This window comes from Anabaena sp. PCC 7108 (genome assembly GCF_000332135.1).
Lineage (GTDB): Bacteria > Cyanobacteriota > Cyanobacteriia > Cyanobacteriales > Nostocaceae > Anabaena.
On the sequence record NZ_KB235896.1, the window covers coordinates 2,178,476 to 2,236,146 of the forward strand.

The 57,671-nt window shown below is 37.9% G+C and carries 48 protein-coding genes and 1 tRNA gene; 30 read left to right on the top strand and 19 right to left on the bottom strand.

Annotation, left to right across the window (positions count from 1 at the left end; translation table 11 throughout):
- Positions 1–119: 119 nt before the first annotated feature.
- From psbD to ANA7108_RS0110700, 3 genes are all read left to right on the top strand, one after another.
- Positions 120–1,175: a photosystem II D2 protein (photosystem q(a) protein) gene (gene psbD, locus ANA7108_RS0110690; protein WP_016950780.1), complete on the top strand. Its 1,056-nt coding sequence runs from the start codon at positions 120–122 to the stop codon at positions 1,173–1,175.
- The gene (gene psbC / locus ANA7108_RS0110695) at positions 1,159–2,547 is read left to right on the top strand and encodes a photosystem II reaction center protein CP43 (protein ID WP_016950781.1); all 1,389 of its coding nucleotides are present in this window, start codon (positions 1,159–1,161) and stop codon (positions 2,545–2,547) included. Before psbD ends, psbC begins: the two co-directional genes overlap by 17 nt.
- A gap of 139 nt (positions 2,548–2,686) precedes the next feature.
- Entirely contained in the window at positions 2,687–2,869 is a 183-nt protein-coding gene (locus ANA7108_RS0110700; protein ID WP_016950782.1) for a PCP reductase family protein, read from the top strand.
- Here ANA7108_RS0110700 and ANA7108_RS30165 read toward each other — a convergent pair.
- Positions 2,847–3,020, bottom strand: coding sequence for a hypothetical protein (locus tag ANA7108_RS30165; protein ID WP_158318358.1), 174 nt, complete (start codon positions 3,018–3,020; stop codon positions 2,847–2,849). The two genes, ANA7108_RS0110700 and ANA7108_RS30165, sit on opposite strands and share 23 nt — an antisense overlap.
- A 321-nt stretch (positions 3,021–3,341) precedes the next feature.
- Here ANA7108_RS30165 and ANA7108_RS27175 point away from each other — a divergent pair, with 321 nt between their 5' ends.
- Positions 3,342–4,007 carry a hypothetical protein gene (locus ANA7108_RS27175; RefSeq protein ID WP_016950783.1) on the top strand — a complete coding sequence of 222 codons (666 nt, stop codon included), beginning with the start codon at positions 3,342–3,344 and terminating at the stop codon, positions 4,005–4,007.
- Positions 4,008–4,067: 60 nt separating this feature from the next.
- On the opposite strand, the gene ANA7108_RS0110710 is transcribed toward ANA7108_RS27175, so the two are convergent.
- Both ANA7108_RS0110710 and ANA7108_RS0110715 read right to left on the bottom strand, forming a co-directional pair.
- The gene (locus ANA7108_RS0110710) at positions 4,068–4,901 is read right to left on the bottom strand and encodes an SWIM zinc finger family protein (protein ID WP_016950784.1); all 834 of its coding nucleotides are present in this window, start codon (positions 4,899–4,901) and stop codon (positions 4,068–4,070) included.
- Between the two features lie 74 nt (positions 4,902–4,975).
- Positions 4,976–8,191, bottom strand: coding sequence for a DEAD/DEAH box helicase (locus ANA7108_RS0110715; protein ID WP_016950785.1), 3,216 nt, complete (start codon positions 8,189–8,191; stop codon positions 4,976–4,978).
- Positions 8,192–8,546: 355 nt separating this feature from the next.
- Between ANA7108_RS0110715 and ANA7108_RS0110720 the strand changes: the two genes are divergently transcribed.
- From ANA7108_RS0110720 to ANA7108_RS0110730, 3 genes are all read left to right on the top strand, one after another.
- Complete coding sequence (locus ANA7108_RS0110720; RefSeq protein WP_016950786.1) at positions 8,547–10,703, top strand: polyribonucleotide nucleotidyltransferase; 2,157 nt, start codon at positions 8,547–8,549, stop codon at positions 10,701–10,703.
- A gap of 220 nt (positions 10,704–10,923) precedes the next feature.
- Positions 10,924–13,416: a hypothetical protein gene (locus ANA7108_RS0110725; protein WP_016950787.1), complete on the top strand. Its 2,493-nt coding sequence runs from the start codon at positions 10,924–10,926 to the stop codon at positions 13,414–13,416.
- Positions 13,417–13,557: 141 nt separating this feature from the next.
- Complete coding sequence (locus tag ANA7108_RS0110730; RefSeq protein ID WP_015214646.1) at positions 13,558–13,821, top strand: DUF3146 family protein; 264 nt, start codon at positions 13,558–13,560, stop codon at positions 13,819–13,821.
- Positions 13,822–13,842: 21 nt separating this feature from the next.
- Here ANA7108_RS0110730 and ANA7108_RS0110735 read toward each other — a convergent pair whose 3' ends face one another.
- The 3 genes from ANA7108_RS0110735 to ntcA form a co-directional block, all read right to left on the bottom strand.
- Complete coding sequence (locus ANA7108_RS0110735) at positions 13,843–14,286, bottom strand: pre-16S rRNA-processing nuclease YqgF (RefSeq protein WP_016950788.1); 444 nt, start codon at positions 14,284–14,286, stop codon at positions 13,843–13,845.
- 270 nt (positions 14,287–14,556) lie between these two features.
- Positions 14,557–16,005, bottom strand: coding sequence for a DUF3084 domain-containing protein (locus ANA7108_RS0110750; RefSeq protein WP_016950791.1), 1,449 nt, complete (start codon positions 16,003–16,005; stop codon positions 14,557–14,559).
- A gap of 188 nt (positions 16,006–16,193) precedes the next feature.
- Entirely contained in the window at positions 16,194–16,865 is a 672-nt protein-coding gene (gene ntcA / locus ANA7108_RS0110755) for a global nitrogen regulator NtcA (protein ID WP_016950792.1), read from the bottom strand.
- A gap of 792 nt (positions 16,866–17,657) precedes the next feature.
- On the opposite strand from ntcA, the gene fabI reads away from it, so the two are divergent.
- The 5 genes from fabI (at position 17,658) to ANA7108_RS0110780 (ending at position 23,612) form a co-directional block, all read left to right on the top strand.
- Positions 17,658–18,434: an enoyl-ACP reductase FabI gene (gene fabI, locus ANA7108_RS0110760; RefSeq protein WP_016950793.1), complete on the top strand. Its 777-nt coding sequence runs from the start codon at positions 17,658–17,660 to the stop codon at positions 18,432–18,434.
- A gap of 72 nt (positions 18,435–18,506) precedes the next feature.
- Positions 18,507–19,103: an imidazoleglycerol-phosphate dehydratase HisB gene (gene hisB, locus ANA7108_RS0110765; RefSeq protein ID WP_016950794.1), complete on the top strand. Its 597-nt coding sequence runs from the start codon at positions 18,507–18,509 to the stop codon at positions 19,101–19,103.
- A 343-nt stretch (positions 19,104–19,446) separates the two neighbouring features.
- Positions 19,447–20,433 carry an ABC transporter ATP-binding protein gene (locus ANA7108_RS0110770; protein ID WP_016950795.1) on the top strand — a complete coding sequence of 329 codons (987 nt, stop codon included), beginning with the start codon at positions 19,447–19,449 and terminating at the stop codon, positions 20,431–20,433.
- A 498-nt stretch (positions 20,434–20,931) separates the two neighbouring features.
- Entirely contained in the window at positions 20,932–22,347 is a 1,416-nt protein-coding gene (locus ANA7108_RS0110775; protein WP_016950796.1) for an SLBB domain-containing protein, read from the top strand.
- A gap of 416 nt (positions 22,348–22,763) precedes the next feature.
- Complete coding sequence (locus ANA7108_RS0110780) at positions 22,764–23,612, top strand: SPFH domain-containing protein (protein ID WP_016950797.1); 849 nt, start codon at positions 22,764–22,766, stop codon at positions 23,610–23,612.
- On the opposite strand, the gene folP is transcribed toward ANA7108_RS0110780, so the two are convergent.
- Together folP and tpiA are read right to left on the bottom strand one after the other, a co-directional pair.
- The gene (gene folP, locus ANA7108_RS0110785; protein ID WP_016950798.1) at positions 23,609–24,469 is read right to left on the bottom strand and encodes a dihydropteroate synthase; all 861 of its coding nucleotides are present in this window, start codon (positions 24,467–24,469) and stop codon (positions 23,609–23,611) included. The two genes, ANA7108_RS0110780 and folP, sit on opposite strands and share 4 nt — an antisense overlap.
- 205 nt (positions 24,470–24,674) lie before the next feature.
- A complete protein-coding gene (tpiA, locus tag ANA7108_RS0110790) occupies positions 24,675–25,400 on the bottom strand; it encodes a triose-phosphate isomerase (RefSeq protein ID WP_026104109.1) in 726 nt (241 codons plus the stop codon).
- 188 nt (positions 25,401–25,588) lie between these two features.
- Between tpiA and ANA7108_RS0110795 the strand changes: the two genes are divergently transcribed.
- The 3 genes from ANA7108_RS0110795 (at position 25,589) to ANA7108_RS0110805 (ending at position 29,683) form a co-directional block, all read left to right on the top strand.
- The gene (locus tag ANA7108_RS0110795; RefSeq protein WP_016950801.1) at positions 25,589–27,946 is read left to right on the top strand and encodes a ComEC/Rec2 family competence protein; all 2,358 of its coding nucleotides are present in this window, start codon (positions 25,589–25,591) and stop codon (positions 27,944–27,946) included.
- Between the two features lie 238 nt (positions 27,947–28,184).
- A tRNA-Ser gene (locus tag ANA7108_RS0110800) sits at positions 28,185–28,269 on the top strand.
- 259 nt (positions 28,270–28,528) lie between these two features.
- Entirely contained in the window at positions 28,529–29,683 is a 1,155-nt protein-coding gene (locus ANA7108_RS0110805; protein ID WP_016950802.1) for a CapA family protein, read from the top strand.
- Between the two features lie 252 nt (positions 29,684–29,935).
- On the opposite strand, the gene ANA7108_RS0110810 is transcribed toward ANA7108_RS0110805, so the two are convergent.
- Together ANA7108_RS0110810 and tnpA are read right to left on the bottom strand one after the other, a co-directional pair.
- Positions 29,936–31,603 (bottom strand): serine/threonine-protein kinase, encoded by a 1,668-nt coding sequence (locus ANA7108_RS0110810; RefSeq protein WP_016950803.1) that lies wholly within the window; start codon positions 31,601–31,603, stop codon positions 29,936–29,938.
- A 61-nt stretch (positions 31,604–31,664) separates the two neighbouring features.
- On the bottom strand, positions 31,665–32,063 hold the full coding sequence (gene tnpA, locus ANA7108_RS0110815; RefSeq protein WP_026104110.1) for an IS200/IS605 family transposase: 399 nt from the start codon (positions 32,061–32,063) through the stop codon (positions 31,665–31,667).
- Positions 32,064–32,114: 51 nt separating this feature from the next.
- Here tnpA and ANA7108_RS0110820 point away from each other — a divergent pair, with 51 nt between their 5' ends.
- Positions 32,115–33,281 carry an RNA-guided endonuclease TnpB family protein gene (locus ANA7108_RS0110820; RefSeq protein ID WP_016950805.1) on the top strand — a complete coding sequence of 389 codons (1,167 nt, stop codon included), beginning with the start codon at positions 32,115–32,117 and terminating at the stop codon, positions 33,279–33,281.
- Between the two features lie 143 nt (positions 33,282–33,424).
- Here the strand turns inward: ANA7108_RS0110820 and ANA7108_RS0110825 are convergent, their stop codons facing one another.
- The 3 genes from ANA7108_RS0110825 to ANA7108_RS27185 form a co-directional block, all read right to left on the bottom strand.
- Positions 33,425–35,413, bottom strand: a complete 1,989-nt coding sequence (locus ANA7108_RS0110825) for a BamA/TamA family outer membrane protein (RefSeq protein WP_016950806.1) — start codon at positions 35,411–35,413, stop codon at positions 33,425–33,427.
- 431 nt (positions 35,414–35,844) lie between these two features.
- On the bottom strand, positions 35,845–37,227 hold the full coding sequence (locus tag ANA7108_RS0110830; RefSeq protein ID WP_016950807.1) for a tetratricopeptide repeat protein: 1,383 nt from the start codon (positions 37,225–37,227) through the stop codon (positions 35,845–35,847).
- A 31-nt stretch (positions 37,228–37,258) separates the two neighbouring features.
- Positions 37,259–38,695, bottom strand: a complete 1,437-nt coding sequence (locus ANA7108_RS27185) for an ATP-binding protein (protein ID WP_016950808.1) — start codon at positions 38,693–38,695, stop codon at positions 37,259–37,261.
- Between the two features lie 475 nt (positions 38,696–39,170).
- Here ANA7108_RS27185 and ANA7108_RS0110840 point away from each other — a divergent pair, with 475 nt between their 5' ends.
- The 7 genes from ANA7108_RS0110840 to ANA7108_RS27195 all read left to right on the top strand — a co-directional run bounded on the left by ANA7108_RS0110840 (position 39,171) and on the right by ANA7108_RS27195 (position 43,801).
- Positions 39,171–39,842, top strand: a complete 672-nt coding sequence (locus ANA7108_RS0110840; RefSeq protein ID WP_016950809.1) for a hypothetical protein — start codon at positions 39,171–39,173, stop codon at positions 39,840–39,842.
- Between the two features lie 164 nt (positions 39,843–40,006).
- A complete protein-coding gene (locus ANA7108_RS28765; protein ID WP_016950810.1) occupies positions 40,007–40,171 on the top strand; it encodes a DUF4177 domain-containing protein in 165 nt (54 codons plus the stop codon).
- A complete protein-coding gene (locus ANA7108_RS0110850; RefSeq protein ID WP_016950811.1) occupies positions 40,171–40,851 on the top strand; it encodes a hypothetical protein in 681 nt (226 codons plus the stop codon). The genes ANA7108_RS28765 and ANA7108_RS0110850 overlap by 1 nt, the downstream gene beginning before the upstream one ends.
- Before the next feature lie 106 nt (positions 40,852–40,957).
- Entirely contained in the window at positions 40,958–41,572 is a 615-nt protein-coding gene (locus tag ANA7108_RS0110855; protein ID WP_016950812.1) for a hypothetical protein, read from the top strand.
- Positions 41,490–42,122 (top strand): GUN4 domain-containing protein, encoded by a 633-nt coding sequence (locus ANA7108_RS0110860; RefSeq protein WP_016950813.1) that lies wholly within the window; start codon positions 41,490–41,492, stop codon positions 42,120–42,122. Before ANA7108_RS0110855 ends, ANA7108_RS0110860 begins: the two co-directional genes overlap by 83 nt.
- A 289-nt stretch (positions 42,123–42,411) precedes the next feature.
- Positions 42,412–43,293 (top strand): PEP-CTERM sorting domain-containing protein, encoded by an 882-nt coding sequence (locus tag ANA7108_RS28165; protein WP_016950814.1) that lies wholly within the window; start codon positions 42,412–42,414, stop codon positions 43,291–43,293.
- A 136-nt stretch (positions 43,294–43,429) separates the two neighbouring features.
- Positions 43,430–43,801, top strand: a complete 372-nt coding sequence (locus ANA7108_RS27195; protein ID WP_016950815.1) for a GNAT family N-acetyltransferase — start codon at positions 43,430–43,432, stop codon at positions 43,799–43,801.
- On the opposite strand, the gene ANA7108_RS0110875 is transcribed toward ANA7108_RS27195, so the two are convergent.
- Positions 43,782–44,924: an IS4 family transposase gene (locus ANA7108_RS0110875; RefSeq protein WP_026103995.1), complete on the bottom strand. Its 1,143-nt coding sequence runs from the start codon at positions 44,922–44,924 to the stop codon at positions 43,782–43,784. The genes ANA7108_RS27195 and ANA7108_RS0110875 overlap by 20 nt on opposite strands.
- A gap of 19 nt (positions 44,925–44,943) precedes the next feature.
- On the opposite strand from ANA7108_RS0110875, the gene ANA7108_RS0110880 reads away from it, so the two are divergent.
- Both ANA7108_RS0110880 and ANA7108_RS0110885 read left to right on the top strand, forming a co-directional pair.
- Positions 44,944–45,216: a hypothetical protein gene (locus tag ANA7108_RS0110880; RefSeq protein WP_016950817.1), complete on the top strand. Its 273-nt coding sequence runs from the start codon at positions 44,944–44,946 to the stop codon at positions 45,214–45,216.
- A gap of 513 nt (positions 45,217–45,729) precedes the next feature.
- Positions 45,730–47,088, top strand: a complete 1,359-nt coding sequence (locus ANA7108_RS0110885) for a lipid-A-disaccharide synthase-related protein (protein WP_016950818.1) — start codon at positions 45,730–45,732, stop codon at positions 47,086–47,088.
- A gap of 10 nt (positions 47,089–47,098) precedes the next feature.
- Here ANA7108_RS0110885 and ANA7108_RS0110890 read toward each other — a convergent pair whose 3' ends face one another.
- Positions 47,099–47,821 (bottom strand): response regulator transcription factor, encoded by a 723-nt coding sequence (locus ANA7108_RS0110890; protein WP_026104112.1) that lies wholly within the window; start codon positions 47,819–47,821, stop codon positions 47,099–47,101.
- A 1,395-nt stretch (positions 47,822–49,216) separates the two neighbouring features.
- On the opposite strand from ANA7108_RS0110890, the gene ANA7108_RS0110895 reads away from it, so the two are divergent.
- Together ANA7108_RS0110895 and ANA7108_RS0110900 are read left to right on the top strand one after the other, a co-directional pair.
- On the top strand, positions 49,217–50,539 hold the full coding sequence (locus ANA7108_RS0110895; protein ID WP_016950820.1) for a hybrid sensor histidine kinase/response regulator: 1,323 nt from the start codon (positions 49,217–49,219) through the stop codon (positions 50,537–50,539).
- Between the two features lie 112 nt (positions 50,540–50,651).
- On the top strand, positions 50,652–51,776 hold the full coding sequence (locus tag ANA7108_RS0110900; protein WP_016950821.1) for a hybrid sensor histidine kinase/response regulator: 1,125 nt from the start codon (positions 50,652–50,654) through the stop codon (positions 51,774–51,776).
- A gap of 57 nt (positions 51,777–51,833) precedes the next feature.
- Here the strand turns inward: ANA7108_RS0110900 and ANA7108_RS0110905 are convergent, their stop codons facing one another.
- Complete coding sequence (locus ANA7108_RS0110905; RefSeq protein WP_026104113.1) at positions 51,834–52,289, bottom strand: response regulator; 456 nt, start codon at positions 52,287–52,289, stop codon at positions 51,834–51,836.
- 625 nt (positions 52,290–52,914) lie between these two features.
- On the opposite strand from ANA7108_RS0110905, the gene ANA7108_RS0110910 reads away from it, so the two are divergent.
- The 3 genes from ANA7108_RS0110910 (at position 52,915) to ANA7108_RS0110920 (ending at position 55,380) form a co-directional block, all read left to right on the top strand.
- Positions 52,915–54,117, top strand: coding sequence for an AAA family ATPase (locus ANA7108_RS0110910; protein ID WP_016950823.1), 1,203 nt, complete (start codon positions 52,915–52,917; stop codon positions 54,115–54,117).
- A gap of 91 nt (positions 54,118–54,208) precedes the next feature.
- Positions 54,209–54,619 carry a hypothetical protein gene (locus ANA7108_RS0110915; RefSeq protein WP_016950824.1) on the top strand — a complete coding sequence of 137 codons (411 nt, stop codon included), beginning with the start codon at positions 54,209–54,211 and terminating at the stop codon, positions 54,617–54,619.
- A gap of 206 nt (positions 54,620–54,825) precedes the next feature.
- On the top strand, positions 54,826–55,380 hold the full coding sequence (locus tag ANA7108_RS0110920) for an RNA 2'-phosphotransferase (RefSeq protein ID WP_016950825.1): 555 nt from the start codon (positions 54,826–54,828) through the stop codon (positions 55,378–55,380).
- Between the two features lie 131 nt (positions 55,381–55,511).
- Here ANA7108_RS0110920 and ANA7108_RS0110925 read toward each other — a convergent pair whose 3' ends face one another.
- The 3 genes from ANA7108_RS0110925 to ANA7108_RS0110935 form a co-directional block, all read right to left on the bottom strand.
- Complete coding sequence (locus ANA7108_RS0110925; protein WP_016950826.1) at positions 55,512–56,279, bottom strand: ChaB family protein; 768 nt, start codon at positions 56,277–56,279, stop codon at positions 55,512–55,514.
- Between the two features lie 90 nt (positions 56,280–56,369).
- Positions 56,370–56,909, bottom strand: a complete 540-nt coding sequence (locus tag ANA7108_RS0110930; RefSeq protein WP_016950827.1) for a Dps family protein — start codon at positions 56,907–56,909, stop codon at positions 56,370–56,372.
- A 366-nt stretch (positions 56,910–57,275) separates the two neighbouring features.
- Complete coding sequence (locus tag ANA7108_RS0110935; protein WP_016950828.1) at positions 57,276–57,638, bottom strand: hypothetical protein; 363 nt, start codon at positions 57,636–57,638, stop codon at positions 57,276–57,278.
- Positions 57,639–57,671: the final 33 nt, after the last annotated feature.

A 57,671-nucleotide genomic window follows, 5' to 3' on the forward strand; every position in this document is an offset into this window, starting at 1 on the left:
GCTAAGTGTGTCAATAAAAACGTTGAATTCTTCGCGGCAGTCACTCATGGGATGTTATCCCCAGATTGCACAGACTTAAAAAACGTGGCAATTTTAGTAAAAAAGAGGATTGTAGTTCAATGACCATCGCAGTTGGACGCGCCCCTAGTAGAGGGTGGTTTGACGTACTAGACGACTGGTTAAAGCGCGATCGCTTCGTATTCGTAGGTTGGTCAGGAATATTATTATTCCCCTGCGCCTTCCTCGCACTAGGCGGTTGGCTAACCGGTACAACCTTCGTCACATCCTGGTACACCCACGGATTAGCATCCTCCTACCTAGAAGGAGCTAACTTCCTCACCGTAGCAGTATCCACACCAGCAGACAGCATGGGACATTCCCTACTGTTGCTGTGGGGACCAGAAGCTCAAGGCGACTTCACCCGTTGGATTCAACTAGGTGGCTTGTGGCCTTTCGTAGCCCTACACGGAGCCTTTGGATTAATCGGCTTCATGTTGCGCCAATTTGAAATTGCCAGACTAGTAGGGATTCGTCCTTACAACGCTCTCGCTTTCTCCGGTCCCATTGCCGTATTCGTCAGCGTCTTCCTGATGTATCCCTTGGGACAATCTAGCTGGTTCTTTGCACCCAGCTTTGGAGTAGCAGCAATCTTCCGCTTCCTCTTATTCCTGCAAGGTTTCCACAACTGGACACTTAATCCCTTCCACATGATGGGCGTAGCAGGTATTTTGGGCGGTGCATTACTTTCTGCTATTCACGGTGCGACAGTAGAAAACACCTTGTTTGAAGACGGTGAAGGCTCCAACACCTTCCCCGGTTTCAACCCCACCCAAGCTGAAGAAACCTACTCCATGGTGACAGCAAACCGTTTCTGGTCACAGATTTTCGGAATTGCTTTCTCCAACAAGCGCTGGTTACACTTCTTCATGTTATTTGTACCAGTTACAGGCTTGTGGATGAGTTCTGTCGGTATCGTTGGTTTAGCATTAAACCTGCGAGCTTATGACTTCGTTTCCCAAGAATTACGGGCAGCAGAAGACCCAGAGTTTGAAACTTTCTATACCAAAAACATTTTGCTGAACGAGGGTATCCGCGCTTGGATGGCTCCTCAAGATCAACCCCACGAACAGTTCGTATTCCCAGAGGAGGTTCTACCACGTGGTAACGCTCTCTAATAAAACATCAGTAATAGGCGGTGGACGTGACCTAGAATCAAGCGGTTTTGCTTGGTGGTCTGGTAACGCTCGCTTAATTAACCTATCCGGTAAACTACTTGGCGCTCACGTAGCCCATGCTGGTTTGATTGTCTTCTGGGCTGGAGCAATGACTTTATTTGAAGTTGCTCACTTCATTCCAGAAAAGCCTATGTACGAACAAGGCTTAATCCTCCTACCTCACCTCGCCACATTAGGTTGGGGCGTTGGAGTAGGTGGTGAAGTATTCGACACATTCCCCTACTTTGTAGTTGGTGTACTGCACTTAATTTCCTCTGCCGTACTCGGTTTTGGCGGTATCTATCATGCCGTCCGTGGACCCGAAACCTTAGAAGAGTATTCCTCTTTCTTTGGTTATGACTGGAAAGACAAGAACAAGATGACCAACATCATCGGCTTCCACCTAATCATCTTGGGTAGTGGTGCGCTGTTATTGGTGCTGAAGGCTATGTTCTTCGGTGGTGTTTATGACACCTGGGCTCCAGGTGGTGGTGATGTTCGTGTGATTACTAACCCCACACTGAACCCAGCTATCATTTTTGGATATTTGATTAAGGCTCCCTTCGGTGGCGAAGGCTGGATTGTCAGCGTCGATAACATGGAAGATGTTATTGGTGGTCACATCTGGATTGCTTTAATTTGTATTTCCGGTGGTATCTGGCACATTTTCACTAAGCCTTTTGCTTGGGCGCGTCGCGCTTTCATCTGGTCCGGTGAAGCTTACCTATCCTACAGCTTGGGTGCTTTGTCCTTGATGGGCTTTATTGCTTCCATCATGGTTTGGTATAACAACACCGTTTACCCTAGCGAATTTTTTGGTCCTACCGGTCCTGAAGCTTCTCAAGCACAAGCTTTAACCTTCTTGATTCGTGACCAACGCTTAGGTGCTAACGTCGGTTCTGCTCAAGGTCCTACCGGTCTGGGTAAATACTTGATGCGCTCTCCTACTGGTGAAATCATCTTCGGTGGTGAAACCATGCGCTTCTGGGATTTCCGTGGTCCTTGGTTAGAGCCTCTACGTGGTCCTAACGGTCTTGATTTGGAAAAAATCAAGAATGATATTCAGCCTTGGCAAGCTCGTCGCGCTGCTGAATACATGACCCATGCTCCTTTGGGTTCTTTGAACTCTGTAGGTGGTGTAGCCACTGAAATCAACTCTTTCAACTACGTGTCTCCTCGTGCGTGGTTAGCTTGTTCTCACTTCGTGTTAGGTTTCTTCTTCCTCATTGGTCACTTGTGGCACGCAGGTCGCGCCCGCGCTGCTTCTGGTGGATTTGAGAGAGGTATAAACCGCGAAAATGAACCAGTTATGTATATGGGCGACCTAGACTAGGTTTGGCTCAGATTTATTTCATCTTATAGCTCTTGCTTTGCAGCAAGGGCTTTTTTTTATGGTTTGTTTGGCTTTGAATATGACACAATTTAATCATTAACACTCTTTCTAAAATATATAAAATAGGAGGCAAATTATGATGGAAAACTTAAATTTTGATACTTTGCAATGGACAGCAGAAGCCCAAGTAAAGTTAAAGAATATTCCTTTTTTTGTCCGCACCCAAGCTCAAGCAAGAATTGAGCAATTAGCACGAGAAGCAGATCAAGAAGTAGTGACAGTGGAACTGGTTGAAAAAGCTAGATTAGAGTTGGGACAGTAAATGAGTAAAATCTAGCAAATGGTAGAAGGGCAATTAAAAAAGCAGTGCGGAAGTGGGTGAGGGGATAAAGTAAGCTATAATCAATACCTTGTCCATTTTCTGTAGGTTGGGTTAAGCGACAGCGCAACCCAAGGCATTTGTTGGGTTTCATGCTGATTGCTCCGCGTTCACGCAGTGTCCCGCAGGGATACGTTTACGTTCGACAACCCAACCTACAAATCAAGGCTTTTTCCAATTTGGACAAGGAAAGTCTATTGAAACTACATTAGGAAATATTGAACTTGATGCAGAAGATGTAAATGATATTATTGCTTCTTTAAAAACCATCAAATTTCAAAAATATATTGTATTAGAAGATTTCCATTATCTTGATACAGATACTCAAAAGGATTTTGCAGTTGCATTAAAAGCATTTCATGAAGCGTCTGAATTTTGCTTTATAATTATAGGCGTTTGGTTAGAAGAGAATAGATTGATTGTATACAATGGGGATTTGGCTGGACGCGTCATTGCAATAGATGCTGACCGTTGGATTCCTAAAGATTTGACAGAAGTAATTAAGAAGGGTGCTAAATTATTAAATATTGATTTTACAGAACACTTTATAAAAACTCTTATTAAAGAATCTTTTGATAGTGTTTATATAGTTCAAGAAGTTTGTGCTGAAGCTTGCCGTCAAGAAGAAGTAAAAGAAACACAAAATACACATCGTGTCATTGGTACTAAATTGTTTGTACATGAACTAATCAAATCTGTTGTTAATCGAGAAAATGGGCGATATACATCTTTTCTCCACAACTTTTCTGAAGGTTTTCAAGGTACACAACTTGAAATGCATAAATGGCTTCTTTACGCCGTACTTACAGTAGAATTAACTGAATTAGAGAAGGGACTTCGTTATGCACAAATACGGGAGATACTCCAATTGCATCATCCCCAAAAAACAGGACTTAATCCTGGAAATTTAACTCAATCTTTAAAATCAACAGCTTCGCTTCAAGTTAAGAAATATCTTAAACTAATAATTCTTGATTATGACGAGACAAACAAACGCTTAAATGTGGTTGATAGAGGTTTTTTAATCTGGCTTGCTAATCAAAATAAACGAGAACTATTAACTTCAATTGAATTGGTTTAGTTAAGTAGGGTGTATTAACACAACGTAAGAGCTAGAATTAATTTACAACAAGCTTTAACTCTATCCCCCCACGTTCATCGCTGCTAAAAAAGCCTTTTGACTCACATCTTTATAAACTACTTGCAAATATTTCATCACCAAATCACCAGCAGGTGAATTAGTTTTATTTTCTTCATCTTTTGCTAAAGGAATTGTACCTAATACAGTTAATACTGTCTCACTAACAGCAGGTGAAATTACTACTAAAGACGATTCTAACGGCTCATTATATTGCCAAAAATCATCTATTTTAATAGCATATTCAGGTTGAGAAAGTTTTTGTTGAATTGCTGATTTTTCCTGAATTTTTTCTACATTTTTAGTATTACGTAAATGGCGTAAATCACTGATAATTTGCTCTTTGGTACGTCCCCGTAATTGAAATAAAACAAATGGGTCTTCACTGAATCTGTCACCTAACTGATAATAAACAGCACCTACGTGTTTGCAAGGATTGACTTTATCAGGACAAGAACATTTACTGTGAACGTCACCTAAAGTAAAAGGAAATAAAGAAAGACCATTACTTGTAAAAACTTCTTCTATATTTTGTGGCATTTCTCCCGCTAGTAACTTAGCAGCATAGATTGCCTTTTTGGACATAGTTTCAATTACATAACCCCATTCTTCATCACTAAAAGGGTCAAGAGAAAGAGAAACTTTATAAGGTTCGGCTTCACTACCTTGAACTCTGGCTAATACTTTTGCTCCTTTAAATTCAATACTCAAAACATTTCCTTGTCTAGAATAGGTTCTAGCCCTTTCTAACCGTTTTTTAAACCGATAGGCATCTAGTAAATCCAGCCACTGTTGTGACCACCATTCTCGACTTGCTTGCAAGGTATCATTAGTCATAAGTCAAAGTTTGTTAAAGATAATTATTGACATTAATCTACTTGTATTTTTTGGACAATGTTTTTAACATAATTCTATTCTTCATCCTCATCAATTATTGCATTTCGGTCAAGTAATAGTAAATTGCGGAGTTGGTTTGTGTCCATTTCGGTTAGCCATTCTTCACCTGCACCAACAACTTGTTCTGCTAATTGTTTTTTACTTTCAATCATGTCATTAATTTTTTCTTCCAAAGTCCCAGTACACACAAATTTATGCACTTGAACATTCCGGGTTTGTCCAATTCTAAATACTCGGTCTGTAGCTTGGTTTTCTACTGCTGGATTCCACCATCTATCAAAGTGAAAAACATGATTTGCTCTAGTTAAATTCAAACCGACACCACCAGCTTTCAATGATAAAATCATAATTGGTGGACTTTCGGGATCATGCTGAAAACGGTCAATCATTTCTTCACGTTGCTTTTTAGTGGTACTACCATATAAAAATAATATTTCTCGATTTAGCTTTTTTTCTAAATGAGGCTTGAGTAATTTACCCCATTCTGCAAATTGGGTAAAAATCAAAGCCCGGTCATTTTCTGCTAAGACTTCTTCTAACATTTCCTCCAATCGTTGCAGTTTAGCTGAATTATGTTTTTCTAAATTTCCTAATTTTAAATATTGCGCTGGGTGATTACAGATTTGTTTTAGCTTAATTAATAATGCTAAAATCATGCCCCTACGCTGCAAACCTTCTGCTGATTCAATTTCAACTAAAGATTGATCTACTAATTTTTGATATAGTTGCCCTTGTTCGGAACTAAGTCCGCAAAATACAGTCATTTCTTGCTTTTCTGGCAAGTCTTGAATAATATCTTTGTCAGTTTTTAAACGTCGGAGAATAAAAGGCTGAACTAAAGAACGTAATTGAGTTAAAGAAGCTGTATCACCATACTTTTCAATGGGCATGGCAAATCGGCGTTGAAAAAATTGTTTATTACCTAAATAACCTGGATTTAGGTAATCTAAAATAGACCATAATTCTTGCAATCTATTTTCTACAGGTGTTCCCGTTAAAGCAATGCGAAAACTAGTTTTTATTTGCCGAATAGCTTGAGATTGCTTTGCGTCTGAATTTTTGACATTCTGCGCTTCATCTAAAACGATTATTTGCCAATTAATAGTTTGTAATAACTTCAAATCACGGGGGATTAGCGCATAACTAGTAATTACTAAATCATGCTTTTGTACTATTTCCGTAAATGCCTTACCCTTAGGGCGTTTATCACCATGATATTCTAAAACTTTGAGTGTTGGTGCAAATTTCTTCACTTCCTTTTCCCAATTTCCCATCACAGAAGTGGGACAAACTAACAAAGTTGGGTTTTCTAGTGCATTTTCTTCTTTGAGGTGGAGTAGAAAAGCAATAAATTGAATTGTTTTTCCCAATCCCATATCGTCTGCTAGACAAGCACCTAAACCCCAACGTTCTAGGAAAGCTAACCAAGCTGCACCTCTTTCTTGATAAGGACGTAATTGTCCCCGGAAACTTGCAGGTGTGGGTAAAGGTGCTATTGCTTGATTATTAGTTAATGCCCCAATCAATTCTTGTAATGTACCTGAAGCTTCAAAACTAACAACTGGTAATTTTTCAATTACTTGAGTATCTCCTGTACTAATACGTAAAGCATCTTCTAATGATAAAGACATCTGTTCTTTACGAGATGCAAAAAAGTTTTGCGCTGTTTTAATATCTTGGGGACGCAATTCTACCCATTCGTCATTAATCTTGACTAATGGACTATTTAAAGCTACTAATTTATCAAATTCAGTTTTAGAAATTGTTTGTCCACCAATTGCTAATTGCCACTGAAAGTTGAGCAGACTTTGTAAATCCAATCGTCCCTTTTTTTTCTGAGGTGTTTCAACATTAATTTTTAAACCTAAGCGGTTAGCCCATCCTTCACGGTTGGCTAAACTTGGTGGTAAAATTACTCCTAAACCGCTATCTTCTAATCTCCAAGCTACAGACTTGATAAATTCATAAGCTTGCATGGGTGTAAGATGACAAAATTGAGGAGATTCAGTTTCTAAACTGGGGGTTATCACTGGATACAATCGAGAAGCTAAACCCAAACCTCGCAAAAATATCTCTTGTGGTTGTTCAACGGTAAGATTTTGATAAATTAATTGTTCTGTAGGGTTAGCCCAAATAGTGGCTGCATTAACTAAAAATTCAGAATTATCTACTGCTTGCAGAAAATAGGCCAATACCCAATTTTTTTCTCCAGTTTCTGGAGGAAGTAGTTGAAAAGATGTATGAAATGAAGCTTTTCCTGTTAATTGATATTGTAATGGCAGAGTCCAAGCTTTTAGTGCGGCTTCTAGTCTTTCCAATCCCATTGCATCTGCATTAATTGTGTTAGATACACCAGTTAAGGCTTGTAACCAATGCTGTACTGCAGATGGTAAAGACATCATTTCTCTAGTTTCAATAGAAGATTGAGAACTAACCATATCGCGCAGTTGGGCATCTATGATAGTGTTGAGAAAACCCAAAATTAATTCTTGTGGTTTTATAGGTAAATCAACTGCTAAGTTACTTTTAATATCTTCTTGATTTTGCTGATATGTACGACAAGCTAAAGGCATTTTAGCTGCAAATTTTTCTAGCCGAGTAACATCTACAGCGCTATCTAAAATTACTTGCCATTGAGCAAATAAAGAACCAGCTAAGTCTTTTTGAATAGTTGGTAAAAATTTACAGCGGGAGATTAAATCTAAACTCCAACGCGCTACTTGTACCCAAAAACGTAAATCTCCTCCTAAAAAGGCATCTTTGCCATCAGTTGAACTTAAGGGTAAGAAAGTGAGAAATTTAATCGCTGCGCTGGGTTGGAGACAAAAACCTTCTACTCTCCAAGGTTGTAGGTATTTTGGCGAGTTGAGATCAATATCTAAACTAGCTGAATGTACTGGACAAAGTAAGGCATCTTTTTCTAGAAACTTGGTTGTTAAAGCAATGATTTGGGATTGTGTTGGTAAAGTTTTTTCTACATGATTTGTACTTTTACTTTTTTTTATGTTACTTACAGTAGATGACGTTATTTGAATATAATTATAAATATTTAAATTACGTGATTCCAACCAATTACTTAACTCAGTTGGTGTCATAGACAAGGGATGTGATGGAACTTCTCCTGATTTAATAAATTCCAGATTAACCTGTGAATTTCGCCAAGTTTCTCCCCAAATAAATAAAGAACTATTTTGATTTTCGAGTACCCAACTACCGTGTAGAATTGCCATATTTTTAGTTTAAAAGTGATTGGTTCGATTAAAATAAGACACAATCAGCTTATTTATTTCAGCAAGCTAATTAGTTTTAATAAGCAATAGATTGATAATTCTAGCAAATGTAGAACTCATACTTTCGATTTTGAGGCATTCTAGTAACTATAATCAAAAATTAATCTCCCTATGCCTACTGCCCACCCCCTATCCTCAATAGGATGGGGTAAATGCGCTGATCGTGTATCAGGCTTGACGTTGACTTAGAGGTTAATCTTGTTGATCTTTGTTTTTAACAGAAGCCGTCCATAGTGCATAAATGTTAGGATTGCCACAGAGAGAGAATAGCGTGCATAGAAGGAAAAAAAACTGAATGGCAGAAGTTGATAAGTCAATATCCTTTGATGGACGGGATATTCGGCTGAAGGTTGGATTGTTAGCCCCCCAAGCGGGTGGGTCGGTGTTGATACAATCGGGGGATACAGCTGTTTTGGTGACAGCTACGCGATCGCAAGCCAGAGAAGGCATTGATTTTCTTCCCCTCACGGTAGATTATGAAGAAAGATTGTATGCAGCGGGCAGAATCCCTGGTGGTATTATGCGCCGAGAAGGTCGTCCACCAGAAAGAGCGATTCTTACTAGTCGTTTGATAGACCGTCCTCTCCGTCCTCTATTTCCTTCATGGTTACGGGATGATTTACAAGTAATTGCTTTCACCATGTCAATGGATGAGCAAGTACCGCCAGATGTGTTGGCTGTAACTGGTGCTTCTATTGCGACCCTAATTGCCCAAATTCCTTTTAATGGACCAATGGCAGCAGTGCGGGTAGGTTTAGTGGGTGATGATTTTATTATTAACCCCACTTATGCAGAAATTGAAGCGGGAGACTTGGATCTGATTGTCGCCGGTTCACCAGATGGTGTGATCATGGTGGAAGCAGGAGCGAATCAGTTGCCAGAGCGCGATATTATCGAAGCAATTGATTTTGGTTATGAAGCAGTACGGGATTTAATTCAAGCACAGCTGGATTTAGTCGAAGAACTAGGTCTAAAAATAGTGCGAGAAGCACCACCGGAAGTAGACCAAACACTAGAAAACTATATCCGCGATCGCGCAAACAGTGAGATTAAAAAAATCCTGGCGCAATTTGAATTAACCAAAACCGAGCGTGATGCAGCATTAGATGTTGTTAAAGACGCTATAAAAGAAGAAATTCAAGCTCTTCCAGAAGAAGATCCCATTCGAGTTGCTGCTACTGCAAATAGTAAAGCCCTTGGTAATACCTTTAAGGACATTACCAAATACTTTATGCGCCGTCAAATCATCGAAGACAATGTCCGCGTTGATGGTCGCAAACTAGATGAAGTCCGCCCTGTTTCTTGTCAAGTTGACGTTCTACCCAAACGGGTTCATGGTAGCGGTTTATTTAACCGGGGACTAACCCAGGTTCTAAGCTGCTGCACACTGGGTACTCCAGGAGATGCCCAAAACCTCAACGATGATTTACAAGTAGACCAACACAAGCGTTACTTGCATCATTACAATTTTCCCCCCTTCTCCGTTGGGGAAACCAAACCCATGCGTGCGCCAGGAAGACGGGAAATTGGACACGGGGCTTTAGCAGAAAGAGCCATTTTACCTGTACTACCACCAAAAGAAAAATTCCCCTACGTAATCCGAGTAGTTTCGGAAGTGCTTTCTTCCAACGGTTCCACCTCGATGGGTTCAGTCTGCGGTTCTACCCTCGCCCTCATGGATGCTGGTGTACCCATTCTCAAACCTGTTAGCGGTGCGGCAATGGGCTTGATTAAGGAAGGTGACGAAGTGCGCGTTCTCACCGATATTCAAGGCATCGAAGACTTTTTGGGTGATATGGACTTCAAAGTGGCGGGAACAGATACTGGTATCACCGCTTTGCAAATGGATATGAAAATATCCGGTTTGTCTTTGGATGTAATCAAACAAGCTATCAACCAAGCTAAAGATGCCCGGTTGCACATTCTGGACAAGATGCTCCAGACTATCGACACTCCACGCATAGAAACGTCAGCTTATGCTCCACGTTTGTTGACGATCAAGATTGATCCCGACATGATTGGTTTAGTCATTGGACCTGGCGGTAAGACGATTAAAGGCATCACTGAAGAAACTGGTGCAAAAATTGACATCGAGGACGATGGCACAGTTACCATTTCCGCAGTTGATGAAAGCAGGGCGAAGAGAGCTAAGAACATTGTTCAAGGCATGACTCGCAAGTTACATGAGGGAGATGTTTACGTAGGACGTGTAACACGGATTATACCTATTGGTGCGTTTGTGGAATTCTTGCCAGGAAAAGAGGGCATGATTCACATTTCTCAACTCGCTGACTATCGTGTTGGTAAAGTTGAAGATGAAGTAGCGGTGGGTGATGAAGTGATTGTCAAAGTGCGCGAAATTGACAATAAAGGTAGAATTAACCTGACACGCTTGGGTATCCACCCAGATCAAGCAGCTGCGGCGCGGGAAGCTGCGGCTACAAATCGTTAAATCGATTAAGGATTTTAGATTTTGGATTAGGGATGAATCGCAAATCTAAAATCCGCGATGCCTTTTACAGCAGGCATCGCTGTATGATTTTTTAATTATTTTTGAATAGTCGAATGATAAGAAGCCGAACAACTGAAGTCGCGGCTACACTAGTACATAAGTTAGTGTTATTACGAGTGCCATCAAGTACCCACAACTTTTCAGTGAGAATTTATAAGATATGCAAAATGAGGCAATACTGAAACTAAAGCCGCGTCCTCTCCGCTTAGTTTATTTAGTGAATACAACAACAGACCTGAAAAATGCCGTCACTCTTTACACGCATTTATGGGGTGGCTTCTCAAATGCTATCTTTCCAGTACCTGATGATACTGATAAACTTATCCTCTTGCAGTACGCCTTACAGTCAATTAATCCTGATTATATTTTCTTGCCAGAGCAAAACCTTCCAGAAAATGTCATTGAAATTTTAGACCAGTTTCCAAGTCGTTGCTTAAAACTTTCATCCGACCGAATTGAAGACATAGCTAATCTTAATTATCATCGTCATGTTCTTCGATTGCGGACAATGAATGGTTATCAAATTGGAGAATTTCCACATATTATTCGTGTCTTAAATTCTATATACAGAAATCCCTTATCGGACAGTAATATTTGCTTGATTTCAGATAATTCTATATTTGAACATGAGATAGTTCTGCAATTTGGCAAACCATCAAATCAATATCAAGAATACCTACGAAATCATCTAAATGCTAGGTTAATTTCCATTAATTCTATTGAAGCTTTGCTCAAGGCAAGCTTACTAATAGCAATAGGAATATTAACAAACTCACTCTCTATGACGAAAATGGAGATTGTACATACACAATCTTCAGGTGGCTGGTCAGTTCGAGATCATGAAAAAGTTTGTAATTTATTCCTTTATGAATCTAATGATATTAATATTGCAGCTATTTTTTGGAACTACCGCCGTTTAGATATAGGTTATAGTAATAAATTTCTTTTTCCAAAAAAAGACTTCCTTGAAAAATTAGAAGAATGTATTTCAATTTTGGATAATTTTTTTCTTTCGATGCAAGAATTGAGAATTTATGTGAACTTATCACATGAGGAAGCGATAGATTTAGCCAACCAGATTAATACTATTTTTAACAAATTTGAACGAGATATTTTTGTAAGAGTATTTTATCAAAATTCCGGTTTTGACTTTAAGCCAGGAAGCGTTTACTCTAGCAAATCTATTGTTACAACACGAGAAATTTCATCATTAGATAAATCCATACGGTTTAGCCCTATCGTACCTTCTGGTCACGAAAATTCTGATTATCTTTTTGGGTATGATGCAGAAATTGAGTTTGCCTCTGGTGAATCGTTTTCTGCACCTTTTACACAAACTTCTGCTGTACTTCTATCTAATCACATACAACAAATTAAATATTCAGAAAATTCTCAAGACCCTCTATTCAAAGATTGGCAACAGCGGAAAACACAACCTATACGACCTGCTGAAAAGGGTGTTACGGGGTTAGTTTACTCTAATGCAGAATGCCGTATATATTTACCTGAAAGCGAAGAAATTATTGCCAGATGGTTAAAAAGTAAAGGTTTCATTTTTAAATTAAATGATCATACTCGTTATGCTAAAGGTTTTATTAAACGTTTTGGAGGTTTTGATAAAACTAGAGATTTAATTATGTCAGGTGGAGCGAAAATATTTAGGGCTTTTGGTACTAGTGAATCCTCGGAAATCAATAAATTAGATGGAAATAAATTCAAGCATTCACATAAATCTGAACAAAGTGGATTAAAATTTTCAGAAATAAAAGGATATTTAGAACGAGAATTAAATCTGACCCGGAAAGATTCAAAAAATACGAAAGATGCCAAGAATATAGTAGAGCAAAATCTTCCGGCATTATTGGAAGCAGGGTTATTATACCGAGGATATGCCCTAAAATGCCCACATTGTGGATTAAAAGACTGGTACAAGCTGGAAAAAATTAACGAATTTGTTGAATGCAATGGTTGTGCAGAAAATTTCCAGTTAGGTTGTAAAGAAAATTCTCATTTTGACAATTTGGATAAGTTAGAATTTGCATATAAACCTAATGAATTAGCAGCCCGTTTTCTCAAAACTGGTGGACAATCTGTACTATCAACAGCAGTTTTTTTATCCTGGCTTGCTTCTTCTGGACATATTCAATTAGGAGGAGACCTTCACAAAATAGGGGTAGAAAATAAATTCACTGACATTGATCTATTCATAATTGTGAAAAATGTTTTCATACTTATTGAATGTAAGTCTTGGCAAATCATCAATGAAGAAAACGTAAAAGAAATAATAGAACATCTTCAAAAAGTAATTGAAACAGCAGTCCTTGTAAGCGCCAAAGTAGTAGTTTTAGGTGTTGTGACTACATCAATTACCTGTGACTTACATTCCCTTGTGAGTGATGTGGCACAAAAGGCAACCGAAAAAGGAATTGGTGTACATCTATTGCTCAATGATACGTTTTATCTATGGGGTCAAAAAGAGAACGAAATCAAAGAACAATGGCAATTGAATGTGATGGATCTTTTAGTTCTAGAAAAGGACTTGCCACAGAATCCAAATGTATCTGTGGGAGAACCTGTGAGATTATATAGTTGGAACGAGGGAGATAAACTGGTAAATAAAGACGTACTGGAAAGGTGGAAGCAAGAATTTTAAAGGTTTATATGTTCGTATAGCTGCTACAATTTCACTCATCCGGCTCCCCTTTGCCAATTTGTCAATTTCAGGGATTTTTGGTACATAAAGATTAAGTAACCTACATGGTTTACTTTTATCCCATACTTGACACAAAGCATAGTGAGTGCTAAACGTCTACCAGAAACAACCGCCAACGTCAGAATCACCCGTCAATCTTGGCAACATGGCTTTCTTGAAGGTGAAGTCAGCGCCGGCGATTTTGAGTGGCATTTTCAGTGGCATTTCCGTCGGGGAGAACTTTCTGTGAAGCCTTCCCAAGGTCGGGCTTTAATAAAAGAACCTCTCGGCCGCTTTCTGGAAACACAAGATTACCAGTTAGAACCAGGAGGCGATTATGCTTTTACTATTCGGGCTGAGTTGTAGGTGATCCCGCCCCTACAGTCATCAGTTGTGATTCGCATTAGAAATACTAGCAGTCAGACGATTTAAGTATCTTTCAATTAAGAGGATGGCCACAATGTCATCTATTGGTCGTGGAGGTTGACGCATTCCCTTTGGTAAGAGTTTGGTGAGTCCTCTGGGTGGAAACATCTGCCAATAGCGATCGCGTGCTTCTAAGGTGCTATATCGCTCATCTATTAAAATAATATTCAGTGAATCTGTTAATTCCTGATTTAATTGTTGTTTCCACTTTTTGGCAGTTGTTTGGTCGCCCATCACAATTAAGGAAATGGGAAATTTTTGTCGTAGTGTTTCAATATGAGCGATCGCATCGGCAGCAGGTACAACATGATGATAATACAGTTGCCGATCCAGTCCCATCACGGCTACACCACATTTATCTCGACCGGGATCAAAGCCTAAAATTGCTGGTTGTGTATTAGTCATTGGTGATTGGTGATTGGTGATTGGTGATTGGTGATTGGTGATTGGTCATTGGTGATTGGTCATTGGTAATAATTATTCTCTCCCCCGTGTCCTCATCTCCCCATCTCCTCATCTCCCCATTTCCCCGCGTCCCCGTGTCCCCATCTCCCCATCTCCCCCGTGTCCTCATCTCCCCATCTCCTCATCTCCCCATTTCCTCATCTCCTCATCTCCCCGCGTCCCCGTGTCCCCATCTCCCCGCGTCTCTCCATCGGTCACCTGTCACCTAATTTACGTGCTAAAAATAACTTGCCCATTATAAATTGCTACTAGTTTGACTCTCAGCGGACCCGCTGTATAAGTATCAGCTGCGGCTATGGCTTTAATTTCCACAGGTTGCTCAAACTGCTGTAATTGGTTAAAAAAGCGTAAAAAAGTCCCATCTATTTGCACAGTTTCGACTATTCCCGCATTTCGGGCGCGAAATTGAGAAGCGGAAATCAGTAAATCAATTCGTTGCCGCAGTTGATAAGATGTCATAGTTTTCATATCGGCAGAGGTTGTCGCCAATACCTGGTCTGTGGAAAATACCAACAGATTCCGCGATGCATCAGCAAAAAATTCTATCTGCTTTTCTCCTCTAACATAATTCCCCGCAGAGAAAATCCGCACCACATATTCTCGACCATCATCAATCTGCTTGATCAGTTGCTCAACCTTGTCTTGGGTTAAACGCAATAGTTCTGTATTTCCAGTAGTTGTCCCTGGTTCAGCTAATTGAATATTAGCAGTGCGGTTAGCTTCCTGTAGAATTTGGATAACTACCTGACGAGCCGCAGCCGGTTGAGTGACGCGAACTACACCAGATGCTATGACTTGTCCGCGAACTAAAGCCAGCTTACCTAAACGGAGGTCACGGTAGGACTGATAATATTTTTCTAGCCTTGCTACTTCCTGTTCTAAATATTCTTGCTGTTTTTCCAATTCTTGGAGACGAGATTCTCTTGTAGCAATTACTTGCTCTCGTTTTTTAATTTCTAGATTACGATTTTGAATAAGTTGGTCTAACTGGGCAATTTTCTGATCGCGTTTTTCAATAGCTGTCTTGGCTTCATCAATAGCTTTTTTTGCTTCTGTATATAGTCGCTGACGTTCTGTCTTTAATTGTTCAACAGCTGCTTGCAATATCTCTCTTTGATTATAAAGACTCTGTAGTTCAGCTATGGATTTTTGGTACTGAACAACTACTTCACCCAGTCGGCTTTGAGTTCCTTGGAGTTGAGCTTGAGTTTTAGCTTGTTGGCTAATGGTGCGGTTGAGTTGGGCTTGTGTGATTCGTTGTTTGGCATTGACCGCTTGCAATGACTTATTGATTTCCTGTAAATCTTGCTGTGCTTGAGCTTGGTCTTTTCTAGCTTGGTTTAGCTGATTTTCTACTTGGCTTTTTTGGATTTCTGCCGTTTTTAGTTGTTCCCGCTTGTTTCTGAGGTCTTTTTGAATATCCTCTAATTCAAAAACCCCTTTTCTCAATCCTTCATCAGCAGCAAATAAAATCGCTAGAGTTGAGGCAGAAATTAAACCACCCGTAAAAATAGTGACTAGTACCGCCGTTTTTTTGGGACGAAGGTTGAAGAGTGAGAGACGTGCTTTGCCAACTCGTGTGCCGATGCGATCGCCCACGGTGGCAATTACGCCTCCCAAAATTAAAATTGCTGCGATGAGGATGTACCCAGTGGTCATCTTCAGCTACCGCTCACGTATTGGACGGTCGTTATAACACTTCCAGATACAGCCTACTACTTTCAACCATAGTCTGGTGGGGGATAGAGATTGGCAAGGCCAGAAATTACTCAATTTTTAGATTTACCTCCGATTGTGGTGTCCTTTCTGAAAACAAAACCTGTTCCAACTCATTCCCCCAGTAGCTTTTAAGTAAATTGTCTACTCAAGGTGACAGGCTTATGCACAGTAATTTTTTTCTTGTGAATCGAAATCATTTTTTTCTCACGTAAATCTCCGAGTAACCTGGTGACGGTGACACGAGTAGAACCAATTGCTTCAGCGATCGCTTGATGAGATAACTTCAGATCAATAGTGATACCATCGGCACAAGGAACACCAAAATCTCGACAAAGAATTAACAGAAAACTTATCAACCTAGAACCCATATCTCGGTGAGCGAGGGTTTCAATCATCATCTCTGTCTGGAGAATCCGTGAAGACAGACCCCGCAACATCAACATGGATAATTCGGGATTTTCCTTAAGAGCTTGCTCCACTTGTTCAATTGGTGCTGAAAGTAATTCTACAGCCGTAAAAGCGACTGCATGGTAAAACCTATCAGACTTGTTACCCGTTAGCAGTGACAACACACCAAACACACTATTTTCCCGCAGCAGCGCTACCGTTATTTCTTCTCCTGCCTCGTACACCCTGGAAAGTTTTACAGCACCCTTGAGAAGAAAATAAACTCGTTCGGCAGGATCGCCGGGAAAAAAGATAGTTTTGTTGCGTTCAAACGTTTCCACAACCGGAGGAAACGCCCCGGTCGCCATCTGACGAAAAACATTTGCTAGGGCTTTATCTTGTGTCACGATCATCTCCCTTCCCCTACCCAATGCCGGAAAAACAAAAACTGATTACCTAAGAATACACCTGAAAAATCAAGAAAGCACCGTCAACCTTTCTGTTTTTTCCTATACTCAAATTTGTGTCTTCATAGTTATTTGTTTACCATGATACATAATTATTGTTATTTTAAGCCAGCCGTTATTGATAAGTGGTTTCCTAAACTCAACTGAAGAGGTTTTTTCTCGAAAAGTTTTTGATATCTTCACAACTTCTTAAACAATCAGCAGCAATTTTGTTGCATTCAACACCTTGACTGCAAATAAGGCAACGGACAACCATATAGACGCAACAAGTTGAAAGAACTAAGATTTTTTAATGTATTTTGGTGATGTTGTTCAAGATAGCTGATAACTCTTGGTGAAATTAAAACTTAAAAAGTAAAACTGATAAAAGCTTATTTATCAGGCTTTTCAGCGATTTTAAATAGTAGGTTCCTTGCCGCCAACCTGCACTCCCTAATTAGAATTATCAAAAATCCTGTAGCCAACAAAATCACAGGAATTTAGAATACAGTAATGGGTCTTAGCCATTAACAATCACTAATATCATCAATTACTTGACCCCTACAACATAAAATTCGAGCCAAAAAATTATTTTTGACACATTTTGTGCAATGGAGCAGTATCTGAAAATTACTATCAGCTAATGGCATCATAAATATTTGCTTTCCACCTACAACCCCTTACACCTGAACTACTTCTTCGTCAAAATAGGCTCAGATTCTAGTATGCTCCTATTGGTTGATCAAATTAACAACTTCTATGCTGAATCTGTCTGGAAAAAACGCCTTAGTAACAGGTATTGCCAATAACCGCTCAATCGCCTGGGGTATTGCCCAACAACTCCACAAAGCAGGTGCTAACTTAGGTATTACCTACTTGCCAGATGAAAAAGGTAAGATGGAGCGAAAAGTAGCGGAATTGGTAGAACCCCTTAACCCCAGCTTATTCCTCCCCTGCAATGTGGAAAATGATGAGCAAATTAAATCGACCTTTGAGACGATCAAGCAGCAATGGGGGAAAATAGACATCCTCATTCATTGCCTAGCTTTTGCCAACAAAGATGATTTAAGTGGAGATTTTAGCCAAACATCCCGTCCTGGTTTCAATAAAGCTTTGGAAGTTAGCACTTATTCGCTAGTGCAGTTAAGTGGTGCTGCTAAACCTTTGATGACAGAAGGAGGTAGTATAGTTACTTTGACATATTTGGGAGCAATTCGCGCCATTCCTAACTATAACATCATGGGAGTAGCCAAAGCTGGATTAGAGGCAAGTGTACGTTACTTAGCTGCTGAACTAGGTCAACAAAACATTCGGGTCAATGGTATATCTGCCGGGCCTATCCGTACTTTGGCATCTTCTGCGGTGGGTGGGATTCTAGATATGATTCATCATGTTGAACAAGTAGCCCCCCTACGTCGTACGGTCACTCAGTTAGAAGTTGGCAATACAGCAGCTTTCTTGTGTAGTGATTTAGCCAGCGGTATTACCGGGCAAATCCTGTATGTAGATGCAGGATATGAAATCATGGGAATGTGATATTTAGCAGGGAACAGGCAACTTCTTGCCATTTTTCATGACTAATGACAACTGACTAGTGACAACTGACCAATGACTAATCCCCGCATTGCTACAGTTCACCGTTCTACGGGTGAAACTGATGTCCATGTCACCATCAACCTTGATGGTACGGGCATCTGTCAAGCCTCAACAGGTATTCCGTTTTTGGATCATATGTTGCATCAAATTTCCTCTCACGGGTTATTTGACTTGGAAATTCAAGCCAAAGGTGATTGGGAAATTGATGATCACCATACCAATGAAGATGTTGGTATTACCTTGGGGCAAGCCTTATATCAAGCAGTGGGTAATAAAAAAGGTATTGTCCGTTTTGGTAATTTTCTTGCACCTTTAGATGAAGCTCTCATTCAAGTCGCATTGGACTTTTCTGGACGGCCTCACCTCAGTTATGGCTTACAAATTCCTACTCAACGGGTGGGAACCTATGACACTCAATTGGTACGTGAATTTTTTGTAGCTGTTGTCAATCATAGCCACATGACGCTTCACATTCGCCAATTGGATGGCATTAATTCCCATCATCTTATTGAAGCAACTTTTAAAGCCTTTGCTAGAGCCATGCGAATGGCAGTAGAAATTGATCCACGCCGTGGGGAGACTATTCCTAGTTCTAAAGGTGTGCTATAAGTTACTACTTGAGGTTTCAAACGGCTACTTGGTTGACGATAACAATACTTTCACCATTTTTTGTAGGTTGGGTTGATTTGTTAGGTTATGGCTGCTCTTAGAGACGCTCCACCAACGCCACACTGAGTCAACACGAAGTGTAGAGGAATATGTGACGATTGCTCCGCGTTCACGCTGTGTCCCGCAGGGATACGTTCACATTCCACAACCCAACCTATGAATCAAGGCTTTTGAAAATTTGGCGAAGGTAATGCGATAATTGACACCTTAAATAAGGACAGTTATTATCGTCCTACCCGGTAACTTGTAGTTAATCACACTGAGAATTAGTCATTTAACCGCAATGAATTCTGTTGCAGACAACCCTAGACCTCAACTGAATCCTGTAGAACAACCACCAGTAGTCCTCACTTCTGAGTTACGAAAAGTCTATCGCACTGGATTCTGGCTGAATCAGACAGTTGTATCTCTCAAAAGCTGTTCTTTACAAGTTTACCCAGGGCAAACCTTTGGGTTACTAGGCCCTAATGGGGCGGGAAAAACAACGCTATTAAAACTGTTACTAGGAATTATCCGTCCTTCTTCTGGCAGGGGTTTATTATTAGGTAAGCCATTAGGCGATCGCTCTGTGAAGCAGCGTATTGGCTATTTACCAGAGAATCCCTACTTGTATGACTATCTAACTGGCTGGGAATTTTTAGAATTAGCGGCTGGGTTATTCCAAATTTCCCCACAGGTACAACGTCAACGTATTCCCCAACTACTAGAACTAGTCGGTTTATCCCAAACTGATGCTCGTAAAAAGCAGATGCGTCGTTATTCTAAGGGTATGCTTCAGCGTGTTGGCATGGCTCAAGCCTTGATTAATGATCCTAATTTAGTATTTCTAGATGAACCAATGTCTGGGCTTGATCCTCTGGGACGCTACCAAATGCGCGAGATTATCCTTTCCCTCAAATCTGCTGGGAAAACCATATTTTTCAATAGTCATGTTTTGAGTGAAGTAGAACAAATTTGCGATCGCGTAGCTATCCTTGATCGAGGACAATTAATTTGCTCTGGTTCGCTTAATGAACTTTTGGGTACAGAAACCACATATCATATCAAAGGTCAAGGTGGCGACGGAGAAATTCTCAAAACCAGGATATCCGATCTACAATTTGAGCCTGACGGTTCTTGGCAAGGCATATTACAAGACGATTACTATGATTTTCTGTCTAGTCTCCGGTTAATGGGCGGAGAAATCATCGCCATGAATCTATGCCATCAATCCCTAGAAGAGTTTTTTATCCAACAGATTCAAAAACAAAATCATTCACTTCAGGAGTAGAGGCTGAGATAAGCAATGAAATAGTAAAATTTTTTTCTCAGTACTATAATCACAATTACCAATACCATTGGAAATTTTAGATTGTGACATACTTACTAAAGTAGCTTTTGAGTATTCTATTTACTCGCTATTATTGTCAATATTGGTATCAAAATATGAGGACATAGCTGCGATTTATAATTGCTGTATTAAAGTGTGAAATTAGATTGATAAAACATCTTTGTAAAGTTAACAATAAATTTTCTAGAAATTTTGATTCTTAAACATTGACTATTTCGACAATACTTGGTCTAATCATTGACAATCCATGCCTTTATAAAGCATTGAGCTTTAAATTAACTTTACTAAAAATTCAAAATCAATCCCTAATTTATATCCGGAAAATCCAGGATATTTCAGAAAATAACAGTGTCGGGGAACTTGAATATTTCAGTATAGTCAACGTTAAAATGTCTAGACAGTACTTCACAGATAGTAGTTTCATAATCTCAGGTAAATATGCTTAATATAAATTTGTGGAAATTTTTTACTCATTCAACTACATCTGTAGTTTTGTTAACGACTCTCAATATTGCTCTACCATCTGTCAGCCTAGCTCAAAAACAATCAGTATCATCAAGCTCAAACATATCTACAGATTACTTATTAGGCGGCGGAGATGTGATCCGCGTCAATGTTTTTGAAGTACCAGAATATACAGGAGAATACCAAGTTCCTCCTGGTGGATCAATTAACCTACCTTTAATAGGCAGTGTATCCGTTCTCAGATTAACAACGGAACAGGCTGCGGACGAATTAGCCAGAAGATATGCTCGCTTTCTGAAACGTCCATTGATTTCTGTCAATTTATTGTCACCTCGTCCCATCAATGTTTTTGTGACTGGAGAAGTGACACGACCAGGGGCTTACACTCTCAACTTACAAGGAGGCGGTGGAAATACCCCAGGAGTACAATACCCAACTTTATTAGCCGCATTGACCACAGCCCAAGGGGTAACACTATCAGCCGATGTGACTAAAGTAGAATTACGGCGTAAGGTAGGACGTTCTGGTGAACAACGCGTCAGCTTTAACTTAAAGGAACTTACTCAAACAGGTGAGATACCCCAGGATATTACCTTACGGGATGGAGACACCATAGTTGTTCCCACCGCTAAAGAATTCAATGTAGCCGAAGCGCGAAATTTATTTTCTGCTAACTTTGCGGCCAGTCAAACGGCACCTCGCACAGTCGCAATTACTGGTCAAGTTTACCGTCCTGGTTCTTATCTTGTTACCGCAGGTGGTACAGAAGGAGCCGGAACAGGTTTACCAACAGTAATGCGGGCGCTGCAACTAGCCGGAGGAATTACATCACAAGCAGATGTTCGTGCTATCAGGTTACGGCGACCTACACGCACTGGCACAGAACAAACCATTGATCTCAATCTCTGGGAATTATTGCAGACTGGTGATCTTAATCAAGATGCGGTTGTGCAAGATGGAGATACAATTGTTGTGCCAACAGCAACGGCGATTAGCACAGCAGAAGCAACTGAATTAGCTACCACTACCTTGTCACCAAGCAAAATTCAAGTTGGTGTGGTAGGAGAAGTTAAAAAACCTGGATTAACAGATTTACAGCCAAATAGCTCTTTAAATCAGGCATTACTTGCCGCTGGTGGATTTAATGATGCTAGAGCTAGTAGTGCTGCTGTAGATTTAATTCGTCTCAATCCTAACGGTACTGTCACTAAGCGGATAGTCAAGATAGATTTCTCAAAAGGCATTAATGACGACACCAATCCTATACTTCGCAATAATGATGTTGTCGTAGTTGGCCGTTCTGGTCTGGCTAAGACTGGTGATACATTGGGTGTTGTCGCTGGTCCTTTAGGTATTATCTTTAATTTCCTCAGGTTTTTTGGACTTTAAGTTCATTTAAGTCCGTAAAGAGGGGTGCTGATTCACCCCCCTGCATTATTATTGGATAACAAATATATAAGAGTCTGAAAGAATTTTTTTGACAATAAAAGTAATCATGCTCCCAATTCATAAATTTTATGGTTATTGCCAGCTGGTGAGTAAAGTGCTTTAATAGCGATCGCTTATAGTACTGCCTTGCCAATAGAAGAATACTGGTTAAATGTAGACGCAAAGAGGCTTGTCGCCGAGTACCGCCAAGATGAAAGGGAAGAGAATCAATAATCTTACACTGGGAAAGGAGTAAGACTGTTTGCTGATATTACTTGTTAAAAAAATACACTTTCAAACTATTTTACTCACAGTTAATATACGCTGTTAGCATAAACCCAACAATTAATTTTGCCCAACCTTCAATAGGAGCATATATGGAGCCAATTATTGCCATAGTTTTAGCGCTGATAGGCTATGCCTTAGGATCTGCAAAGATGATTAATGAAGGGAATCAAGCCCTTGTTGAACGCTTGGGGCGGTATCATCGAAAACTTGAACCCGGACTCAATTTTATTGTTCCCTTCCTTGATCAGATTGTCATGGAAGATACAACACGCGAGCAGGTTTTAGACATTAAGCCTCAGAATGTGATTACTAAAGATGGTATTTACCTGGAGGTAGATGCTGTTGTGTATTGGCGAATCATGGATATTAAAAGAAGCTTTTATGAAATTGATGATCTTCAGCAAGCACTCTCAAACTTAACTACAACTACTCTACGGGAAATTATTGCTCAGAACACCTTAGATACAACTAATATGTCCAGAGCCGACATGGACAAAACCATTTTAGACCAGTTAAATCCAATTACAAATGATTGGGGAGTGCAAATTATTCGCTTAGATATTCAGAGGATTACACCACCTGAAAGTGTCAGAAACTCAATGCAAGAGCAACAAGCGGCAGAAATTAAAAAACTGGCGTTGATTTCCGCAGCTGAAGGGGAAAGACAAGCAGCGATTAAAAAAGCTGAAGGAACCAAGACTTCTATGGAGATTATTGGTGAAGTCTTGCGTTCTCATCCTGAAACCAAGGAAATTCTTCGGTATCTTGTCGCTCAAGATTACGTACAAGCCAGTCAAAAGCTGGGTGCTAGTAATAATGCCAAAATTGTGTTTGTAGACCCAGCTAACTCTACAGATATGTTTCAAGAGTTGATTGCTGAGTCAGTAACTCACGAAGAACATGGCAAAACTTCTGGGAACGGCAATGGTGCTAATTAATAGTTAGGTGATGCTTGGTGACGATAAATAGCATCAGCAACTAGGGCAACTTCACGCATTTCCAAAACATCATGAACTCGGAGGATATCAGCACCATTAAAAATGGCCGCAGAACAAGCTGCTGCTGTTCCCCAAATTCTGGCTTTTGGATCTGTTTGGTTTAAAATCTGACCGATAAAACTTTTACGGGAAGCTCCTACTAATATTGGACAGTTCAGCACTTTTAATGTTTGTAAACGGCGAAAAATTTCTAAATTTTGTTCATAGTTTTTAGCAAAACCAATGCCAGGATCAATAATGATTTTTTCATGTTTAATCCCCGCAGCAAATGCGGCTGTTATTTGCTGAGATAAAAAGCTATAAATATCCCCCATTAAATCTTGATAATTAGTTTGTTGTTGCATTGTCTGAGGGTTTCCCCGGATGTGCATTAATATAATTGGCACATCTAAATTAGATACGGTTGATAACATTTCCAGGTCAAATGTACCGCCAGAAATATCATTGACTAGATCGGCTCCAGATAATATCGCAGCTTTAGCTACGGTTGCCCTAGTTGTATCTACTGAAATAGGAATTCTAATCTCTGGTCGAATTACTTGTAAAACTGACAGAACTCGATCAAGTTCTTCGCTCAGAGTGATTTGTTCTGCACCTGGTCGAGTTGATTGACCACCGATATCAATAATGTCAGCACCAGCATTTACCATTGCTTGGGCTTGGATTAAAGCGGCTGAAGCTGTGTTAAATTGACCACCATCACTAAAGCTGTCAGGAGTGACATTTAAAATGCCCATGAGGTAAGTCCGCTGTCCCCAAATAAAACAGCGTTCTCGAATCATTAATTGGTTTGACATAAGTTACATCCAGCCTCAAAATTGACTTCGAGGCTAATAGCCACAGTCTGTTAAAAATGATAGTTTTCACTATTCTTAATAACCGTAGGGTGGGCATTGCCCACAATCTAAAAATAAGGGTTTGAGCAAACGGTGGGCATTGCCCACCCTACTGTAACAGGGAGGGAACTGGCAACAAAGAATATTAAACGTTGTTAATTGCCTGTTACTGATAATTGACAATTCTGGCAAAACTATCAGCTTCTAGACTTGCACCTCCTACGAGAGCGCCGTCAATTTCTGGTTGAGCCATGATTTCATCAATATTATTAGGCTTGACTGAACCACCATATTGAATAGATACGTTAGGATTAGTCAATTGAGAACGAATTAAGCCAATTACCCGATTCGCTTCTTTGGTTTCACAGGTGTCACCTGTTCCTATCGCCCAAATTGGTTCGTAAGCGATCACCAAATTATTTTGATCGATATCCACTAAGTCTTTTTCTAGCTGAGTGGTAATAACTGCTTCGGTTTCCCCTAGATCCCGTTGTTGTTTGGTTTCACCAACACAGAGAATAGGGATGAGACCGTGCTTTTGGGCTGCTTTGAGGCGCAGATTAACGGTTGCGTCTGTTTCACCAAAATATTGCCGTCTTTCGCTATGACCAACGATGACATAGCGCACACCAATTTCTGTCAGCATGGGAGCAGCAATTTCACCTGTATAGGCTCCATTTTCTTCCCAGTGGACATTTTGTGCGCCCAATTGGATCAGGCTACCGTGCAAATATTTAGACATGACGCTTAGGTCAGTGAAAGGAGGACACAATACGACTTCTCGTCTTGACGGTGTTTCCTCCAAGTGGGGCAGAAATCCGCGTAAAAATTCTTCGGACTCTGACCGGGTTTTGAACATTTTCCAGTTGCCGGCTATAACTATTTTTCGCACAGGTAATTTTGTCAAGATACTAACGCTACTAGATGCATTTTTCAGTCTAGAACTTTTCTGGACACAACAAGCTCCTTAAATAGAAGTTTGACTGTGATGCGATCGCCAAAATTAAAATTTTGGAAAACTTCCCCATAGGAAAGTTGATGCTGTATTTTCTATACTGGGTGCTTTGGCAATAAATTTTTATGATGCAGACGAGTGGAATAATTATTTGTCTTAGTTATATTTTGGGTTTGCTGTCTACCGCAATTCCTGGGGGTGGTGTATGGCTTTTAGTTTTGGGTACAGTCGGAGCAATTCTATTTCGTAGAATATACCCTAATTCCCCTAAATTTACTCGTAAACAAGAAAATACTGCTACTAAAAGCAAGTCAGTAACTAAAGGTTGGACAAATGCTCCTCATCCTACCGTATGGCTAATAGCTGGCTTGGTGGGAATTTTGGCAACTGTATATTTCCAATTGCGGATACCACAACCAGGAATCAAGGATATCAGTCAATTTGTTTCTGCGGAAAATAATAGTAATCAAGAACAATTGGTAATTGTCCGTGGCAAAGTTGCTACTAATCCTCGTTTGACTCGTAGCCAGCGGGGACAGTTTTGGCTAGAAGTGACACAAATGGATGAAGTAAAAAATGGTACAAAAACAGCAGGTAGTCCAAAAGGGGTAAAAGGTAAATTATATGTAACAGTACCTATACTCCAGATTACTGGTTTATACCCTGAGCAACAAGTTGCGGTGACTGGGATGTTATATAAACCAAAAGCAGCATTAAACCCCGGTGCTTTTGATTTTCAGAAATATTTAAGACAGGAAGGTACTTTTGCGGGTTTGATTGGTAAACAGATAAATTTCATTGATGAAGAGCATAAATGGGGATGGTGGCTCTTAAGAGAAAAAATTGTGCGATCGCAAGTGCGTTGGTTAGGTATTCCCGAAGGACCACTTGTCAGTGCTATGGTTTTGGGCAGCAAAGCCGTTGATTTACCCTACGATATCCGGGACTTATTTGTGAAGGTGGGATTAGCTCATGCTTTAGCAGCTTCTGGGTTCCAAACTTCCTTAATTTTAGGTGTAATTTTACAACTCACAAGGCGAGCAAAAAAGAGAACACAGATTATTTTCGGCTCATTGGGTTTAATTATTTTCCTGTGTTTAGTAGGTTTTCAGGCTGCGGTACTAAGAGCCGTAATTATGGGTTTTGCTGTCTTGATTGGTTTGGCCTTAGATAGGAAAGTTCAGCAACTGGGGTCATTGCTACTAGCAGCTACACTATTATTGTTATTTAATCCTCTCTGGATTTGGGATTTAGGCTTTCAACTCAGTTTTTTGGCAACACTGGGATTAATTGTCACAGCATCATCAATCATTAAACGATTGGATTGGTTACCACCTGCGATCGCATCGTTAATTTCTGTTCCTTTAGCCGCTACAATTTGGACTTTACCGCTACTGTTACAGGTTTTTAGTGTGGTAGGAGTTTACAGTGTGCCATTAAATATCATCACTACCCCATTAATTTCTGTGATTAGTATTGGTGGTATGATCAGCGGTTTAGCAAGTTTAATCTTTCCAGATTTAGGTAGTACTTTAGCAGGTTTTTTATATTACCCAACCCATTGGTTAATTCAACTATCAGAATTTTTTGCCAATCTGCCTGGAAGCTCAATTGCGGTTGGGAGTATATCTATTTGGCAGATGCTAATAGTTTACGGATTAATTATCTCTACCTGGTTGGTGCGTTGGTGGCAGCGAAGATGGTGGTTTGCTGGTTTTATTGCTGTTGCTTTAGTACTCATTCCTATTTGGCATTCTGCTAGTAATTTACTGCGAATCACATTATTAGCAACTGACACAGAACCAGTTTTAATTATTCAAGACCGAGGCCAAGTCACTATGATTAATAGTGGAGATGAAGGTACAGGAAGATTCACAATCTTACCATTTCTACAGCAACAAGGTATTAATCGTATAGATTGGGCGCTTGCTAGTAAATTTTTACCTAATGAAAGTGATGCTTGGTTAGAAGTTTTACAGAGCTTACCAATTCAGAACTTTTACACATATTCCTCTTTGATAGAAAATAATCTTCAATCTCAAGCAATTCAACAAAAATTACAAAAACGTCAAGGATTTTATCAAGCTTTAACATTAGGGCAAACCGTGAATGCTGGTTCAATTCTTGCTCAATTTGTCAATGATCAATTACCTATTTTACGATTGCAGATTTTTGGACAGAATTGGTTATTAGTCGGCAGTGTTAAGTCTCAACAAATAGCAGAGTTAGTCAAAACAGGGCGGTTATCTCGTCCGCAAGTGCTTTGGTGTCCATCTGAATCTTTAAAGGATTTAGTTCTAGCGCTAAAACCACAAGTTGCGATCGCAACTTCTAATAACCTGGACAGCACAACTATGTCTGCATTGAATACAGGAACAACAAAACTGTTCTTTACAGGTAAAGATGGAGCTATTCAATGGACACCCAATGGTGACTTTGAAGGGTTTGTTCAAGTACCAGAAAACAAATCTTCAGGTTTATAACAAGTTTGGAGAGACATTGCATAATTGCGGGATGATTTGAGAATCTGCATCAATATATAATCACCGCGTCTGGAGTGTCCCCGCGTTCCCCCGTCAGCCTCAATCATCTCCTTATTCAGCAACGCCGTTTGGGGATAGTGGCGTAGCTATAATATGCAGCAATTCAAATGCTATTATGGTATAATCAGGTAAAATGGTATTTACCTTGTTCACTAAAATATTTGGTGAATAAAAAATTGGAGAGGTGTCCGAGTGGTTGATGGTGACGCACTCGAAATGCGTTTTGGGGTGACTCAACGGGGGTTCGAATCCCCCCCTCTCCGTTGATTATCAAATGTTGCTGACCCAGTTTCTCAGAAATTGGGTGGCATCATGCTAATAACATCTTCTATCTCTTCTGGGGAAACCCGTTGAGAGACTTGCAAATAAAAAAGTCGTTTTGATTTCACAAATTGGCTCATCTTTTTTGTGGAGTTATCTGAGTCTAAATTTTGAATAACCCACCAACAAATCAGGACTAATAACTCAGCACTACTGAATAAATTTTAGGTTAAACTAATCTCAGTGTGTGAGAAGTGAAAAATGCCAAATCGCAACCAGACGCAATTATTTGCTTTGAGTTTTCTGAGTGTCTGTTTTTGTCTGGGTATTAGTTTAGGAGTGACAATTAAGTTTGGAAAAATACAGCAATCAGATGCTGCGGCAACAGAGATTCCTGCATTCTCCCCCGAATTCACTCCAGGTTTAAGTGAAGAGGGACAAACACTGACCATTAAAGCCGTTGGAGATATTATTCCCGGTACAAATTTTCCTGATAATAGATTACCCAGCGATAGAAATCAATTATTACCACAGTCCGTCAAAACTCAATTACAAGGAGCGGATATTTTATTTGGTAACTTTGAAAGTAGCTTAACTAACTACCCTTACAGTTCTAAAGATATCAGTCGTGGCCAAACTTTTGCCTTTCGTTCACCACCCGATTATGCACAATTATTTGCCGAATCTGGTTTTAACGTCTTTAATATAGCGAACAACCACACAATGGATTTTGGTGTAGTTGGACAACAAGATACAATCAAAAATTTAGAAACTGCGGGTATAAAAACATTAGGTCAGAAAAACCAAATCCTTTACTTAGAAGCCAATCAAATACCAATTGCAATGATTGGCTTTACAACTTATGAATTATATAATTCTGTTCATAACTTAGAAACAGCCAAAGCCCTGGTAGAAGAAGCCAAAAATAACGCCAAAATCGTCATTGTTTCCATGCAAGTAGGAGCAGAAGGAACCAGTGCTTTACACGTAAAAGATAAAACAGAATTTTTCTATGGTGAAAACCGAGGTAATTCCTTAAAATTTGCCCGGACAATGATTGATACAGGAGCAGATTTGGTGTTAGGACATGGACCTCACGTTCCCAGAGCCATGGAAATTTACAAAGGCAAAATCATTGCTTACTCTTTGGGCAACTTTTTAGGATACAGAACTTTAGCTACAAATGCCCAAACAGGTTACTCAATGATTTTAGAAGTCAAACTCAATTCAGAGGGAAAATTAGTATCCAGTAAAATTATCCCCGTTCATTTAAATCGGCAAGGTATTCCGCAAATTGATCAATATTTCCGAACCGTGGGACTGCTGCGTTATTTAAATGATCATGATTTTCCCGATAATACGATAGAAATTAATAAAAAGGGAGAAATTGTTGTGTTTAATCAAAAACAAAATTAAGCTGATTTTGCCAACGAGCTAAGTAGGTGGGCGTTAAAAATTGTCGTTGGGGTAAGGCAGGGAGCAGGGGGCTTTCTAGCAGGGGGAAAGAGGTTTCCAGCCCTATTTACTTTTCTTCACATACCTTTAAATTTTTCTGTTTACCTGACTTGAAAATAGATTTTCATCCCTCCTGGTGTACGCAGTTCATGATGGCTACTTAGACTTTTTTAAAAGTTGATTATCAGCAACCAAACTTAACACAAGCAATTCTTAATTCCCCGCAGGAATTGAATTTGTTTCTTGAGTTGGAACTACCACAGCAGAAGAATCAGAACCCTGAGATTCTTTTGGTGTTTCAGGTATAACTACAGAATTTTTAGGTTGTGGTGCTAGTGGTACGACAACAGAATTATCTGGTTTTGCAGGTTTGGGTGAGTTGTTTTGGGGAATAGGAACTGCAGGGATATTTTCTGAAGCTTTTTTGGGAGCAACTTCAGGAGATGACTTAGCTTCCCTGAGTATTTCACTTAGAGATGGTGTGGGGGTAACAACAGGTGTAGGTGTAGGTGTCCGTTGCTTAGTTTTACGAGGTGAGTATTCTGAAGAATTCTGTTGAGGTTTTTGAGATGATGATTCTGAAGAGTTCTGTTGAGGTTCTGGAGATGATGATTCTGAAGTAGCGCTACTATGATCAGGAGTTGGTTCTGGAGAAACACGACGATTGCGCTTGCGTCGTTCATAACTAGAAAAAGATGCAGATTCACGTGGAGGAACGGTTTGATTATTTTGACTTTCAGATAACTGTGTACTTTCAACTAGAGATTTTGGTTGAGCAGATTTAGATTCTGGAGTAGGTTGTTCAGAAAGAGGTTTAGGAACTAACTGGGACTCAGATTGAGGTAGCATTTTCGTGACACTAAATGCTGCTGTTCCAGTAATTAAAAATACTCCAACCCCGATAAATACCTTAGATAGTCCTACTTTTTTTGGTATTCTAGTGACTTCTCTATTTAGTGATGGTGTAGAAAGAATGGTAGGTGCAGCTTTATTGAGCAAATTTTCTGACTGTTGGGTAGATAAATCTATAGTCGGTGCTGGCTGAGTAAGTAATTGCTGTGTGATGTCTAACCCACTTCTAGGTAGTATTTGCAGCCACTCGGCGACTGTGGGAGGACGAAAACGGGACTCAACCGCCATTCCACGCATGACAGCTTGATTAACAGCTGCACTCAAGTGAGGTTGTAGTTCACGAGGAGAAGGCATTGGTTCGCGATCGCGCAATAATGATGGTAAAGGAACTTGTCCTGTTAACAGTGCATACAAAGTTGCCGCCAAACCATAAACATCTGTCGCTGGTGTACGAGGTGCTTGGGTTAAATACTGTTCAATAGGTGCATAACCTTCACTAACTAAGCCTGTATGAGTTTGTTTAACACCGCTATTAAATTCCCTAGCAATGCCAAAATCAATCAGTACTACTTCCTGAGTTCCTTGGCGGAGAATGATATTATCAGGTTTAATATCTCGGTGCAGCAAACCATTTTTATGTACTATTTCTAATGCTGCTCCAATTTGGCGGATATAATGAATTGCTATTTCTTCTGACAGGGTTATTCCTGGTAAAACAAACGCTTCACCTAAATTTTCCCCAGGAATATATTCCATCACCATGTACGGTAGCCCACCCTCAACAAAAAAGTCACTAACCCGAACAATATTGGGATGGACGCAGGAGGCTAATCTTTTGGCTTCGTCTTGGAATTGTAGCTCAAATTTGGGAAAATCAGAGTGTTGTCGTAAACGTTCATTAATAGTCTTCATCACTACCTCTTGACCCAAGTAGTGATGCATAGCTTTAAAAGTAATCCCAAATCCCCCTTTGCCTATTTCCTGGATAATGGTATACTTTCCACCTTGCAAAATTGTACCTGTTAACATAGGGAATCTTGAGTCCTAAGTGAGCAGTTGACCGAAAACATGGGATACAAGCCCCGTCGTTCTAGGACGGCTTTTCTTGATTCTTAATATACTCTTTTAATATTTCTAGTGGCGCACCCCCGACTGAAATGGCAAAATAGCTGGGACTCCATAGAGATTCTTCATGGGGTTTTTTATATCCGGCTTGTCCATATCTGCGGCTGGATACCCCTTTTAGAGCATTTACTATTTGAGAAACGGATAATTTAGGAGGATATTCAATCAGTGCATGGACGTGATTTCCTTCACCGTTAAACTCAAGCACTTTAAAATTCATTTTTTCAGCCACCTCACGAAATGTTTTTTCAATTAAATAAATACTTTCACCAGTGAACACAGAGCGACAATACTTTGTAACGCAGACCAACTGAATTTTTAAGTCCGTAAGGCTGTTTCTTTCTCTTCTGAGGGCGGTTGCCATTTTGTGCAGACCAATATATAATTAATTTACAGTCCAATTATAACATTAAGGATGAAAGCCAGATATCAATTTCGTTTCTACCCAACAGACCAACAGCAAAAGCTTTTAGCTCAGTTGTTTGGTTGTGTTCGCGTAGTTTGGAACGATGCACTGGCTATCTGCAAACAAGCAGAAAAATTACCAAGTAACAACGACTTGCAAAAGTTGGTTATTACTCAAGCGAAAAAAACTGTTGAGCGGCAATGGTTGTCTGAGGTTTCTAATATTCCTTTGCAACAATCAGTTGCAGATTTGGGAGTTGCCTATAAAAACTTTTTTGATTCTCTAAAAGGGAAGCGCAAAGGTAAAAAATTAGGTCGCCCTAAGTTCAAAAAGAAGACTAATCAGCAGTCAGCACGATTTAGAATTGGTGGATTTTCAATCAAAGGGGATGAGGTTTATCTAGCCAAAATTGGTAACGTTAGCCCGATTTGGTCAAGAGAATTACCCTGCTTCCCTAGCTCTTGTACTGTCGTAAAGGATTGTGCTAACCGCTATTTTCTAAGTTTTGTAGTAGAAGTTGAACCCGTTAATATTGATGCTAAAAACCAAAGTATCGGTATTGATTTGGGAATAAAAACTTTTGCTGTCATGAGCGATGGAGAAAAATCCCAAAGCCCCGATTACTCAAAATTAGACAGGAAGATTCGCCAACTTCAGAAAAAACTAGCTCGGCAACCCAAAGACTCACGACGAAGAAACAAAACCCGAATTCAAATTTCAAAACTACATAACGAAATAGCTGATACCCGGAAAGACTTTTTGCACAAACTATCCACCAAAATAGTTAGCGAAAATGAAGTTATCGTTTTGGAAGATTTGAATGTATCGGGTATGGTTAAAAATCGCAAACTTGCTAGGGCGATTAGTCTTCAGGGATGGAGAGAGTTTCGGACGTTATGTGCAGCTAAATCACAGAAATTTGGTAGGACATTTCACGTTATTAGTAGATGGGAACCAACTAGCCAAATTTGTTCTGAATGTGGCTACAAATGGGGTAAGCTTGATTTAAAAATTCGGTCGGTTCGATGCTTGAATTGTGGGACTGAACACGACCGAGATGAGAACGCCGCAAAAAATCTAAATAAAGCTTGCACTGAGCCAAGCCGAAGTGTCGGGATAGGGCATTGCCACGACTCTAAACGGGCGCAGAGACAGAGTAAGACTAGCAACAGTTAGCGTCAGTCGGTGAAGCGTCAAGAATCACCGTGCCTTTAGGTCGGTGAGTATGTCAAACTCCCCTAAACGGTTTTGTCTTTCTCATCATACATTCAAGAAGATTGAGGAGAAGGGAAGAATTATCTGTTCCCTGTTGGGAGTTATTAAAACCTTTGACCTAAGCCAATATGTACTCGGCTATCTCCTTGGTCATTAATTCCATAATCAGCCCGAATTAAGCCCAAAGGTGAGTCAACCCGCACTCCAGCACCATAACCAAAACCATTTCCTGGCTTACCACGCACACCCGCCGGATCTCCTAAAACTGTATCACCAGAACCTAAGTCGGAAGCAAAATCAGCAAATAGTACACCCCCAGCAATAGGGAAAATGGGAAACCGATATTCAGCAGAAGCTAACACATAACTACGACCACTACCGACCTTTCCAGAATCATAGCCGCGGACTGAATTAGAACCACCTAAGTTGAAGGTTTCATAAGGTGGTAAATCCCCAACCACAGTACCAGCTTGGAGATTTAACGCAAATACTTGTGGCTGTTTGCTGTTAAATAATTTAACGGGCATATACTGACTATAGTTGCCTCGGAGACGATTCATGCTAATTTGACCATTACCAACAGGTATAGATTGTTCAGTGCTGAAAGTTAAAATAGAACCTTGGGTAGGTTTAGCAGGGTTATCGCGTTCGTCTTTAGTAGCTGAGAAAGATACAGTAGTCAGGTCATCAATTCCCGTTCCACTGAATGATAAGGAGTTTTTGTTGGCATCATTTGGGGTAATATTACCTTGGCGATCGCTGATAGTAGTACGAGTGTAGTTAAGTCCTACAGAAGCATCCCAACCATCTGTTTTTTGTTGAAGACTGACACTACCGCCAATTCTTCCTTCACGGACTTTATCGTCATTTTCTAGCCTAATATCATCATCAAAAGTATCCGAAAGTTCTCGTCTTCGGAAGGTCTTGATGTTGTAACCAAGGCGATTAGGGTTAGTTGCCCGGTAGGGACTGGTAAAATTAGTATTAAAAAGTATATCTTGTCTATTTACTTCAACATTTGCGGCCAAAGTATCATTAACACCGCCTACATTTTGATCTCTATAACTTAAGATGACTGACAGCCCATCATCAGCATTGTAACCGCCGCCCAAGTTAACTGAACGCGCCCCAATTTCCTTGAGTTCATATATCAAATCTAATTTTGTTGCATCTCCTTCAAAAGCGATATTGACGGTTTGAAATAAACCCAATTTATATAAAGTTTGGACATCTTGCTGGGCTAAATTGTTTTGAAAGACTTTACCTGGTTGTAACTTCAGTTGCTGTTTCAGAAAATCCTCTTTAGTACGTCCCTTGACTGGTTTCCCATTGCTATCAAGGTTTTGTCCCTCGTCATTAACAAAGCGAAATTTAATCTCACTTACTAAACCTTCAGCTACATTGACAGTGAGGACACCTTGGCGGTTGGGTTGAATCGATAGTACCCTAGCTAGGGTATAACCATTATCGGTATACCACTGGTTAATTTGTTTGACTGTTTGTTGTAGCCTGACTGGACTAATATCTTTACCAATCTGAGATTGAAAATTTTCTAAGGCTACTTTATGGGTGAGAACCTTCGCACCAGAGAGTTGCAGGGCTTGGACTACTATTGGTTTTACTTGATATACTACATTTAAGCCCGTGGGCGTAAAGCTGCTGTTGACGGTAGCACTAGCAAATAAGCCAGTATCTAAAATTGCGGTTACATCTGTTTGGAGTTGGTTTTGACTGGTATCCCCACCTACTTGGGTTTTAATAGCTTTGCTGATAATCTGCTCTAATTCGGGGTTAGCGCCAATTATCTGGATATTGGTAGCGGTAACTACTAAGTTTCTGTCGGTTGGAGTATTATTATTTACACTTGTTGACACAACCACTCGCTCTGGGGCAAATTCCATAGCAAATGTAGTTTCTGGAGATGTTAGGGTTTCTAGCTGTGTGGGCTGGATCTCTACAAATGGTACTACTACAACATCTGTGGCTGTATTGGTTTGTTCCTCTTGATTTGTAGTTGCAGCAGTTGCTTGCTGAGTGACATTACTAGCTGCTACAGTAGCTAATGTAAAAATTGCCGCAGAAGAAAGTCGCATAATTAGTATTGATTAACTTAATTAACTCAGTCAGCAGTCAAGTCAACTACTAGGGATAATATGTAGTTCCCGTACCTGTAGATAAACAGACTATCAATTGTAATTTTTTGTTTCTTGTCAATTTTTATTGCTGACCTGCAAGATACTTGATGAGTATTTATATCTAGAAAATTTTTACTAGATTAAATTTGGGCTTACCTGGTAATTTACAATACTTACAATATCTATGCTATTTTCTGTAACCTGGGTTTCCCTTCAACCGCACCTAAAAACCAAGGCTTTTTAAAATTTGGCGAAGGTATTGGAACCACCAGAGCTTATTTTATTATCCCAGATTTTTGCCAAGCTTACCTCTCTTAGTGCTATTCATAATGCTTCTACAGCCGTTTAACCCTCGTAATTTGGATATATTATTCTTAAATACTTAAAAACTACTCTAAACCAAATACTAGCTTAATTGCAGCTTGCATTGCCATCCTACCATTCATACTGCGCCAAGGTGGAATTATCATCAGTCCTTTTATTGCTAACAATATTCCCCAGGCTTTGTACCAAATTTTATCACGTCTCCAATAATTATTAGCTGTGGCCATTGTCACTAGTCCTTTATCTTCTAAAGAATTTGATTTTGTGGCAAGTGACTGAGCGATATTCAGATATAAAAGTGATTCCTGGTGATTTTGTAAGTAACTATAGCAAACTGATATATTCACAGCACTTATAACCAGATAGCCTTCAACATTCAATTGCTGCATTATCTCTAATGCTTTTTGAAAATATGGCAAAGCCTGTTGATATCGTTTCAATTTATAACAATAAAGTACACCCAAGCCATTTAATGTTCTTATTTTACTATATTTATCACCCATTTCATCTGTAACTATTAATGCTTCTTGTATATACAAACTAGCCTGATCAGGTTGTTTTAACATCACATAGCATTGTCCCAAAATTTCTAATGCTGAATATTTACCACGTATATCATTGCTGTTTTTACAAATCTCTAATTGTCGAAGAAGATATATTAATGCTTGATCATATTGACCACGATTCAAATATATTTGACTGATATTATTAAGACAAATACTTTCTATTTCCTGGTTGTCCAATTTACAAGCTATCTCTAGTGCTTGTTTTAGATAATTTAATCCTTTTTGTTGATAATTTTTTTTACCTTGATTTAATTCTAATATATGTAAAGCATACCCTAAAAAACTAAGAGCATAACTTTCTTGTTGCCTATCCCCAATTTCACGAGCAATATCTAATTGTTGCTGGTAAAAAAAGATCTCTTCAGACATATTATTTTTAATATGTTCTATATCTCCAAAACCACCTAAAGCGAGTGCTTCTGCTTGGCGATTATTTATTAAACGAGCAAATTTTAGTAATTCTTGATAGTAATTAAGAGACTGAGTATAATCACTAAGATTATAGCAAGCTCTACCTAATCCATTTAAACAAATAATATCATAATCAGAATTTACCTTTCCTAAAAGTGCTTGATATAGTTCAATTTGTTCTCGATAGTAACCCCAAATTCGTAATTGTTCATGAAGTGGTTTAGATGTATAACAAAAAGATAAAACATAAGCGGCTTTTTGCCATTCTGAAACTTCACAAAGATTACGGAAAACGCGCAAATAACGGTCTATTTTTTTGATATTTTTAGCGTTGTCTGGTTCTTCATCTTCCAGTGTTAGGAAATATTTAATAGCAACATATACATCAAGATCGTTTAATGGAATCAGAGTCAAATTAATATCTATGTCTAATTCCTGATATAATTTTTGTCCTATAGTTAAATTTGACATAATTTTGACATAATAATTAAATGTAATTAAACTATGTAAATAAAGGCTGGGTAAATAAACTCTGACGATGTTCTAAAGCTACACTGCGAATTAAATTATGTAGTCCTAAAACACGATTATGTTCATGATTAATGGAAGTTTCTACTAAAAATCTAGCAAATAAATCATCTAATATCTTTTGTTTTTGTTCTTGACTATAAACCTCGTTTTTCAAACGTTGAATATAAATATCTAGCTGTAAAAACCAACCGCTATCTTGCACAGGACGAGGATATTTAGCAGCTACACAAATCAAAAAATAAGCATCAAGATTTTGATTTTTTAATCGTTTAAAAACTGCATCTAATCTCCGCCGATAAACTTCAGCCCTAATTTTTCTGGTTAATTTATGCAGTTTCCAATCATCATTTTCACCTTCTGATTTTAAACCAGATTCTGCTTCTGCTAAATGCTGTTCTACCAACTCAATTTCATTACCAACATTTTGCCAAAAAGCATAAGCATTATTACCAAAAGATTCCACAATTTCACCACTGACTACACGCAAAGTTAATGGATGTCCTTTATATATCTTGGCAATTCGCAATAGAATTAATTTATCTTCTGATTCTAAATCAACATCTAAACCTGCTTTTTCAAATAAAGAAATTTGTTCATCTTCTAGTAAACCATCTAAAATTTCACGATGATAGGAATTAGGGTAACGAGAAGCTAAAGTTTCAATTTTACTCGGTAAATCTTGAGAAGTTACAATTAATCTACTTTCAGAAGATTCTATTGTCAAAAAATCTTCAAAAAACTTTGCCCACCATTCATCCTCAAAATCTCCCCAACCATCTTCACTTTCTGTTAATAATGCTTCTGAAGAATCAATTAAAATTAAAATACGTTCCTCACGTAAATGGTTCACTAATCCTTTTAGAATCGTTCCTGTTTGCCTGTCTTCAATCAATAAACCTAATTCTTCTAACCACCTTCCTGCAATATTAACAAAGTTTCTGGGACTATCATCACTATCAAAATTTACTCTTAAAATCTTGGTAAATCGGGTTTGAATATCATCAGCAATCCTTTCAGCAAGGGCTGTTTTACCAATTCCCGTAATTCCTAACAATAGCAATAACCGACAATTTTCACGCAGCTTTTTTGTTAATGAGCTAACCAGTTTTTTGCGCCCTACCCAACCATCATCATAGACAGGCCAATCTGTGATTTTTTCAGGTACAAGTTCAACAATATTATCCCAACTTTCGCGCCAATTGGGAATTTCCAAGGCATCACAATAGGTTTCAGCCGTGTCTCTAATTACACCATCACCATCGTGAAATTTTGTAAAGGTTTGACGATGAATGCATCTTTTATTTGCTTCACAGAATCCATATATCGATTCATAGTCTTTCAATCCTTCTTTGACTAATCCATGCCCTATCTTTGTTAGCCTATAAAGTTTTGGTTTATTTCTGGCCATCTCACGCTCACCCCTTGTTACTGAGAGCATGATACATGATTAGTCAGCGATCGCACAAGCAAACGTACAAATAAAGCACAATTAACTAGTGACTTAGGTAGATGGCAGATTTTATACTCTTGATTATACAGTTTAATTTGACTACTAAGAGTTATAAAAACTATGACTAAATATAATTCTTGTCCGGGTTGTGGATATAACAAAAAGAGTGGTTTATTAACAGGGGCGTATTTTAATATTTATAAGTGTAAAGAGTGTAAACATAAGTTCTGCTCGAACTGTGGACGCGTTAATGTAGGTTTAATTGGTAGCACTGGATTTTGTCCTAAATGTGGTTCAGAGGGATATAAAGATGGTGAATGTTATTTAATAAGATAACAAGGATATTTTGAATAAAAACAGCAATTTTATGAGTTATTTCAGATAAACCGTAAATGAAGCTGTTTATGGAATCAAATAGAAAGGAGAGTTTATTATGTTTATTTTCCCACACATCAAAAAACTACGAACATTTATATTACTGGCTGTTATATCTTTCCTAGTAATGATTTTTTGTACTTCCGTGTTAGCGAAAGATGTAGAAAAACATGGAAATTTAATAGTTAGAAATGATAATTCTGGAAAAAAATATAGTTCAATAAATACCTTAACGACAGCAGGTGAATATTCAATCAGTTACCCTTCTTCTTGGGAAAATGTATATTTAAGTTTGTGGCACTACTTTTCTTCTTTCTCTAAAACAGATATGAGGTTCACCACTTGGGAAAGAATAAGTTCTTCTTGCAATCGTTGTGCGAGAATTGAGTTACGAATTTTTACCAATGATGAACTGACGTTTAAGTTATTTGATAGCAATTCACAAAAATTACAAGTAATATCTTTCGGTGATGCAGTTAAATCATTTGTAAAGATGAGAGAAAGTACCATACCAGGGCATAAAATTATTTCCCAGCAAAAGTTAAATATACATGGAAGACAGGCAGTAAGATTATATTCAAAAAAGGCAATTGAGGTCTTAATTGATATGGGAAATAATACAACTACAGTTATAGTAGGTTATCTATTGCCTAATGAAGAATCAAGAGAATGGAGTTCAATTCAGGAAGAAATAAAATTTATACAAGAGTCATTTAGACCCCCAAAATAAAATATGATAAGCTGAAATAATTCTCAATAGGGGCGATAAATAGGATAATTGAGGCGATCGCACAAGCAAACGTACAAACAACGCACAATTGGCTGGTGACTTGAGCGATCGTCTGATTTTATACTCTTGATTATAAAGCTTGATCATTGAGGGTAGTAAATTTTATGTACAAACAATATTCAGTAAGTATTGTTGTCACCGAAGAAATTCAAAAAGAATGTAATAGTTATGCAGGAGAGGGTTGGCAACTGGTAACAGCATATATGACTGCTCGTGTAGACTGTTGTAATAACCGTAAAGAATCAGCAGTTTTGATTTTTGGAAAGTAATGATGTGGATACATAGGAAACCAGAACCAGTCACTTTATTAGGTATTGGTTCACTAAGTAATGGTACAAGCAATAAGAAGGTTATCAAATTTTTATCAGAATTGCAAAGAATACCCTATTTTGCTCATCATCCATCATGCAAGTATTACCATAACCATTTAATTTGGCTTGGTAAAGTACCTTTATGTATGGGATGTACAATGATGTCTTTAGGTGTAATTATCGGTTCACTACTAATACCTACTTTCAAGTTATCTCAACTACCCTTTGAATATGTATTAATTATTGGAGTATTGCTTTATATACCCGCAGTAATTCAAACTAAAGTGCAAATTAGGTCTTACAAATTGCTATCCAGAACCTTACTAGGGATATCTGTTGTTTTTCTGATTTATGCGGGACTATGGTTAACCCCTTGGTCACTTATTGGCGTTATTTTGCGAATTGGTTTTGTGGGTATTTTTTTAGCTGTGTGGCAGATCACCTTACGTTTAAGGGTGCAGCGTGCAAAATCTCCTTGTGATAGATGTCCTCAAGGTCGTTTTCCTATTTGTGGCTATACAAGTGGTCGTATTCACAAATTATCTGAAAAATATTTGCAAACTTCTGATCATGATAATCATGAAATGGATGAAATTATCAAAGCCTTTCAAAGTCTTGCTAATTACTATACCTTGTAGGTTTTAGCTAGGTTTATTAAGTAATATTTAATAAATAAAACCTTGATAAGTTACATAAATTTGAACAGCAAATGGTTAATTGTTCTAAATGTGGAGATTGCTAAATATGGAAATGATGTTGTTATCTATAATTTACCTTATTGCCGGTCTTTGTTTCCTATTTTTTTCTTTAGGTCTTGCTTTTATTGTTTTGTCGCCAGTATTATTACCAATTTTATCTATTTTTTCATTTATTTTTGATAAATTTAAGGAAGTTCATCGAGAAAATCGGCAAAAAGAAGAAAATCAAAAACGTAATGCAGAGAATTCTCGCGTTGCTCTCCTATATAATGCAAGAGTCTTAGAACTTGAAAACTTTGTTGGGAATAATTATGGTTCAGATGGTTTTTTCAGAAACTTTAGTATGAGTGAATCAGAGAAAATATTTTCCAAACCATTCCTTGAAAGTGGTGCCAAATGGCTAGATTATGATGGACATGAATGGGGATTTTCTTCTAAGAGTTATGATAAATTAGGAATTTATATAAGTAGAGATAAATATAGAAAAACTTATTTTACTGGCGAGAAAAAATCAGAAGTTTTGCACAGCCATTATATAACAGATAGTAGTCCTCGTATATATTTAAACAAACAAACTGATGGAAGTTGGTGTTTCACAATTAAATTTTCTGAATGGCTACCAGAAGATTTATCATATCGGTCGTATTGCAAGTCCTATTAGATGGAAAAGAGCAATTGATGAAATTTTAAGACCATTAGGGTTAAGTTTTATAATTTCTAATTTAACTTTGTATGTTGGTTGTGAGACATTAGAACCACAGGAGATAAATCGGTTTCCTTGTGATATTTTAAATAAAATTGATCAACTTTGGACAACATATAGTAATGGTCATTTTGGTTTTAGTGTTCAAATGAGTATATATGAAGAGATTAAGCAAAAAAATAACTTGCCGTTACCTTCTGGCTTAGATGTAAGTGCTAGTAATGAGTTTATTCCTATTACATCTGTAACCTCTTCGCTAGGTTTCAATACAGATAGTATTCTTTCGTTAATTGAAAAATTAGAATGGTCTGATTATCGCCCTAATGTTTATCGTGAGACTTATTGGAGAAATGCCAAACACTTTAAATATAATATTAATGCTCCAAAAGGACACCTACCATTTTTATTTAATTATGAAGAGGAATTAGACTCATTTGAAGATTGGCATATGTTAAGTATAGAGGATATGACAAGTCTATGGAATCGCCTGAAAAGTTGTAAATATTAAAAGGTTTTTGAATAATCATCAATCTGGCAGATTTTTGGTATCTATTGGAAACTAAATATAGGATATCTGTAATCTTTGTAGAGACGTTCCATGGAACGTCTCTACATTTTCTCTAGGAGATATCTAATGAGTCGTACTGACGATAATCACAGCGATCGCACAAGCAAACGCACAAATAAAGCACAATAGGCTAATGACTTAGCTAGATGGCATATTTTATGATTTTCTCAATACAGCTTAATATTTGAAATTTTCTCCCATCATCGTTTCCAAAATTGAGGTAGTAAACATGAAGACTTTAATCAAATTAACAACAGCGACTCTTACCTTAGTAGCAATACTAGGAATTACCAAAGATGCCCAAGCATCAACTTTACAAAATGGTTGGAACTACACAATCGACTCTTTCACAGACTCTACATATCGTACATATCCTGGTAGTCCGACTAGCGTTGGTGGAGGGACATTTGAAATTTATGGTCTAGCAATGAAGGATGATATTGAGAATAATAAACTTACTTTTGCTCTTAATACAAATTTAGCAAGAGATGGTGCAGTAGTTCCTGTTGCTAATGGATATAGTCATATCGGTTGGGGTGATTTATTTATTCAAACTGCTTCGGGATTATTAGGCATTAATTTTACTGATGCTAATGATTCTGCTGCTAGTTTAGGAGTATATCAAGTCGCCGCTACAAAAAGTGTTGCTGCTGCTAACGACGGTTGGTCTACTAATAGTTCATACACTAATTTTGTAGCTAGTAAAGGTGGAAATCCGACTTTGGGAGATTTAGCTCAAAATCAATCACCTTTTGGTAATACTACTAATAGTGTAATTGCTGCTGGTCAGTCGATTGGTAATCTTCTTTCTGCTGATTTAACTGGTCTAAATTTTGGAAATTTTGGTGCTTTTGGCTCTCAAACGTTTGGATTTAGTATTGATCGTTCTTTAGTATCTCCAGGAGCTATCACAGCTTGGATATTTGAAGAGTGTTTTAACGATGGAATAGCAATGGCAGCAAATATTTCTGAACTACCTCCCGAACCCCCTAAAGAGCCTCAAAATGTTCCTGAACCTTCTACTTTAATAGGCATGATTGCATTAGCTGCAATGGGTGTATTTTCTGCTAAAAATAGAAAGAATGATCAGCAGGTTGCAGTTAATACTTGATTAAAGTTTTTCAATTTTCTTACATTTAGCGATCGCTGCTCTAGCCATGTTGACTTTGCGATCGCTTTTTTTTTAAAGATTAATAAATTCAACATAAATTCGATAAATAAAATAAATTTATATTGCTATCAGTCTTATGTATAAATATCAAGATTTTACTATTCATAATTGGCAAAAAAATGATCACTCATCTGTTATATATATCATTCAATCTATTAGATTAAAATATGGTGTTATAGTTCCAGAATATTATGATCAAGATACCCAAAATATCATAGACATAGAAAAATGTTATTTAGAAACTGGAGGATTATTTTGGGTAGTAGAAAAACAAAATAAAATATTTGGATGTGTGGCATTTTATCCATACAAAGGAGTAGTAAAAGGGGCAGAAATTAAAAAAATATATCTATTACCACAAGCAAGAGGTATAGGTTTAGGAAAGTTCTTATTACAACAATTAGAACCTGAAGGGGGGACAAAATCAACTAAAAGACTGACTGTATAAGGTTCATAGCTCTTAGACCTTGTTGATAATACTTGCGCTTATTAGGATTAAGTCTCATTAATTGGGCTACTAAAGGTTGACAATTATCCATAAAACTGATCCAAGTATAACCATATAGACCAATATAAAAACTGCTATGTCGTCTGGTACTACGGCTGTTTTCTTTAACTCTTCCGACATATTCTTGTACTCCCTTGCGTTTAATTTGTTGTCCCTGAATTGTGGCTGATGTGTAGGCAATAGCTATTAATAAAATTAGTGAAATCAACCGTTCTCCCGTGACTTTCGTATCTTCTAAATTATAACCTCCTGTTTTAAAATCTCTAAACATTTCCTCAATATCAAAGCGTTGTTTATAAGCTGTAATAGCTGCTCCTAACTCTGGTAAATCTGTGAGAATAAACCATCCTTCTTTTGGTGCTATACCCTGGAGTTTCCTTTTCCATTTACAGGCTAAATTAAAATATCCAAAACCTCTAAGTTTCGTAACTTTAACTCCCGGCAAAAATAACGATAATCCCGGTGCTAATCCCAAATCTTTCAACTCTAACCAAATATCTGATTCTTTTTTGACAAATTCATTCTTTCTTAACCTTAAACAAAAGCTTAAACCTTGCTGCTTCAACCAGTTCGCTAATTTGACAGAACAGAATTCTCTATCTCCTAATACACATATTTTATATTTTTTTACTATCGCTAAAATCTCGGTTAACGCTTCTGTTTGTTGTTTGAGATTGCTATTTCCTTTTTGCTTCAATAATTCAAAATATATCGGTATTGCTCGTTTCTCCCACACCATGCTGATCATTAATAAATTTATACATGACCATTTAGTCCGGTCTATTACTAGATATATTGTTTCTTTCTCTTGAAGGTATGTCTCTAACCAGACTTCAATTATGGGTAACCATATCTTCTTTATTGTTAATTTTGGCAATGATAAAAATCTTTGTATTTTTCTGCGTCTACTTTCAAATTTTATGGGTATTGGTAAGGCATTCGCTAAACTTTCTAGACTTACCTGTTTAATTGACTGTAAAATCTGAAGCAGGATTTTTAACAATAGGTATTCTGCTAGACTTAATTGACTTCTGAGATGGTTTTGATAGAATGTTGGTATCATTTTCATTAGATAGGTCTTATTGACAATACTTGACCTATCTTTTTTTACCATAAATCGTCACATTCTTTACATTGCCTTACTTTCAGCCTTGTTTGTCTCCCCTTCAGAATTAGAACTAGAAATTACAGCTAGAGGATTTCAAACTATTTGGATTAAAACTGTTAGCCTTTTCACTGAAGCTATTTTATTATATGAAAATAGTGGATATATGAAATTTTTAGATTTAGAAACTCCTAAAATTGGATATATTTACTATAAAAATATTTCTGAATCAATGTCCTCAAAAATTTAATATCCTCAATCAAAAACATCAATCACAAAATCTTATAAATCCCTAAATCTTATAAATCCTGTTTGCGGAGCATGGCATACAGCACTTCCCGGTGTTATGAAGTACAAGAACCCCACCCCCAACCCCCGCAAGCGATGAGGGGGCTAAGATGTACCTCATAAGAGCGGAAACCGCTGCAAGCCATTTCTGACAAAAAAGCTATAATACAATATATTTTGTAACCATAAAGATATTTGGGTTCGTATTGATAATCAACCAAATCTGGCGGCATTTTGCTGGAGTTGCGGTTTAAGGCTGCTAGATATTCATTGACGAATCGCTCTCTTAGATGTGCGACTATGTTACGGTGGCAGCAATTTCCTCATCCGTCCATACCTGTCTATTAAGATCAATATTTAACAAGATATTGGTGTGCATTTAATAGAATACTTGCGTGCTTAATTTTATAAGCCGATGCTTTGCCGAAAGTCTACAATTTAAATCTAAAATCTAAAATTTAAAATTTAAAATCTTATGCGTGATTTATCCCAATTAAAGCGGGTTGCATCGGCAGCGACTAAGTCTCCTTTGCAGTTACTAGTTTTAAGTAATGGTCATGGAGAAGATATCATTGCTGTCCGTATTTTGCAGGAACTGCAACAACTTTCTTCTCCACCAGAGATATTTGCTTTACCTATAGTGGGTGAAGGACGTGCTTACCAAAATTTAAATATTCCCTGTATTGGTTCGATACAGACTATGCCATCTGGTGGCTTTATTTATATGGATAGTCGCCAGTTAATGCGAGATGTCCGTGGCGGTTTGGTGCAACTGACTTGGAAGCAAATTCAAGCTGTTCGCGGTTGGGTGAGTGATCAAAAAAAATTGGGTAATAAAAAAGCTATTTTAGCGGTGGGAGATATTGTACCGTTGTTGTTTGCGGCGATGAGTGGTGCTAATTATGCTTTTATTGGCACGGCCAAATCTGAATATTATGTTAGGGATGAGGTGGGTTTGTTACCCAGAAAGTCAAAATCGGCCAGTTGGGAAAACTTTTCTGGTTCCATTTACCATCCTTGGGAAAGATGGTTAATGAGTCGTCGTCTTTGTCGTGCGGTGTTTCCTAGAGATGCCCTGACTACGGAAATTTTAAAAAAATGGCCAATTCCGGCTTTTGATTTAGGTAATCCCATGATGGATGGTTTGGAGCCGACGGTGAGAACCAAAAAATTTTATCATGGTCATGCTGAAGAGGAAGAACTAGTTCGTCCTTTGATTGTGACTCTACTTCCCGGTTCTCGTGAGCCAGAGGCTTATAGTAACTGGGAAATCATGATGGTTGCTGTGTCTGGGTTGATGGCTAGTTTTCGGGAACGAGATTCGATTTTACCATCGGCTGGGACTGTGATTTTTTTAGGTGCGATCGCTCCTGGTTTAGATTGCCAGATATTAGCTCAAACTTTGCAAATCCAGGGTTGGTGTTCCTGCGCCGAATCTCCTATCCCACTTGCTGATGCTAATATTTTGACTTTTAAGCAAAGAAATGGCTACTTAGTTCTCAGTCAACAAGCTTATAATGACTGCTTGCATTTAGGAGATTTAGCGATCGCTATGGCAGGGACAGCAACAGAACAATTTATTGGTTTAGGCAAACCAGCGATCGCTATTCCAGGCCATGGTCCACAATATAACCCTGCTTTTGCTGAGGCTCAAAGTCGTCTTTTAGGACCATCTCTGATTTTAGTAGACCAACCCACACAAGTTGCCCAAGCAGTAAAATCCCTACTCAAAAATCCCGATAGGTTACAAATAATTGCTGAAAACGGTGTCCAGCGAATGGGGAGGTCAGGTGCAGCAAGACGTATTGCTGAATGTTTGCAAGATCGATTTTGAGAAAATAATCTTAACCCACTAAACCAGAACGCAAAGCTCTAACAGCAGCTTGTGTCCGGTCATCTGCACAGAGTTTATTCAAAATATTCCGAACGTGAGTTTTGACTGTACCTACTGTGATATAGAGTTTTTCCGCAATTTGACCATTACTACAACCAGCAACAATCAACTCTAAAATTTCCAATTCTCGCTGAGTCAAAGGGTAGGTTTCCAAAACTTGCTCGTATTCTGTAGCCAAAGCCTCAATTTTTACAGTTTTTGGTTTGTCTGATGTTTGGATATCTCCTGGTATGCCCTGACGCATCTTCCGTAAGACTACATTGGCAATAGCCGGATCGATCCAAGAGTTACCACCATGAGTCGCTTGTATGGCCTCAGTTAATTTACTGATGCTTGTCTCCTTCATATAATAAGAATCTGCTCCGGCCGCAAAAGCTGCCAATACAGCGTCTTCTGTGTGATCCATTGTCAAAATGAGAATTTTTGTGTTTGATTGTCCAGTTTCTGTCTGGTAGCGCTTAAACTTGCGTGTAAGTTCAATGCCATCCATATCTGGCAAGCCAATATCTACTACAGCCACATCTGGCTTAGTAGTTTCTAAAAGTTTTAATCCCTGAGTGGCATTTGCCGCTTCACCAATAACTCTTAAACCGCTGTGTGACTGCAATGCAGCCCTTAATCCCATGCGGGTTAAATCATGATCTTCAATTAAAACAATGCTAATTTCGCTCATTTTTGCACTCAACTCTTTAGCTGACGACTTTTCCAAAGTTAAGACTTTAGTGTAAGTGTTGGCTCTAATTTCCCCAAACCAAAGGTAGATGATATTTTTACTGTCCTGCATCCATCGATAGAAATAATAAATTTTCTTTTTTTATGTAAGGTGAAAGTAAAAATCTAACTACGGGTATATGGCTATTCAGGAAAAAAAAGTGAAATATTGATGAGAATAATGCTGAAATATATTAGCCATTTATTCTGACTCAGGGTTTCTCAACCAAATTTCTTCCCTAATTTTACTTGTCAGCCTTGGGCGAAGCTGCTAAAAATCTCTAAATTAGCACAACCACAAGCTACCTAAAAAAAGGATGAATTCTCAACAGCGCCCTTGACCCAAACTGATCAGCTAATAAAATTAATGGAGCTATCTGTCATTTTCATAAACCGCAATTTTTCTCACTTCTTACTCTTTAATTATAGGTGTGTATTCCTAAAATTAGTTATTGACAGAACAAGTTTAGATTTATGATTGCCCAAAAAAGACTACATCAATTTTGCAGTTTTTCATCTATCATGATCATGTTTAAATTCAAGGGAATGATAACAGCATGACTGTGTTTTACTTTAAGGGCTTGCATAAATTCTTAAAAATCAATGAGTACTGCCGCTTTAACTGGAAAAAGCAAAATTATGAATAGTTTATTCTTTTTATAATCAGGGAACTAATACTCATCACTTAGAATCTACCTAAATTCTTTTGAATAAAACTTCTCAAGCTCTTGATCAGCAATGTTTGTATGCAACTCTCACTAATGACTGAGGACAAAGAATCGCTGACTCATTTACAATTATATTAACATAAGTAAAGTACCTAACTTTACTAGATATGGGTTCTGCTTATCTTAGTAGATAATCGATTTTATGTGCATAATTACTAGTTGCTCACCAGTGATTGGTAATTAAATAAAAGCAACAGTTCTTTAACCACAACGGTAATAAGTAGATTCAAATAAACGAATTTACAAGAAAATATAAAATATTCTCTTTAAATACTAGTAAAGAACAGTAAAATTGGTTAATATATAATAAGTAAAGGATGAAAAAATAATGTGCTAAATCTGGATCATATATTGGGTAAGATTCCCGAATAAATTACCATATCGTATAGCTAATACCACCCAAGCTAGAGCCGAATTTACCTGCTCCCTAACCTTGAACAACTCAGCTAATTTGTTAGTTAATATCCTGGATGAGTCACTATAGCTATACCAACTAACAGTAGTTTAAAATGGTTTGTTTTAATTATTAAATGCTGAAATTAATCAACAAGGGTAAATGTTGTATTTGGATAGCTTAAGAACATAAATCCTGTACATCAACCTGTATCGGACAGCGAAAGTAAAAACCAATGGAAGAGACGCTGAAAATCTTGGTTGTAAACAATGATGAAGTAGATCGCATGGCAGTAATTGTAGCTCTAACTCAAGCGGATTCTTATATAGAACTGCATGAAGTTAGTGAGATTAATAAGGCACTTATTGCACTCAGAAGTAGTAAGTTTGACTGCATTCTTATTAATAATTGTTTAACAGATCAAGATGGATTAAACTCGATTCACAAGCTACATTCTTCAGAAATCAAAGTTCCTTTAGTCATTATCTCTGATCAAGGAAATGAACAAATAGCTGTCGAGCTAATAAAAGCAGGTGCTACAGACTATATTCCTAAATCTAAACTATCCTCAGAAACTTTAGTACAGACTCTGAGGAGTGCAATTCGTTTATACCGAGCTGAAACTGAGGCAGCTTCAGCAAATCAAAAGCTGAAAGAAAGTTATGAACAACTGCTTCATCAGAACCAAGAATTGGAGAAACAACGGCAACAAATACAGCTACAAAATTTGAAGTTATTGGAAGCATCACGACTAAAATCACAATTTTTAGCAACTATATCTCATGAGTTAAGAACACCAATGAATGCAATTATTGGTTTTTCACAAATACTATTACGTCCTAAATTTGCTCAACTTACTAATCAGCAAACAGATATGGTAGAGCGGATTCTCAATAATGGTAAACATTTGTTAATGTTGCTCAATGAAGTACTGGATTTTTCTAAACTAGAGTCTGGCAACTTAGAGATAAAGCCAGAAATATTTGACTTATCTACAATAGTTAATAAGACGGTAGAAGAAATACGTTCTTTAGCTGAAGCCAAAAAGTTATCTCTGGAATTAAAAATAGATTTGCAGAATAAGTTGATTTTTAATGATCCAGTCAGAGTACATCAGATTCTCATTAACCTACTCTCCAATGCAGTCAAGTTTACAGAGAATGGAGGTATTTGTGTAAAAGTGAAAGAAACTCCTGGTAATCAAGTAACTATTAGTATCGAGGATACAGGAATTGGCATTTCTCCTGGAGATTTTGAACATATTTTTGAAGCATTTCGCCAAGTAGATCAAGGTATCAGCCGGAAATATCCGGGAACTGGTTTGGGATTAGCAATTATTGATTCATTAGTAAAAACAATGGGAGGAAAAATATTTCTAGAAAGTCAATTAGACGTAGGTTCAATATTTACAATTGAATTACCACGAAAAGTAATATTATCACCTAATTCTAGTTTTAATTTTGGTGGTGATGGGTTGTACTATTCTACTAATAATCATCTTCCATCTACATCTATATTTAGTAAATATTTTATGGAATATCCTAATCTTAAACCATAATTACAGCGGATTTCATTAGTCAAAAATTACAAATACTTAATATTTGATAGCGCAGTGCAAGCCCTATTCTCATGTTCAGCTTTCACCTGATTAATACAGAAGTTAAGTAACCATGTCTGTTGTCAAAAACGATAAAATTAGCCGAATTCTTGCCGTTGATGATTCTAGAGACAATCTAGTTTTAGTCCGAACAATTTTAGAGAGTGAAAATTATGAAATTGATTTAGTCACAGATGGTGCAACTGCTTTACAAAAAATTGCAGAATCACCACCACATTTAATTCTCTTAGATGTAATGATGCCAGGAATGGATGGTTATGAAGTTACGCGTAGAATTCGTAATAATCCTGATCTTAGCTATATTCCAATTTTGTTAATCACAGCATTTCACGAAGCCAGTGCTGTCGAAGGATTAGATATTGGGGCTGATGATTTTATTCGTAAACCCTTTGATACAGATGAATTACTAGCTAGAGTGCGATCGCTGCTTCGTCTCAAGCATAGTATAGACGAACAACAAAAAATGACCCGTCAGCGAGAAGACTTCGTTTCTCGTCTCACTCATGATTTGCGAACACCACTGGTAGCAGCTGATCGAATGCTGAGTTTATTTCAACAGGAGACTTTCTGCAATATTTCTCCAGAAATGAAACAAGCAATTGCTGTGATGATTCGCAGTAACAAAAATTTAATGGAAATGGTTAATACTTTACTAGAAGTTTATCGCTTTGAGGCGGGTAAAAAAACATTAAATCTACAAAACTGCAACTTAAAAGAAATAGCTCAAGAAGTAGTAAGTGAACTCAATACCCTTGCTAATGAGAAAGATTTAACTCTGAAATTAGATACTTATCAGTTAGATCAACAAGGTGATAATGCTGGTTTGATTATTGGGGATAAACTGGAACTAAGACGAGTTTTAAACAACTTAATTGGTAATGCTATCAAGTTTACAGATAAAGGCAGCATAGAAATTCGCATTTATGAAAATTTACCTACCAATACCAATAAAGCTGAAATCATCATTGCAGTTACTGATACAGGTTACGGAATTGCACCTGAAGACCAAATAAGCATTTTTGAAAGGTTTCGTCAAGGGAGAAATAAAAGATCAGGTAGCGGTTTAGGACTATATTTATCACGTTGTATCATAGAAGCACACGGGGGAAAAATCGAACTTTTTTCAGAATTAGGTAAAGGTAGTGTATTTACAATTCGATTACCAAAATCAACTTAATTGATGTAATCTAATTTAACAATTGTAGAATTGATAATTACAATTAAGTCTTAATAGTTATTCTTGACATACTTCAAAAGCTGAACATGGCGCTATTTTTCCCTGTAGCAAACGATAAATAATCACCTCTAAATCCTGAAGCATATAGGGCTTACTAATATAATCATTAAAACCCGCTCTCAGGAAACGTTCTTCCTGATCTCTACCAGCTAAAGCAGTAACTGCAACTACTGGAATATGCCAAGTTAGAGGTTCACACTTTAAAGATCGCATCACATCGAGACCACTAAGCCCAGGTAACAAAATATCTAATAAAATTAAGTCCGGCTGATAATTTTTGGCTACCAGTAGCGTGTTGGAACTATCAGTTTGACAAATAAATTTGCACCCAAGTGAGTCAAGGGCATAACTAAGTAGCAGTAGATTGTCATCATGATCTTCTACAACTAAAATTAAAGGCTTCTGAGAGGCTTGCTTTTTTTCATCACTCATGAATGAATTTGCCAGATACATTTCTTATCCAGAAGATTATATGGGGATACATTGTTTTTCTCATATAAACAAACGACATACCCCGTTGGACATCAGATAAAGCTCAATCTGGTTGATCTCGTGTGTAGTTTAGGTGAAGTTGAGAATCTTCACCAATCTCAAAAAACACAAAAATCTCAAACTAAATAAATTTAGTATACACCTCTTGATTATATGCAAAATTACAGAATATTTTCTTCATAACTTCATAATAAATTTACATATAAAAATCCAGCTTTATTTCGGTATATTCCCAGGAATTATTGTAATAATTAGAGGGTTGATAAATATTGCTTTGATATCCTGAGAATTTGTTAATAACTTAGCTGATACTTAGTTAAATATAACTATTTTGAAGAAAATACTTGACATAGACTCTTTTGTGTATTACAGTGTAGTACGCAAGCTAATGCTAATTAATGCCATAAAATTGTAGTGAATTTCACTACTTGCGTAACTTGGTGTAATACTGATCAGCACACTTTCCGGCAAATAATAAACTCTGGCTGTGGCAACTTGCACTCAGGTAGTTTATAGTACGAGAAAAGTTTTAGATCATCTCCTGCGTTAGCAGAAAATAGTTTGACTTTCCCGAATCACAGAAAATATGGATTTTGATTATTTTGGCAACAACGATGGTAATTCTAGCAATAATAACCGCCAAAACCTACTTTCTAGTGGTTGGCGACCATTTCACCGTGACTTTGATTGGAACTATCTCTGGCAAGTAATATTTCATGATACGCAGGAGTTAACCCAAAAAAGTATTAACCTAGCTAGTTATTATGCCGATGCTTTAGCTAGAAAAGATTATGCTTGGTGGGCAAATATATTAAATCTAGCTTCTGACTATACTCGTGGTGAATTACAAAAATATTGGAATTTTATCACACCAGAACCACTGACACCAGATTATCGCTATAAAGATGTTTTAAGTACAGAAACGCCCATAGTTCAATTTGTTAGTCGTAACAGTATTCCCATTGATTACGTACTCAATTTATTACAAGAAATTACTGTTTTACGAGTTCTACGTTTATTAGAACGTCCTGATATTATTACCCAATATTATTCAGAGAGAGATTTTTATTTTCCAGTTGATAAGTTTGTTAGCTGGGAACGTTTAGATGTATTCAATACTGTTTATGCTTATTGGGCTAAATATGATATTTGGCTGCAAATTGATCCCTATGATCGTGGGCGAAGACAATATACTTTAATGTCGCAAAATCTGGCATCTTTAATTAATAAAGCTACCCATGATTTAGCGGTGATGTTGAGTGGATATCAAAGTCGTGTAGGTAAAGTTCACAGTCAATTCCCTATTCGGACATTTCCCAAAAATATTCAAGATTTCAGTGATTCAGTCCAGCAAGCGATTCTCAATCAAAACCAATTAGCAGTTGTAGTACATGGAGAACCAGGAACAGGTAAAACAGCATGGACACAATCAGTAGCCAAAGAAATTCTTGTACCTTTAGGGTATGTAATTTTTATTTTGGATCATGATGCTATCACCAACTTTGTGCCGCCAACTTACTTAGAAAAAATTTGTATTATTATCAATGAAGCTGATAACTTAGCCCAAGATCGAGCTTCAGAAGTAGCACAATACAATAACAAAACTGAACATATTTTGGCGTTGCTAGATGGGACTTTGTACCAGAGTGTTATTGACGAATCTGGAGTGCAGATCAAACAGCGGTTGGTGGTATTGATGACTTGTAACACCACGGAAAGATTAGATCCAGCTATGTTACGTAAAGGCAGAGTAGATTTGATGTGTGAGTTTACTGAGCGTTTTGTTTAAAAAATCAGTTATCAGTAATTGTGATGATTTACACTCGCATTAGCCTGAATAGGAAAATAAATTTTCTCAATTTAATCTAAATTGAAATATTATGAATCCACAATCTCCCTTGCAGTTGACTAAAGGAGCAATTCTGCGTTTAAGCCTGTTATTTTTGGCAATGCTTGGGTTTGTTTTGTGGTTAAATCAGTCTGGTTCACTGGAAAATGCCCAACTTTTGGAAACCCTTTACCGTCAAGGAAATTATATTGAGGCAGTATTATGGGGTTTATTTGCCTTGGGATTTATAGTATATAGCTACAAACGAGATTGCCTCATTGCTAAACGCAAAAATAAAATTACTGCGGTGATTTTTCTGTTGTTCGGGTTATCTGATATTGTCGAAGTTCAAACTGGAGGATGGTGGAAACCTTGGTGGTTGTTCCTCTGGAAAGCAAGTTGTGTGTTAGGCTTTATGGTTTGCTTTTGGGATTATTTGAAAACTCATCGTTCGCAAAGATGATTATAACCCCACCCCCGCAAGCGATGAGGGGGCTATGATGTGCCTGATGTGATTAGGAAACGCCATATATAGCAATTACCATTCAAATGAGGTACAAGCTGTAATAATTAAACGCAGATGGACGCAGATAAACGCAGATGATTTTGTACTTCACCAGACTAGAAAACGCTATATCAACTTCAAGTATTAGTTAATAATTATGGAAAATGAGTAATTCACGGTTAGTGAAAATCAGCAAATTTCTGAGTAAATATTTACGTCATCAACCTGAAGAAATAGGAATTAAATTAGTTACTGGTGGTTGGGTTTCTGTAGATGAATTGCTAACTGCTTGTGCTAAAAACAAATTTCCCATTACCCGGCAAGAATTACAGGAGGTAGTGGCCACAAATGATAAAAAACGCTTTTCCTTTGATTCTACCCATACTTTCATTCGTGCTAATCAAGGACACAGTATAGAAATTGATTTACAGTTAGAACCTGCTGTTCCCCCAGATGTGCTTTATCACGGTACAGGAAACAAATCTGTAGATGGAATTATGCAAACGGGAATTGGCAAAATGTCACGCCATCATGTGCATTTATCATCAGATATCTCTACAGCTAAAATAGTGGGTGCAAGGCATGGTAGACCCGTGATTTTTGCTGTAGATGCTGGTAAGATGTATGCAGCAGGTTACATTTTTTATTGTTCAGATAATGCTGTTTGGTTAGTGGATCATGTACCACTTGAATATTTACAGCTATTTTTAGGTAAATGAATCACATAGCAGAAATTAAAACAAACCCTCTCCTTAAGAAGAAGAGGGATTTGATTTAGGACGTTCTTGAGATTTTATGTAATGTCCACAATCGCCCTAGAGTGTCACAATTTATCCAGAAAAATCACAACTTAAGCAATCATCTTGGCTTTTGACCAAACACCATTCTCATCTTCATCAAATTGTTCACGAACAGCACTCCAGGCCGATTGTTCAGCTGTAAGCTCGTCATTTGTTTCATTAAGTACGACGTTATAGCGCTCAATAAATACTCCTTGGGCTTCTCTGGAAAGATGAGTGCGAACTTCAGGCGCTAAATCCTCTGGGCTGTTACATCGGCCAGGACAAGGATGATCCAGGGCTTGATCAATTGTGTGAATTTCTTCACCGCGAGCGCTTTCAAATAGTAATTGAAATTCGCCTGTGCGATCGCTCGGAATTTCCGCCATCAATAAGAATTCCCCAGCTTCTAAGCGGGTTTGATAAACAGTAGCTTTATCTTCAGGCATCCCCAAAGTAGTGAGAACTGATACCAAACCAGCACCAGCACTACCTGCGATCGCACCACTAGCAGCCCCCAACAACACTGCACCAATTGGTCCTGCTGCTACAACCGGTCCCACAAAGGGAATAAACAAGACACCGACACCCGTTAACAAGCTCAGGAAAGAACCAAACAAAGAACCAAAAATTGCTCCTGTTTTCAAACCTCCCAGAATCACATCTTTCTTAGTCAGAAAACCAGAAATTCTTGTTTCTGACTGGAAATTTCTGCCCATCACCGAAATATAATCCTTGGGGATACCTCTATCTAGTAAACGGCGAATGACATCATCAACTTGCTTTTGTTCTTTAAATACAGCTGAGATAGTACGTTCTGCTTGATATTCTTCTGGCATTTATATACTCCTTAATCTTTTGGTATTTATAACTTTCAACTAAGTGAATAATCAAAAAATTGTAGAGAGGTCTAAAGACCTTTCTTTTACTTACACACCCACTGGAGTTTTAGTTTCTGTTGCTTGCTGTTTACCATCGGGTTGCAGTGCTTCTCCTTCAATAAATGAGCGTAACATCCAAGCCATTTGCTCATGTTTTTCCATTAAATTAGTTAAAAAATCAGCAGTTCCCTGATCATGAAATTCTTCGCTACACTGATCCACATGATCTCTAACATTGCGAATAATCTGCTCATGATCTTTGACTAATCGAGCTACCATTCCTGTCGCTAAGGGAATTTTACCCGCGTGTTCTTTAAGAGTAGCAACCTTAAGAAATCCCTCCATTGTTCCCAGGGGATAACAACCTAAAGCCCGAATTCTTTCAGCCAATTCATCAATATTTACAGTCAGTGCATTATAGTGTTCTTCCCAAAGTTGATGGAGAGTGCGGAACTGAGGACCAACAACATCCCAATGGTACTTTTTAGTTTTTACTAGAAGTACATAAGAATCTGCTAAATCTTGATTCAGCAAATTTATGACACCGTGACGCTGTTCCTCTGTTAAACCGATATTTATTTTATTCATTGGTCTTCCTTCCCTAGCTTTACTTACTGATATATATATTATTAAGTTCACAATATAGATATAATCCACATCACTCTAAAGGAATAAAATAAAAATTAACTATTCATCCTTGCTTGATAATTTTTGAATTTTTTAATTAATGACTATCAATTATCTATAAATTTATTTAAAACTAGATATAGCAACAGACAAGGCGGTTAGGACATCTACCAATGCTAAAACTTAGACACCAAAAGAGTTTTAGCACTGTCACCTGTCACCTGTTAAGAGTCACCTGCCATAACACAAAATAGAGGATCAATTTATAATACCTACATTACTCATTGATCCTGCACAAAATGTATGAATTATTATGAATAATTGTCACTAATCCTTGCCTGTAACTTTTTCCAAAAAGCCTTTTACTTCCTGTTCTACTGAAGTTGCATTCTGGGAATTTGCGGGAGTCTTCATTTTATCAATATCAGCATCTCCCTGAACTTCGTTAAGTCCTCTTTTTGTTTTTTCTTGCGTTTCTTTCAGTCCTATTGGTGGAGCTTTAGCCGCTTCATCAGTTTGGCGTTGAGTTTCCAGTAATTGTGTCGTACCTTCTGTTGGCTCACTTTGATAACTACTGATAGCGAAAGCCGGAAAAGTAGTAAATAAAAATATGAAGGCACAGGCAAAAGCCACAATTAAAAATCTAGAAGCTGAATCAAATCTAGATATAGCAAAATCAAGAATCTTCATTTGATATTTTTCACTCTATTCTGTCATTCAATG

Excerpts from the sequence above, each read along its gene's own strand:
- ANA7108_RS28765 (WP_016950810.1), top strand. The coding sequence starts at position 40,007 with ATGTACAAACAATATTCAGTAAGTATTGTTGTCACCGAAGAAATTCAA.
- ANA7108_RS0110825 (WP_016950806.1), bottom strand. The coding sequence starts at position 35,413 with ATGCGACTTTCTTCTGCGGCAATTTTTACATTAGCTACTGTAGCAGCT.
- ANA7108_RS0110700 (WP_016950782.1), top strand. The coding sequence starts at position 2,687 with ATGGAAAACTTAAATTTTGATACTTTGCAATGGACAGCAGAAGCCCAA.
- ANA7108_RS30165 (WP_158318358.1), bottom strand. The coding sequence starts at position 3,020 with ATGAAACCCAACAAATGCCTTGGGTTGCGCTGTCGCTTAACCCAACCT.
- psbD (WP_016950780.1), top strand. The coding sequence starts at position 120 with ATGACCATCGCAGTTGGACGCGCCCCTAGTAGAGGGTGGTTTGACGTA.
- ANA7108_RS0110710 (WP_016950784.1), bottom strand. The coding sequence starts at position 4,901 with ATGACTAATGATACCTTGCAAGCAAGTCGAGAATGGTGGTCACAACAG.
- ANA7108_RS0110840 (WP_016950809.1), top strand. The coding sequence starts at position 39,171 with ATGTTTATTTTCCCACACATCAAAAAACTACGAACATTTATATTACTG.
- ANA7108_RS0110820 (WP_016950805.1), top strand. The coding sequence starts at position 32,115 with ATGAAAGCCAGATATCAATTTCGTTTCTACCCAACAGACCAACAGCAA.
- ANA7108_RS0110720 (WP_016950786.1), top strand. The coding sequence starts at position 8,547 with ATGGCAGAAGTTGATAAGTCAATATCCTTTGATGGACGGGATATTCGG.
- ANA7108_RS0110925 (WP_016950826.1), bottom strand. The coding sequence starts at position 56,279 with ATGCCAGAAGAATATCAAGCAGAACGTACTATCTCAGCTGTATTTAAA.
- ANA7108_RS0110920 (WP_016950825.1), top strand. The coding sequence starts at position 54,826 with ATGAGTAATTCACGGTTAGTGAAAATCAGCAAATTTCTGAGTAAATAT.
- ANA7108_RS0110885 (WP_016950818.1), top strand. The coding sequence starts at position 45,730 with ATGCGTGATTTATCCCAATTAAAGCGGGTTGCATCGGCAGCGACTAAG.
- ANA7108_RS0110735 (WP_016950788.1), bottom strand. The coding sequence starts at position 14,286 with ATGACTAATACACAACCAGCAATTTTAGGCTTTGATCCCGGTCGAGAT.
- ntcA (WP_016950792.1), bottom strand. The coding sequence starts at position 16,865 with ATGATCGTGACACAAGATAAAGCCCTAGCAAATGTTTTTCGTCAGATG.
- ANA7108_RS0110830 (WP_016950807.1), bottom strand. The coding sequence starts at position 37,227 with ATGTCAAATTTAACTATAGGACAAAAATTATATCAGGAATTAGACATA.
- ANA7108_RS0110875 (WP_026103995.1), bottom strand. The coding sequence starts at position 44,924 with ATGATACCAACATTCTATCAAAACCATCTCAGAAGTCAATTAAGTCTA.
- ANA7108_RS0110890 (WP_026104112.1), bottom strand. The coding sequence starts at position 47,821 with ATGAGCGAAATTAGCATTGTTTTAATTGAAGATCATGATTTAACCCGC.
- ANA7108_RS0110895 (WP_016950820.1), top strand. The coding sequence starts at position 49,217 with ATGGAAGAGACGCTGAAAATCTTGGTTGTAAACAATGATGAAGTAGAT.
- ANA7108_RS0110775 (WP_016950796.1), top strand. The coding sequence starts at position 20,932 with ATGCTTAATATAAATTTGTGGAAATTTTTTACTCATTCAACTACATCT.
- ANA7108_RS27195 (WP_016950815.1), top strand. The coding sequence starts at position 43,430 with ATGTATAAATATCAAGATTTTACTATTCATAATTGGCAAAAAAATGAT.
- ANA7108_RS0110715 (WP_016950785.1), bottom strand. The coding sequence starts at position 8,191 with ATGGCAATTCTACACGGTAGTTGGGTACTCGAAAATCAAAATAGTTCT.
- ANA7108_RS0110860 (WP_016950813.1), top strand. The coding sequence starts at position 41,490 with ATGGAAGTTGGTGTTTCACAATTAAATTTTCTGAATGGCTACCAGAAG.
- ANA7108_RS0110795 (WP_016950801.1), top strand. The coding sequence starts at position 25,589 with ATGATGCAGACGAGTGGAATAATTATTTGTCTTAGTTATATTTTGGGT.
- ANA7108_RS0110725 (WP_016950787.1), top strand. The coding sequence starts at position 10,924 with ATGCAAAATGAGGCAATACTGAAACTAAAGCCGCGTCCTCTCCGCTTA.
- ANA7108_RS0110780 (WP_016950797.1), top strand. The coding sequence starts at position 22,764 with ATGGAGCCAATTATTGCCATAGTTTTAGCGCTGATAGGCTATGCCTTA.
- ANA7108_RS0110930 (WP_016950827.1), bottom strand. The coding sequence starts at position 56,909 with ATGAATAAAATAAATATCGGTTTAACAGAGGAACAGCGTCACGGTGTC.
- ANA7108_RS0110915 (WP_016950824.1), top strand. The coding sequence starts at position 54,209 with ATGAATCCACAATCTCCCTTGCAGTTGACTAAAGGAGCAATTCTGCGT.
- ANA7108_RS0110910 (WP_016950823.1), top strand. The coding sequence starts at position 52,915 with ATGGATTTTGATTATTTTGGCAACAACGATGGTAATTCTAGCAATAAT.
- tnpA (WP_026104110.1), bottom strand. The coding sequence starts at position 32,063 with ATGGCAACCGCCCTCAGAAGAGAAAGAAACAGCCTTACGGACTTAAAA.
- ANA7108_RS0110900 (WP_016950821.1), top strand. The coding sequence starts at position 50,652 with ATGTCTGTTGTCAAAAACGATAAAATTAGCCGAATTCTTGCCGTTGAT.
- ANA7108_RS0110805 (WP_016950802.1), top strand. The coding sequence starts at position 28,529 with ATGCCAAATCGCAACCAGACGCAATTATTTGCTTTGAGTTTTCTGAGT.
- ANA7108_RS0110770 (WP_016950795.1), top strand. The coding sequence starts at position 19,447 with ATGAATTCTGTTGCAGACAACCCTAGACCTCAACTGAATCCTGTAGAA.
- ANA7108_RS28165 (WP_016950814.1), top strand. The coding sequence starts at position 42,412 with ATGAAGACTTTAATCAAATTAACAACAGCGACTCTTACCTTAGTAGCA.
- folP (WP_016950798.1), bottom strand. The coding sequence starts at position 24,469 with ATGTCAAACCAATTAATGATTCGAGAACGCTGTTTTATTTGGGGACAG.
- ANA7108_RS0110810 (WP_016950803.1), bottom strand. The coding sequence starts at position 31,603 with ATGTTAACAGGTACAATTTTGCAAGGTGGAAAGTATACCATTATCCAG.
- ANA7108_RS0110855 (WP_016950812.1), top strand. The coding sequence starts at position 40,958 with ATGGAAATGATGTTGTTATCTATAATTTACCTTATTGCCGGTCTTTGT.
- ANA7108_RS0110905 (WP_026104113.1), bottom strand. The coding sequence starts at position 52,289 with ATGTATCTGGCAAATTCATTCATGAGTGATGAAAAAAAGCAAGCCTCT.
- hisB (WP_016950794.1), top strand. The coding sequence starts at position 18,507 with ATGACTAATCCCCGCATTGCTACAGTTCACCGTTCTACGGGTGAAACT.
- ANA7108_RS0110750 (WP_016950791.1), bottom strand. The coding sequence starts at position 16,005 with ATGACCACTGGGTACATCCTCATCGCAGCAATTTTAATTTTGGGAGGC.
- fabI (WP_016950793.1), top strand. The coding sequence starts at position 17,658 with ATGCTGAATCTGTCTGGAAAAAACGCCTTAGTAACAGGTATTGCCAAT.
- ANA7108_RS0110850 (WP_016950811.1), top strand. The coding sequence starts at position 40,171 with ATGATGTGGATACATAGGAAACCAGAACCAGTCACTTTATTAGGTATT.
- ANA7108_RS0110935 (WP_016950828.1), bottom strand. The coding sequence starts at position 57,638 with ATGAAGATTCTTGATTTTGCTATATCTAGATTTGATTCAGCTTCTAGA.
- ANA7108_RS27185 (WP_016950808.1), bottom strand. The coding sequence starts at position 38,695 with ATGGCCAGAAATAAACCAAAACTTTATAGGCTAACAAAGATAGGGCAT.